We start from the raw sequence: 51,902 nt of genomic DNA, 5'->3' as shown, positions 1-51,902 counted from the left end.
CTTGCTCTCCTTGCAAAGGGCCGAAAGTGTAACCCATCTATCCGGAATGAACTGTCACCCATCTCTCGGGAAGGGCAAATGGCTTATGTGCATGACCTCACGCGGTTACGCGACCCTGCCCCTGCCTGCCAGTGCTGCCACGCCGTTTACCGGAAGCCCGAACAGAGTTCCGGTCCGCGCAGGGCTCTGGAATTATTTCGTGATCCGGCCCTGTTGGAACCTTGGCCAAAACCACGCGTTCGGGGCCTTGTATTCGTGGAGCCTCATAAAAGGCACTATGCGGCAAGCGAACGGATGGGACAAAACAAGCGCGGGTTGGGGGAGGAGAAACAAGGCTATGTCGAAACGTGAAATTGGAACGTCCCCTGCCTTGGGGCGGCGTATCGCCGATCTCAGGGCCCGAATGCAAGACGCCGAAATTTCCGGCCATGAGATGAAGACCTTTCACAAGGTCGCCGCCATCATGGGATCTGGCGACGGTTCCTTGCAACTGGATGCCGACGACCTGATCGCGGCATCCTTCGTCGCCGAAGCGGTTGGGCCGGCGCCCAGCCGCTGACTTCGGAATTTCCCTTGTCCGAAATCCGGTGAGCAAATCGCGTCCTCCATTGGGGCACGGCCGCCTGTTGGGTGATCGTGCTCCAGCGCCCGGCCCCTGATCTCGTCTCGTCGTCACCTGATCTCGAATTGAAAGGAAAGTCTTATCATTTTGTTTGCGTTGGCACGTCATAGTAGGGACGGCTAACGGAGTGAAAAGGGATGAAGCTGGACCTGTCGCCCACCAGCTGGGGCAGGGTGATGGCCGTCACCGCCGCCGGCACGGCATTCTTCATTGCCGTGGCGTTTTTCGTCGATTCGTTCAATTTCCCGTATCTTTCGCCCGAGTCTGTCTGGCGCGCTAAGCTGACCGACCTTCTGCTGCCCTTGGTGCTCGGCGGCTCGTTTCTGTTTTTCCTGATGTGGAAGATCCGCCAACTGGCGATAGCTCAGCGCGACCTCAGCGTCATTGCCGCGACGGACAGCCTGACGGCGGTGCTGAACCGCGGCGCCTTCTCGATGCTGGTCGAGGCCTATCTCGAACAGACCCGCAAGCAGGAAGAGACCCGTACCGGCGCGCTGCTGATCATCGATGCCGACCACTTCAAGTCGATCAACGACCGCCTCGGCCATGATTGCGGCGACCAGGCGCTCAAACTGATCGCGCAGGCGATCAAAGGCCAGCTGCGTGGCACCGATATCGTCGGCCGGATCGGCGGTGAGGAGTTCGGTGTATTCCTTCCCGGCGTCGACCCCTCGCAATCCTGGCTGGTTGCCGAAGGCATCCGCCGACGGATACGCGAAATGGACTTTTCGCCGGATGGCCGGTCCTGTCCGCTTTCCGTCAGCATCGGCGGCACCAGCTTCAGCGGGCCGACCACCTACGAGGCAATATTCTCCGCCGCCGACAGACGGCTTTATGCCGCCAAGTCGAATGGACGCGATCAGGTCAGCTTCGATCCGGCGGAAGCCGCTCTAGTGTCTCCGCTCAGCGCCGCCACCGTCCACTGAGGGCAGCCTCGCAGCCGGCTGGCACGACCGCTTCCTTGACGCATACCTGTCTGTGTGCTTCCTCTGCGCAAGTGATGTATGGAGCATCGCCAGAAACACTCCTGCTTCTTGAGTCCCTCGATCGTGCGGTTCGCGGGCACGGCACGGCCCGCGGATGCAGGGAATTGAATGGCCAAACGCCCCGGGCCGGTAAGCACCGCGATCATGATCCACTTATTCAACGGCTTTCAGAACCCGTTTGGCGGCAGTGAGCGCGAAACCCTGGAGTTGTATCGGCTGTTGAGCGCCGAACCCCAGGTGCGCCTCTGGGCGACCTCGTCGCGCGTATCCGAAGGCCTGATGCAGGAATTTCCGATACGCCGCGTCTCGCCGGCAACACGCAATGTGCCGGCTGGCGGCACCTATGTCTTTCTCGGTGCGCATTGGCGCAACAAGATGTGGCCTTATCTGATCCCGCGACCGCGCCGGCTGATCTATGTCTTCAACACCTTTCATCCCAAGATCATCGCCCTGACGACCCACAGGCCGCGCCTGCTGGGTTGGCCCGGTGCCGAACTGGTGCTGATCTCCGACTTTCAGAAGCGCATGCTGCGGGTCGAGGGCGTCGTGCATCCGTCACCCATCGACATCGAGCGCTTCTCGCCACGGCAGGTAAGGCCAAACGGTCCGTTCACGGTGGGGCGACTGAGCCGCGATACGGCGGACAAGCATCATGCTGACGATGTGGCGCTCTATGAGGCATTGCTGGCCGATGGCGATGCGGTGCGGATTCAGGGCGGCATGCCGCTCAAGGACAGGCTCGCGCCGCATTCGCAACTCGAGCTCCTGCCGCAGGGTGAATTTGCCGCCGAACAGTTTTTGCCGACGCTCGACGTCTTCTATTATCGCACCGGCTCGCATGTGGAGACGTTCGGCCGTGTGGTGTTCGAGGCGATGGCCTGCGGCCTGCCGGTCGTTTGCCATTCGCATGGCGGCTACGCCGATCATATCAGGCATGGCGAAAACGGTTTCCTGTTCGAAACGACGCAACAGGGAGCACGGATCCTGGCCGAGCTTAAAGCCGACCCGGCACTGCGGTTGGCCGTGGGTCAGAAGGCGCGGCGAACTGTCGAGCAGCTGTTTTCGCCGCGGGCGGTGCAACAGCGGTTGGACTTCTATCGGCGTTAGCGGCGCCACGCCGTCCGGCTTTCCAGACACCCTCGGCCAGCAATCCACGTACCCCGTTTGGCATCGATCCCGACATCGCGCTAAAGCTGGCATCACGTGAATCGCGGGGCGGCCGGCATCGGCGCGCGGACAGATCGAGCAGGGCTTCTACCGATGACATTGACGGGCGCCGCGGCACTGCTGATCCTGATCTTGACCTATGCCGGCGTCGCAATCGGCCGGATACCTGGCTTGCGGCTCGACCGGGCAGGCATCGCGCTGCTTGGCGGCGCGGCCATGATCGCCATCGGCGCGCTCAGCATGGAGGATGCCTACCGGGCCATAAATTTCGACACCATCACCCTTCTGCTCGGCATGATGATCGTCGTGGCTCATCTGAAGGTGTCGGGTGCCTTTCGCGGTCTTGGCGCCGTCGCCATCGAGCACGCGCATGCACCATTCATGCTGCTGGTGATGGTGACGCTCCTCACCGGCGTGCTGTCGGCCTTCCTGGTCAACGATGCCATCTGCCTGGTCATGGCGCCGATCGTCGTCCACGTTACCCGCGTTATCAACCGCAATCCGATCCCCTATCTGATCGCCACCGCCACCGCTTCGAACTGCGGCAGCGTCGCCACCATCACGGGCAATCCGCAGAACATGGTCATCGGCGCGCTGTCGGGCATTTCCTATCCGGCCTTTTCGGCGGCACTCGCGCCGGTCGCCTTGTTCGGCCTTGTCGCGGTCATCGTCATCGTGCGCATCGTCTACCGTGCCGAATTTACCCGCAACGGCGAACTGACGCCACACATCTCGCGCGGCCGCATGCATCGCGGCCAGGTGCTGAAGGCGGTGGTCGTCTGCATCGGACTGGCGATCGCCTTCTTCGCTGGTGTTCCCGTAGCCAAGGCGGCGCTCATCGGCGGCGCCATTCTGCTGCTGACCCGCGCCATCAAGCCATCGCGCATCTACCGTGAGATCGACGGACCGCTGCTGTTCATGTTCGCGGGACTGTTCGTGGTGGTTGCCGGCGCGGAAAAGACGCTGCTGACACCTGAGATGATCGCCTCGGCCAAGAACATCGGGCTCGACGATGTCTGGAGGCTTTCGGGTTTCACCGCGGTGTTGTCCAACGTCATGAGCAATGTTCCGGCCGTGCTGGCGCTCAGGCCTTTCATACCCGGCCTGGAAAACCCCGAGCGCGCCTGGCTGGTCGTGGCCATGAGCTCGACGCTCGCCGGTAACTTCACGTTGCTCGGCTCGGTCGCCAATCTGATCGTCGCCGAGCAGTCCAAGGCCGCAGGCACGCCGTTGTCTTTCGGCGCCTTCTTCAAGGTCGGCCTGCCGCTGACGTTGATTACGCTCTTGGCCGGTACGGGATGGCTGGCGTTCGGGGGGTAGTCCTAGGCCTGGCTGCCCGACATTCGCGCCCTGACAAGCGTGGCCGCGGCTCGTCCGGCTGCTTCGACGTAGTCGGGGTTGCGATGGATGAGCATGATCGAAAAGCAGCCGTCGATCAGCAGCACGATCTCGCGCGCCAGCGCCCGCGGCCCCTCGATATGGTGGCCGGACAGTTCTGCCGCCAGCCATGTCTCGAAATTGCTTTTGTGCCGCGCCCCGACCTTGACCGCCGGGTGCCCTGGCATGGAGGCAAGCTCCGCGGCGGTGCGCAGGAAGCCGCATCCCTTCCATTTCGGATGGCGCGTGGCCCGGGCCAGGTTGGCGAAGATGGCTTGGACCTTGCTGTCCACACCACCTTGTTCAGCCTCGAACCAGCCGGCCATCCGTTTCAGATTGGGCTGATCGCGGCCGTCGAGATAGGCTGCGATGAGGTCGTCCTTGCTCTTGAAGTGGTAGTAGAGCGTCCGCTTCGTGAGACCCGCTTCCTCGGCGACGGCATCGACGCTGACACGGCCGATCCCCTCCGCGTAAAACAACCTGGTTGCTGCGTCGACAATGCGCTTGCGGGTAGGACTTTGTGCTTCGGGCATGGGTTTAAGTATACTGACTAGTAAATATACACAAGGCGCGAATGGCGTAACCTTCCATCTCATCACCATGCTGGAGGAAGCCAGATGACCGATCTTGTCCTGAACGAAAACAGGGAAGGCGTTGCCGTCCTTTCCCTCAACCGCCCGGAAAAGCTGAACGCGTTGAACTATGCGCTGATCGATCGCCTGCTCGCGACACTCGATGACATTGAAGTCGACGACCGCATCCGCGCGGTCATTCTGACGGGCGCCGGCGAGCGGGCCTTCTCGGCGGGCGCCGACATAGAGGAGTTCTCGGCCAGCGTGGCGCTGGGCGCCGAGACAGCGCTGCGAGACTTCGTCATGCGGGGACAGCGGCTGACGGCAAGGCTGGAAGCCTTTCGCAAGCCTGTCATCGCAGCCGTCAACGGCCTCGCCTTCGGCGGCGGCTGCGAAATCACGGAAGCCGTGCCGCTTGCAATTGCCAGCGACCGCGCGCTGTTCGCCAAGCCGGAGATCACTCTGGCAATGCCGCCGACTTTCGGCGGAACGCAGCGCCTGCCCAGGCTCGCCGGGCGCAAGCGCGCGCTCGAACTGCTTTTGACCGGCGACTGGTTCCCGCCACAGCGGGCTCTTGACCTTGGCCTCGTCAATCAGGTGGTTCCGCATGACGATCTGATGCCGGCTGCGTTCAATCTGGCCAGGCGTATCCTTCGGCACTCCGGACTGGCAGCCGCGGGCATCCTCACGGCGGTGACGCGAGGGCTCAATCTGAGCATCGCCGAAGGCTTGCTGGTCGAGGCCGAGCAGTTCGCCCGTATGGCCCCGACAGCCGATTTGCGCGAGGCGCTAGATGCCTGGATCAGCAGGCACAGCCCTGGACACGACGGATCCTGGACGCATGTCGCGCGGCCCGAGGAGGCAAGGCGGGCCTCCTCGGCCCTGGATCACGGCGCCACCAGCAAGCTTCCCTTCATGTTGGGGTGGAAGCGGCAGAAATAGTCGACCGTTTGCGCCGTCTTCAGCGTCATGCTTGCCGACTTCTTCGGCGGGATTATCACCTCCCAGCCGCCCTTCACGGTAGCCGTGTGGGCGATCACGTCCTTGTTCACCCACTCGATCGTGTCGCCGACCTTGGCATCGACGCTGGCCGGCGAAAAGACGAGCTTGTCGACGGTGACCTGGATGGTTGCCGCCGCTGCCGGCGCTGTGGATGCCAACGCCAGCACGACCAGCCGCGCCAGATGATCCAAGGCGCCCGTTTTCATTTCAGCATGCCGGCGACGTGTTCGGCATGCTGCTCATGGCCCTGGAAGATCTTGAGGCCGGTCTCGAGCAGGCTCTTCAGATCGGCATTGCTGGCCGAGGGAATGAGCAGGGTTTCGAGCGCGCCATTAACCTGCTTGTGATAGGCGACCTCGTTTTCGATATAAGCCTTGTCGAAGGCCGCGCCTTTCAGCTTGGCGAGCTTGGCACGTTCCTCCTTCGCCGCCTTCGTCAGCGCCTGGCTGGTGGCGTTGTCCTCGGGCTTCACCTTGAGCTTCTTGACGAGATCGAGCGCCTGCTTGTTCACCGCTTCGTGGTCGCGCTCCATGTCCTTGGCGAAATCGACGACCTCCTTGCTCTTTGACTTCTTGATCGCCTGCTTGGCCGCCTCGATGTCGAGGACGCCTGCCGTATAGGCGATATGGGCGATCTGCGGGTCGGTCGGCTTGTCGGCGGCTTGCGAGACCGGCGCAGCGCCGACGAGAAGCAGGGCGGCAAGGGCAACGGTATATCGGGTGAACATGGCATCCTCCTTGGCCCGGCCGCGCGGAGGCGCCGGGCTCGAATTTGCAGTTGACGGCCATTGGATGCGGGGCGGGAAGAAACGTTCCCGGAAAATCAGGACGGCATCATTCGAAACCCAGCCGTCCCATCACCGCCTGGGTCAGTCGCTCGCAGCGCCGACCGGCGAAGGGGAAAGCATCGAGCAGCACAGGGCCGATTTCGTCGTCCAGCGCCCTGCGCAACAGGGCGCGCGCCCGGTGCAGCCTCGTCTTGACGGTCTGTGGCCGCACGCCGAGCAAATCGGCGGTTTCCTCCATGCTCAGGCCCTCGATGACGCGGGCGACGAAGACCATGCGGTAGATGTCGGGCAGGCTGTCGGTCGCCCGTTCGACAAGTGCGAGAATCTGCCGCTGCGCCATCGTCCGCTCCGGATCGTCGTTGGATTTGAGGGGAAACCTGATTATCCGCGCTTCCGGATCGGCAGGCATTTCCACCGTGCGACGTCTCTTGCGCAGGCGGCCGAGCGCTTCGTTGATGACGATGCGCGACAGCCAGGTGGCGAGCGTGGATTGACCGCGAAACGCCGCCAGGCTGGCGAAGGCGCTGACATAGGCCTCCTGGACGACGTCCTCGGCTTCGGCGTCGTTGCGCAGAATGCCGCGCGCGATGCGGTAGAGCCGCTGGTTGTGTACCTTCATGATGGCGCGAAAAGCATCCGGGTCGCGGGTCAGCGCGCGGTGGACGAGCTGCATGTCGCCGGAAGGGCTTTCGGCAACCACGGGCACCGTGGCGGGCATTGGCTGCTTGCTCATCGCGACCGGATCTCCTCGTGCAAATGCTGCACATTGGATGCGCCTGCCGGCAAAAGGTTCCCGGACCAGAGGGATCCGGGACCGGTATTCTAGGCTGCCGCCAATCCCTTGTCTGCCCTCTGCACGCGTGCGGCGGCCGCCAAGAGGTCGGTCTGCGTGATCAGGCCGAGAATGCGCCGCTCGCCATCGACGATGACCACGGCATGGCTGCGGCCGTCGGTCAGCACTGGGAGCAGGCTCATCGCCGGCGTCTCGGGCGAGGCGGTGCCGGCGTTTGCCATGACGCCCTTCACCGTGCCGGTGGCTTTCGTCAGCTCGCGCAGGCCAACGGCGCCAACCAGCCGGGCATCCGCGTCGACCACCGGCAAGGTGCGGATATTGTGATCGAGCAGTTGCTGGCGCGCCTCGTCGGCGGTGGCTTGCTCCGACACCGAAACCACGTCGCGCGACATGATGTCCTCGCATAGCAGCGTGCGGTGCGAGCGCACCATGGCCTGCAGTTCGACTTGTCTCAGCAACCGTTCGAGGTCGTCGCGGTCGATGTCGAAGGTCTCGTCCAGTGTGGTCAGCGCCGCGTCGATATCCTCGGGCCGGAAGCCAACGCGCTGCTGAGCCGGCGGATCGGCGGTGCCGTGGCTGTTGGCGGCCGGTGCCGCGACATGCGGGTAGTTGCGCCGCGCCAGCTTGTGGAAAAGGAAGCCCAGCGCCACCAGTATGGTCGAATTCAAGGCCACCGGCACGAACGGGAACAGGAAGCCCGCGCTGATGACGGCCGGGCCGCCGAGCACCGCCGTCAGCGCGGCGGCGCCGCCTGGCGGATGAAGACAGCGCGTGAACGACATCGCGGCGATGGCGAGCGCCACCGCGAGCCCTGAGGCAATCACCGGATCATGGATGAAATGCGCCACGGTCACGCCGACCAGCGCCGATATGGAATTTCCGCCGATGATCGACCAGGGTTGCGCCAACGGGCTGGCCGGTACGGCGAACAGAAGCACGGCGGATGCGCCCATCGGCGCGACCAGCAGGGCCACATGCGGGCCGCCGCCCATCGCCAGCCCGCTGATCACGCCCGTCAGCGCGATGCCGATCGTGGCGCCGATACACGCCAGGATGCGTTCGCGCAGCGTGGCGCCGGCGAGGATGGGGACAAAAAGACGAAAGGCCATTGGAAAACTTTGCGAGGACTGAATCTGTCGAGGATGCGTGCGGCACGCAATGCAGCCGAATTCGCCGATTTGAAAGTCAAACAAATCCGTAAAGTCATGACGTAGGAGAATAATATTGCGCACCGATCTTCGCCGGAGTGCTGGCAGCGCCTCGCGCTTTGTCATCAGCGTCAAGGGCTTGCGGCCCTTTGCTGACTCTGTTTGAGGTCAGCCTGCGCGCGCCGCTGCCGCAAGCCCGCCCCGGATGTCGGTTTTCAAGTCGTCGACATCCTCGAGGCCGATCTGCAGTCGTATCAGCGGACCTTCATAAGTGCCTTTCGCAACGACGCGGTCGCCAAGCCAGACCGGCACCGCGAGGCTCTCATAGCCTCCCCAGGAGTAGCCGAGACCGAAGATCCGCAGTGCGTCGAGGAAAGCGTGCTGCTCCTGCTGGCCACCACCGGCCAGCACGATGGAAAAGATGCCGCTCGAACCGCGGAAGTCGCGCTTCCAGAGATCGTGGTCGGGATGGCTGGGAAGGGCAGGGTGGAGCACGCGCGCCACGCCCTTTTCGCCTTCGAGCCACGAGGCGATGGCAAGTGCGCTGCGCTGGTGACGGTCCAGCCGCACACCCATCGTGCGCAGGCCGCGCAGCACCTGGTAGACGTCGTCGGGTCCAGCACAGCAGCCAAGCGTGCAAAAGCTCTCGTAGAGTTGCGTCCAGCAGGCCTCATTGGCTGAGACAGTGCCGAGCAGCACGTCGGAATGGCCCGCCGGATATTTCGTCGCCGCATGGATCGAGATGTCGACGCCATGGTCGAGTGGCCGGAAATAGAGCGGCGTCGCCCATGTGTTGTCCATCATCACGATGGCGCCGGCCGCGTGCGCCGCCTTGGCGATCGCCGGGATGTCCTGCACCTCGAACGTGTTGGAGGCCGGCGATTCGGTGAACACCACTCTGGTGTTCGGCTTGATCAACGCCGCGATGCCCGCGCCGATATTGGGAGCATAATATTCGACCTCGACGCCGAGCCGCTTCAGCATCGTGTCGGCGAAGTTTCTCGTGGGATGATAGACGGAATCGACGATCAGCAGATGGTCGCCCGCCGATACGAAGGCGAGCAGCGGCACGGTCACCGCCGCCAGGCCCGACGGCACCGCGATCGTGCCGGCCGAGCCTTCCAGCGCGTCAATGGCATGCGCAAGAGCGTCCGTCGTCGGTGTGCCGCGCGTGCCGTAAGTGTACTTCTGGCTGCGTGCGGCCATCGCGGCGGCATTTGGGAACAGCACAGTCGAGGCATGCACGACCGGCGGGTTGACGAAGCCGAAATAGTCATGCGGGTTGTTGCCCGAATGGGCGAGCCGCGTGTTGATGCCCATCGTGCCGGAACCCTGCTCGCTGCCGTCTTTCGCCATTCTTGGTCGCCTTGTTTAACAAGGCGCTAGCCATAATGCGGCGTCGTGGACCGTGCAACAGCCCACCGTTCGCCAGGAATGGACTTTGAATATGCCAATTCCTGGTCCGGAAGACAGCCCGCGATCTGATCCGGAATCGGACCAACCACGCGCGGCGGTGCCCTGTCGGAAGCTTGGTCGTCAGCTGGTGAACCTATTGTAGCCGGCTGTGAAAGGTATATGATAAATTTCTAATGTTAATCGCCGGATGCTTCAATCAGATGCTGCCGGATGGTTCTTGCCGGTTATCTCCTGATCCCCATCCGGGTATCCCGCTCAGCGAGCGGAAAGGGGAGGAATGTCATGCCTGACGTCAAATGGACGATGAAGGCGCGCGAATTCATCAACTGCAATTGCGCCTATGGCTGCCCGTGCCAGTTCAATGCCATGCCGACATACGGATTCTGCCAAGCCGTCGCCGGCATGGAGATTGAGACCGGGCACCACGGCGACACCAGGCTCGACGGGCTGCGCTTCGTCGGCATCTTCAGCTGGCCCGGCGCGATACACCAGGGCAGGGGCGAGGCCGCGGTGGTTATCGACGAGAGAGCCAGCGAAGCCCAGCGCGAAGCCCTGCTCCGCATACTGGGCGGTCAGGACACCGAACCAGGCGCGACAATATTCCAGGTCTTTTCGACCACCTTGGAGAAGTTCCACGATCCGATTTTCGCCGCGATCGATTTCGAGGTCGACGTCGATGGGCGAACCGGCCGGCTGCACGTGAAGGGCGTAACCGACGGCCGTGGTGAGCCGATCAAGAACCCGGTCACCGGCGCCGAGCACCGGGCGCGCATCGACCTGCCGCACGGCTTCGAATACGCCATCGCCGAGGTCGGGCGCGGCTGGACCAAGACGACGAGCCCGATCAAGTTCGAGGTGGCGGACACGCATAGCCATTTCGCCAACCTGCATCTCACGCAGAGCGGCATCGTGCATTGATCTGATCCAATGGGCGACACGGCTCTCGAGGCGGTGCTGCGGCGCGACCGCGCGGTCGTGACGGCCGCGCTTGCCGTCATTGCCGTGTTCGCCTGGGCCTATGTTCTTTGGCTAGCCGCCGACATGGGTAGCCCGGTGTCGGGCGGCGAGGCAGGCGACATGGCCGGGATGGACATGGCGAGCATGAATATGGGCGGCATGGCTATGGGCGCCGCCGTGGTGCCGGGTGTCCGGGCCTGGGCATCGGCCGATTTCGTCTTCACCTTCACGATGTGGGCCGTGATGATGGTCGGCATGATGACGCCGTCGGTCGCGCCGATGTTGCTGCTCTATGCCGGCGTCGGCCGCAAGGCGCTGGCGGACAGCCGGCCTATCGCTTCGACGGCATGGTTTTTTACCGGCTATCTCGTCGTCTGGGTCGTCTTCAGCATCGTGGCGACGGGTGCGCAATGGCTGCTCACTCGTTTCGCCTTGCTTGATCCCGCGATAGCGGCGCACAGCGCGGTCCTCGCAGGTATCATCCTGATCGCCGCCGGCCTCTACCAATGGACGCCGATCAAGGGCATCTGCCTGCGCCAATGCCAGGCGCCGATCGCGTTCCTGGCCAGCCATGGCGGATTCCGCACCACCGCGCCCGGCGCGCTTCGGCTTGGCATGGATCACGGCGCCTATTGTCTCGGCTGCTGCTGGGCACTGATGGCCCTGCTGTTTGTCGGTGGTGTCATGAACGTGCTGTGGATCGCCGGCATCGCCATCCTTGTTCTCCTGGAGAAGGTGGTCCCGGCCGGGCAATTGATCCCGCGCATCTCCGGTGCATTGATGGTCGCGGTCGGCCTCTGGCTGGGCCTTTCCGCGCTTTGAGACCGCGCGACGATTTTGTCCACAAGCAATATCGACCGCCAATCATGGGTAATCGTCGGCCGAAGGTGTTCCGTAACGTCAATGCATTTCGTGCCCGGGGGCAGTAACGCCGAGCTATTGCCCGGAACGGATTTTACAGCGCCGGCTCACATCTGCGTCAAATGAGCTTTGCCGATTCAAGTCGCGCTTCTGGCGAGATCGCATGCACGTTTGTCTGCAATTCAGGCATTTCAGGCAATCGATTTTCAAACCCGGTCGGATTCGGTCATTTTCCTTGACCTCACGGGAATTATCGCCTTCGATGCTGTTCGTGAATGGGAGGCGGCGCGTCGGTTTGCGATGCGGGGTTTCGGGAATGGGCCGGGATGGGAGCTGCGTTCACAAGGGAAAAAAATCAGGGTTTGCCTGAAAAAACAGAAAAGGGTCTGTGGGTTATGAAACACATTGCTATCGGCATTCTTGGCGCCGCCACGCTCGGACTGATGGCGTCGGCCGCGTCGGCCGGCACGCTCGACACCGTCAAGGCGAAGGGCTTCATCCAGTGCGGCGTCTCGACCGGTCTGGCCGGCTTCTCCGCGCCGGACGACAAGGGCGACTGGCAAGGCATCGACGCTGATTTCTGTCGCGCGGTTGCCGCCGCCGTCTTCGGTGATGGCACCAAGGTCAAGTTCACGCCGCTCAGCGCCAAGGAACGGTTTACCGCGCTGCAGTCCGGCGAGGTCGACATCCTCTCGCGCAACACCACCTGGACGATCAACCGCGATACCGCGCTCGGCCTGAATTTCATCGGCACGACCTACTATGACGGCCAGGGCTTCATGATCAACGCCAAGAAGCTGCCGGGCGTCAATTCGGCGCTGCAGCTTTCGGGCGCCGCCGTCTGCGTGCAGAGCGGCACGACCACCGAGCTCAACCTCGCCGACTACTTCAAGGCGAACAAGATGGAGTACAATCCGGTCGTCTTCGAGAAGCTCGAAGAGGTCAATGCCGCTTATGATGCCGGCCGTTGCGACGTCTACACAACCGACCAGTCGGGCCTTTACGGCATTCGCTTGACGCTCGGCTCGCCGGCCGATCACGTCGTGCTGCCCGAGATCATCTCGAAAGAGCCGCTAGGACCAGCCGTTCGCCAAGGCGACGACCAGTGGTACCACATCGTCAAGTGGACCTATTTCGCTCTGCTCGACGCCGAGGAGCTCGGCATCACCAAGGCCAATGTCGACGAGATGAAAAACTCCGCCAGCCCGGAGATCAAGCGTGTGCTCGGCCAGGAAGCAGACACCAAGATCGGCACCGACCTCGGCGTCTCCAACGACTGGGTCGTCAACATCGTCAAGGCCACCGGCAATTACGGCGAAATGTTCGACCGCAATGTCGGCTCCGGCAGCCCGCTCAAGATTGCGCGTGGCATCAATGCGCTATGGACCAAGGGCGGCCTGCAATACGCGCCGCCGATCCGCTGATCGAAATGTGATCCGGAAGGCAGGCTCCTGCCTTCCGGTTTCTCTTTCACAGGGGACGTGACATGGCATCGCAGGAAATCCTACGCGAGGAGCCGAGCCGCGGCTCCTTCGTCAATGACCCGAGAATTCGCAGTCTCTTCTTTCAGACGCTGGTGGTCATCGTTCTGTTCGGGTCCGTCTGGTGGATCGTGCAGAACGTCATCGACAATCTGCAGCGCCTGCACATCGCCTCCGGCTTCGGCTTCCTCAAGGGGCGCGCCGGCTTCGATATCTCGGACACGCCGATCGCCTATACGTCGGACTCGACCTATGGCCGCGCCATCGTCGTCGGCCTGATCAACACCATCATCGTTGCCGTCGCCGGCATCATCACCGCCACCATCATCGGCTTCGTCATCGGCATCGGCCGCCTGTCGCAGAACTGGCTGATCCAGAAGATCTGCACGGTCTATGTCGAGATCTTCCGCAACATCCCACCGCTGCTGGTCATCTTCTTCTGGTATTCCGGCGTGCTCGCCGTGCTGCCGGCGCCGCGCGATTCCTATCATCTGCCCTTCGGCTCGTTCCTCAACCAGCGCGGCTTCTATTTTCCGCGCCCGGTCTGGGGCGACGGCTCCTGGCTGATCCTGGTCGCCCTTGTCGTGGGCATCGCAATGTCATGGTTCGTTGCCCGCAGGGCGCGTCAGCGGCAGATGGCGACGGGCCAGCAATTTCCGGTGTTCTGGACCTCCGCCGCGCTGATCATCGGCCTGCCGCTGCTGGCTTACGTGCTGAGCGGCTTTCCCCTGAGCTTTGACTTGCCCAAACAATCGACCTTCAACCTGACCGGCGGCTTCCAGGTCAAACCGGAGTTCCTTTCGCTCTATCTGGCGCTGTCCTGCTACACGGCGGCCTTCATCGCCGAAATCGTGCGCGCCGGCATCAGGGGCGTCAGCAAGGGCCAGACCGAGGCGGCGGCCGCACTTGGGCTGCGATCCGGTTCGATCCTGCGGCTGGTCGTGGTGCCGCAGGCCATGCGCATCGTCATCCCGCCGCTGACCAGCCAGTATCTCAACCTGACCAAGAACTCCTCGCTGGCGATCGCCATCGGTTATCCCGATTTGACGGCAACGGCCGGCACGGTTCTGAACCAGACCGGACAAGCGGTCGAGGGCGTGCTGATCATGATGATCGCCTATCTCATACTCAGCCTGGTGACCTCGGCCGTCATGAACGTGGTCAACGCCAGGATGGCGCTGGTGGAGAGGTAGGACCATGCAGGAACACGATTTGTCCTGGGTGCGCACCGAAATGGCGCTGGCGCAGCCCGCGCCAGCGAGCGTCAGCGGCCCCGTCGCCTGGGTGCGCAAGAACCTGATCGGCTCGGTCGGCGACACCATCCTCACCATCCTCGGCATCGTCATCGTCGCTTGGATTCTGCCGCAGGTCATCAACTGGGCGTTCATTAACGCACAGTGGACCGGACCGGACCGCACGGTCTGCGCGACCGTCGCGCAAGGCGGCATTCAGCCCGATGGCTGGAGCGGAGCCTGCTGGGCTTTCGTCAACGCCAAGTTCGGCCAGTTCATGTTCGGCACCTATCCGGTCGAGGAGCGCTGGCGGCCGATCCTGGTCGCCATCCTGTTCGTGGCGCTGCTGGTGCCGATGCTGATGCCGCGTGTGCCGCGCAAGGGGTTGAACGCGATCCTGCTTTTCCTGGTGCTGCCGATCGTTTCCTTCTTCCTGCTGGTCGGCGGCGTATTCGGTCTGCCGCATGTCGAAACCTCGCGCTGGGGCGGGCTGCTGATCACGCTGAGTCTGTCCTTCGTCGGCATCGCCGTATCGCTGCCGCTGGGCACCGTGCTGGCGCTCGGGCGGCGCTCGAAGATGCCGATCATCAAGATGCTGTGCATTATCTTCATCGAAGCCGTGCGCGGCATACCGCTGATCACCGTCCTGTTTTTCGTCAGCGTCATGCTGCCGCTGTTCCTGCCGGCCGGCGTCACTTTCGACAAGTATCTGAGGGCGCTGATCGGCGTGTCGCTGTTTGCGGCGGCCTATATGGCCGAAGTGGTGCGCGGCGGCCTGCAGGCGATCCCCAAGGGCCAGTATGAAGGCGCCGATTCGCTCGGCCTCGGCTACTGGCAGAAGATGAGCTTGATCGTGTTGCCGCAGGCGCTGAAGCTGGTCATACCCGGTATCGTCAACACCTTCATCGGCATGTTCAAGGACACCAGCCTGGTCCTCATCATCTCGATGTTCGACCTGCTCGGCATCGTCAAGCAGAACTTCTCCGACGCCAACTGGGCCACGGCGCAGACCGCGAAATCCGGTCTTGTGTTCGCCGCCTTCGTCTTCTGGCTGTTCTGCTTCGGCATGTCGCGCTATTCAATGTACACGGAACGCCGGCTCGACACCGGCTACAAACGCTAACAAAAGAACAAGGGGACCCCAGCCATGGCCACCGAAAATGCCGTCAGCGCGGAAGAGATCAAGGTCAACGCCGCCAAGATGCATATCTCGACCACCGATGTCGCCATCGACATCATCGCCATGCATAAATGGTACGGCGAGTTCCATGTGCTGAAGGACATCAATCTGAAGGTGATGCGCGGCGAGCGCATCGTCATTTGCGGACCGTCCGGGTCGGGCAAGTCGACCATGATCCGCTGCATCAACCGGCTGGAAGAGCACCAGAAGGGCAAGATCATCGTCGACGGCAAGGAACTCACCAACGATCTGAAAAAGATCGACGAGGTGCGCCGCGAGGTCGGCATGGTGTTCCAGCACTTCAACCTGTTCCCGCATCTGACCATCCTCGAGAATTGCACGCTGGCGCCGATCTGGGTGCGCAAGACGCCGAAGAAGCAGGCCGAGGAAATCGCCATGCATTTCCTCAAGCGCGTGAAGATCCCCGAGCAGGCCAACAAATATCCGGGCCAGCTTTCCGGCGGCCAGCAGCAGCGCGTGGCGATCGCCCGCTCGCTGTGCATGAACCCGCGCATCATGCTGTTCGACGAGCCGACCTCAGCGCTCGACCCGGAAATGATCAAGGAAGTGCTGGAAACCATGGTGGGGCTGGCCGAGGAAGGCATGACCATGCTGTGCGTCACCCACGAGATGGGCTTTGCACGGAAAGTCGCCAACCGGGTGATCTTCATGGATCAGGGCCAGATCGTCGAGCAGAACACGCCGGCCGAGTTCTTCGACCATCCCCGCCACGAACGCACGAAGCTGTTCTTGTCGCAGATCCTGCACTGAGCGGACTGACGCCAAGTCGAGAAAGCCCGGTCGCGCCACGGCCGGGCTTTTTAGTGTCTGGCCGATCGGATAATGATCTTCTTCATTGAGCCGCGACGGAATCGCGAAGCCGCACCGATGAGAAAACTCCTGCGTTTCCTGGCCATGCTGGTTGCAGCACTGGTGCTCGCCGTGTCGCTCGGCACGCTGGTGCCGCGGCCGCTCTGGCCGGCAGCCGCAGCGGGCGAGGGCATCCGGCACATATTGGTGCTGAAAAATCCGATCCACACCGACATCGCCATTCCCGTGGACGACGAGGTGCGCCGGCGCTTTCGTTTTCTTGCCGATGCCGGCCTGCCTTCGGACGCGCCCGAAGTGCGCTACCTCGTATTCGGCTGGGGTGGGCGCGCCTTCTATCTGGAAACGCCGACATGGTCGCAATTGAAGGCGCTGCCCGCAATCAAGGCTTTGACGCTCGATGCGTCCGTGATGCATGTCGACGTCGCCGGCAACATTCCCGAGCCGCACCCCGATGTCGCGGGCTTCGACGTGGGCGAAGACCGTTTTGCCGCATTGCTCGATTTCGTCGAAGCGAGCTTTCAGGAGGGGCCGAACGGTCCGATCGTCATCGATGATGCCGCCTACTCCAATTTCGATCGCTTTTATGAGGCCAATGGCCATTTCAATGCGCTGATCGGCTGCAATACCTGGACGGCGGCGGCACTGCGCACCGCCGGCCTGCGCACCGGTTGGTGGAACCCGCTGCCGGTTTCGCTTGGGCTGTCGATGCGGCTGTATAATTAGCTTTGCCGCTGGCTCCTTTCAGCGACGGGTGATCCGCTGCTGCTCCCACCCGTAAAGCCAGTCCAGATCGGCTGCGAGCTTCTCTCCCGGTCGTGCCGCCAGAAACAGATTGCGGGCCAACGCCACCGGGCCTCGGGCATGCCAGGCAAGCCGGTTGAGCGCGCCGCGACGGATGACCTTGGCGATGCGCGACCGCCGCAGGTTCTCCCAGATGACGAGGCTTTGCGTCAGGTCGCCAGGGAAGTCGGCGATCAAATCGGCAAGCGTAGCCGCGTCCTCGATCGCCATGGCAGCACCTTGCGCCGCGAACGGCGTCATGGCATGCGCGGCGTCGCCGATTAGCGCGATGCCTTCGGGCATGGTCCAGCGTCGCTGTTCGACCGTGTGGATAGGAAAGGCGGTCCACGGGCCAGCGAGTTCCACCAAACGCGCCAGCGCCGGCGCGGAGCGGCGCATGGCGCCTGAAAGGATGGCGGGATCGGCGTGGCGTGACCACCCGTCGGCGATGCGCTCGCCCCGGGTGAAGGCGGCAAGGTTGAAGGCGCTACCCCTGCTCACGGGGTAGGCGACCAAATGAAAGCCGGGATGCAGGAAGGTGGTGACGCAGTCAGGGGAGCCGATCGCGGTGAAGGCTCGCCCCGCCTCGTTGTCTGCGCTCACCGTCGCCCGCCAAGCCAGTTCGCCGGAGAAATGGCTGTTCGCCAAGCCGGCTCCGCTGCCTGGACTGGCAAACCTCCGCACCGCTGACCAGACGCCATCGGCGCCGACCAGCAGAGATCCTTGGGTATCGATGACCTTGCGGCCGACCCCGTCTGTCGTGGTGATAACGAATGAACCGGAGGCCACGCTGCTGATCTGCGCGCCGGTGGTGAGATGGATGTCGGGCAGTTGCGCAACGCGCGCCATCAGGGCGTCTTGCAGATCCGCCCGGTGCGCCACGAGATAGGGCGCCCCCCAGCGTTCCTCGCCGGCTCCGCCAAGCGGCACGCGTGCCAGTTGGCGCAGGCTCGCGGCGTCCTTCAGCACCACGGCTTCCGGCTGGACGGCATTGGCAAGAAGCGTGTCGAGCACGCCAAGCTGGCGAAGGATGCGGGTCGCGTTAGGAGAGAGCTGGATGCCGGCGCCCGCCGCTTCGAGACGCTGCGCCTGTTCGAACACCCTCACGGAATAGCCGCGTTCGGCAAAGGCAATCGCCGCTGTCAGCCCGGCGATGCCAGCCCCGGCGATCATGACCTGCCGGGACCGCGTCGAGCTCATGATCGGAAGGTCAGGCGGCCTGGTCGATGTAGAGGCAGCCCGCCGGCAGCGTTTCGGTCGCCTTCAGCTTCGGCGAATAGCGATAGAGGGTCGAGCAGTAGGGGCAGACTTTCTCATTGTCGTCGCCCATGTCGAGAAAAACATGCGGATGGTCGAAAGGCGGGTTGGCGCCCGTGCACATGAATTCCTTGACTCCGATGTCGATCGCCGGGTGGCCCGCATCGTTCTGGAAATGGGGAATGGAACCGCCTGCCATCGTCGTCTCCTTAACGCAGTCTCTCTGCATCTGGATCATATCAAGTCTGTTTGCAAGTTCGATGAAATCAAACTGTCGCAAAAGCCTGTCAGAGAACTGTCGCAAAAGCCTGCCACAGGATAAGTTAAGCCGGTTAACCGGCTGAGGCGCGCGGGAGAGCAGGAATCATGAACGAACTGAAGCCGGTACAGAGCGAATTCAACAATGTCGCGGCAGCGAGCCCGGAAGGCAATCCGGACCGCTTCGTCAACCGCGAATTCTCCTGGCTGCAGTTCAATCGCCGCGTTCTCGAGGAATCGCTGAACACCCATCACCCGCTGCTGGAGCGCGTCCGCTTCCTGTCGATCTCGGCCGCCAATCTCGACGAGTTCTTCATGGTGCGCGTCGCCGGTCTTGCCGGCCAGGTGCGCGAGGGGATCGTGCTGAAGAGCCCGGACGGACGCACTCCCGAACAGCAGCTCGAACAATTGCTGCGTGAGGTCGAGCGGCTGCAGGAGGACCAGCAGAAGAGCCTGTCGGCCCTCACGGTGCTGCTCAACAAGGAAGGCATCGAAACCATCACCCGCGACGCGCTGACCAAGGACGAGAAGGTCTGGCTGGAAGACCATTTCCAGGAGCAGGTGTTTCCCGTGCTGACCCCGCTGTCGATCGACCCGGCGCATCCGTTCCCGTTCATTCCCAATCTCGGCTTCTCGATGGCGCTGCAACTTCGCCATCGCAAGAATGGCGAGGAGATGAGCGCGCTCTTGCGCCTGCCGGTGGCGCTGAAGCGCTTCATCCGCCTGCCGGACCGCAAGCACCATGTCCGCTTCATTCCGCTGGAGGAGGCGGTCGGCCTCTACATCGGCAAGCTCTTCCCCGGCTACGAGGTCAAGGGCTCCGGCACGTTCCGCATCATTCGTGACAGCGACATCGAGGTCGAAGAGGAATCGGAAGATCTCGTGCGCCTGTTCGAAACGGCGCTGAAGCGCCGCCGCCGCGGCTCCGTCATCCGCATCGAATTCGACAAGCTGATGCCTGGGGAATTGCGCGATTTCGTCGCCGGCGAGCTTGGCGTCTCGTCGAGCCGCATCAGCGTGCTCACCGGGCCGCTGGCACTCAGCCAGATCTCCGAGATCGTCTCCGTTCCCCGCGACGACCTGAAATTCATCCCCTACAACCCACGCTTTCCCGAGCGCATCCGTGAGCATGGCGGCGACTGTTTCGCCGCCATTCGCGAGAAGGACATCGTCGTCCATCACCCCTATGAGTCGTTCGACGTGGTGGTGCAGTTCCTGCGCCAGGCGATGGCCGACCCCGAAGTGGTGGCGATCAAGCAGACGCTCTATCGCACCTCCAACGACAGCCCGATCGTGCGTGCTCTGGTCGACGCGGCCGAAGCCGGCAAGTCAGTAACGGCGCTGGTCGAGCTCAAGGCGCGTTTCGATGAGGAGGCCAACATTCGCTGGGCGCGCGATCTCGAACGCGCCGGCGTGCAGGTCGTGTTCGGGTTCCTGGAACTCAAGACCCACGCCAAGATGTCGCTGGTGGTGCGGCGCGAGGACGGCAAGCTGCGCAATTACGTCCATCTCGGCACCGGCAACTACCACCCGGTCACCGCGCGCATCTACACCGACCTGTCCTTCTTCACCACCGATCCGACGATCGCCCGCGACGTCGCCCAATTGTTCAATTTCATCACCGGCTATGCCGAGCCGACCGCGGAGATGCGGCTGGCGATCTCGCCGTTCACGCTGAGGAACCGCATCCTTCAGCACATTTCGGACGAGGTCACCCATGCGTTGGAGGGACGGCCGGCGCGTATCTGGATGAAGATGAACGCGCTCGTCGATCCCATCATCATCGACGCGCTCTACGATGCCAGCCGCGCCGGAGTGGAGATCGACCTCGTCGTGCGCGGCATATGCTGCCTGCGGCCGCAGGTGCCGGGCCTGTCGGAAAACATCAGGGTCAAGTCGATCGTCGGCCGGTTCCTGGAGCACAGCCGCATCTATTGCTTCGGCAACGGTCATGGCCTTCCTTCGGACGAGGCGATCGTCTACATCTCCTCGGCCGACCTCATGCCGCGCAATCTCGACCGCCGCGTCGAGACCATGGTGCCGATCACCAATCCAACTGTGCATGAACAGATTCTGGGCCAGATCATGCTGGGCAACATCATGGACAATCAGCAAAGTTTCGACGTATTGGCAGATGGAACCTCCCGGCGCGTGGTGCTGGAGGAGGGTGAGGAACCGTTCAACGCGCAGGAATATTTCATGACCAATCCGAGCCTGTCGGGACGGGGTGACGCGCTGAAATCGCATGCGCCCAAGCGAATCGCCCAGTTCAAGCGCCGCAAGAAGAACGCCGCCACCTGATGCTGTCCAATTCCCAGGGCCGGCTGCAGGACCGCCGACCGCTGTCCATCATCGACATCGGCTCCAATTCGATCCGTCTCGTCGTCTATGAGGGGCTGGCGCGCTCGCCGACCATGCTGTTCAACGAAAAGATGCTGGCCGGCCTCGGCCGCGGCATCGTGTCGACGGGGAAGCTGGACCCCGAGGGGGTGGCGCGCTCGATGGAGGAGTTTCGCCGTTTCCGCGCGCTCTCCGACCAGGCAGGCGCCGAACACATGTACGTGCTGGCAACCGCCGCCGCCCGCGAGGCGATCAACGGTCCCGATTTCATCCATCGTGCCGAGGATGTGCTCAAGACCGAAATCCGTGTGCTCTCCGGCCGCCAGGAAGCGCATTATTCCGCGCTCGGCGTCATCTCAGGCTTCCACCCGGCCAACGGCATTGCCGGCGACCTTGGCGGCGGCAGCCTGGAGCTTATAGACATTGATGGCGAGGCGATCGGCGACGGCATCACGCTGCCGCTCGGCGGCCTGCGCCTGCAGGACATGGCGAAGAACTCGCTCGTCCAGGCGCAGAAGATCGCGCGCCAGGAACTGGCCCGGGCCAAGCTTTTGAAGGGCGGACAAGGCAGCACTTTCTACGCTGTTGGCGGCACCTGGCGAAACCTCGCCAGGCTGCATATGGAGATGAACAACTACCCGCTCGGCGTCATGCATCACTACGAAATATCGGCCGAAAGCGCGCAGAACTTCCTCAAGCAGGTGGCCAGGGGCGAAGTCGAAAAGGTGAGGGGCATCGAGGGTGTCTCCAAGAACCGCCGCTCGCTGCTGCCCTATGGCGCTCTCGTGCTGCAGGAGATCATGACGGCGATGCAGCCGTCCAGAATCGTCGTTTCGGCGCAAGGCGTGCGTGAGGGTTTCCTCTATTCGCTGCTCGACGCGGCCGAGCAGAAGGCCGATCCGCTGATCTCGGCCGCCGAGGAGCTTGCGCTTCTGCGCTCGCGTTCGGTCCATCACGCGCATGACCTTGTCGAATGGACCGGCAAGGCCTTCAAGGCGTTCGGCATCGACGAGACGGAAGACGAAGCGCGCTATCGCCACGCCGCCTGCCTGCTCGCCGATATCGGCTGGCGCGCTCATCCGGAATATCGCGGCAAGCAGTCGCTCAACATCATTGCGCATGCCTCGTTCATCGGTGTCGATCATCCCGGCCGCGCCTACCTGGCGCTGACCAACGCCTACCGTCATGATGGCGTTTTCAATGAATTGGTGGCGCCCGAAATCAGGGCGCTGGCGCCGCCGCGCCTGCTGGAGCGCGCCCGCGTACTGGCAGCGATGATGCGCGTCGTCTATCTGCTGACGGCCGCGATGCCTGGCATCATGCCGAGACTGAAATGGGAAAGCCGCCCCAACGGCGCGCTGGCGCTGGTGCTGCCGGCCTCGCTCTCCGACCTATACGGCGAGCGCCCGGCCGGCCGGCTGGCGCAACTGGCGCGCATCACCAACCGCCGCCTGGTGCTGGCGGTCGAGGGCGGGCAGAGCGTGTCGGCGAAGTAGTCAAGTCGCGTCGGCGCCTATGCCGAAGCCGCGCCCATCGGCCGACCATGCGCCGGCGCCGGCCATGGCAAGCGCCAGGAAACCGCCCGATATCGCGATGTCCTTCATCAGCATCTGCTGGTGCAAGAAGGCGAGCGTCGCGTCACCGGCGCCTTGGCCATAATGGCCGATATAGCCGGCCGCGATGCAGAAGCCGGCCAGCAGCAGTGCGACGATCCGCGTCTGCAAACCAACGAGGATCAGCAGTCCCGCGATCAGCTCGAAAAGGCCGGTGCCCCAGGCGGCGAGCGCCGGCAGCGGCAGGCCGAGGCCGGCGAAATAGCTGGTGGTGCCGGCGATGTTGGCGAGCGCCTGGAAGCCGGACGGCACGAACAGCACGGCAAACAGCAGCCGCGAAACCAGAAGCAATGCACTGCGACCCATGGCTCCCTCCCTTGCCGGCACGGTCGCCGGCGACCATTGCAGTCTAATGCATGTCGCCCGGGAGTGTCCTTGGTTCCGGGACAACGACATGCATAAAACCAGAAGCTTACAGCAGCTCGGACGAATCTATTTGCCGCGACGTGCTGTACCCCTGTGATCACATAACGAAAAAAGCGGCGCGGAAAATTCCGCGCCGCTCGTTTCAGGTCCTTGGGAGGAAAAAACCTCAGCCGCGCTTGGCGTCGATCGAATACGCGCCGGGACCCGAGGAGGCCAGCAGCAGGAAACCGCCGGTGATGGCGACGTTCTTGAGGAACTGGATCATCTGCATCTGGTCGGCCCAGCCGGTGTGGGCGACCAGCCCGGTCGCGATCGTAAAGATCGCGAGCACCCAGGCGGCGATCCTGGTCTGGAAACCGACGAGGACGGCAAGGCCGCCAAGCAGCTCGATCAGTCCGACGATGACGGCCGTCGCCGTCGGCGCCGGCAGGCCGAGGCCGCCGAAATAGGCGGCGGTGCCGGAAATGGCTGTGAGCTTGCCGAATCCAGAAAGCAGGAAAATGACCGCGAGCAGGATGCGGCCGATGAGGATGGTGACAGAGCTGTTGGACGCGGTGCCGCTGCCGGCGAAGGAAGTGTTTGTGGACATGGTGGCTCTCCGAATGGGGTTAATGCCCCGTCAGATAGAGCATGCCAACTGTTCACCAAAGCCGCCTATCCGGCGACACATTGTTCACAGGAATACGTTTCTGTGAACCGGTGAAAAGCGGAAATTCATGTCGGTCGACGCGCTGGCGTGAGGATATTCTCCCGCCGAAAAATGCCTTCACCCCGGATGTGTCATGTCCTGCGGCCGCACCAGGCGGTCATAGTCGGCCTCGCTGACCAGTCCGGTTGCCAACGCTTCCTCGCGCAACGTCGTGCCTTTTTTGTGCGCGGTCTTGGCGATCTTGGCGGCGTTGTCGTAGCCAATGGTTGGCGCAAGTGCTGTCACCAGCATCAGCGAACGGTCGAGTGCCGCCTTGATGTTGTCCTCTCGCGCCTCGATGCCGACGACGCAATTGTCGGTGAAGGAGACCGAAGCGTCGGCGAGCAACTGCACCGACTGCAGGAAATTGTACGCCATCAGCGGATTGTAGACGTTGAGCTCGAAATGGCCCTGGCTGCCGGCGAAGGTCAGCGCCGCATTGTTGCCGAACACCTGCACGCAGACCTGCGTCATCGCCTCGCACTGGGTAGGGTTGACCTTGCCTGGCATGATCGAGGAGCCGGGTTCGTTTTCCGGCAGCGACAATTCGCCGAGGCCCGAGCGCGGGCCGGAGCCAAGGAAACGGATGTCGTTGGCGATCTTGAACAGTGCCGCGGCCGCGGCATTGATGGCACCGTGCGAGAACACCATGGAATCATGTGCGGCGAGCGCCTCGAACTTGTTCGGCGCGGTGACGAAAGCGATGCCGGTAATGGCGGCGATGCGATCGGCCACCCGCTCGGCGAAACCGACCGGCGCATTGAGGCCGGTGCCGACGGCGGTGCCGCCCTGCGCCAGTTCCTGCAGGCCGGGCAGCGTCTGCTCGATGCGCTTGATCGAGGAGGCGACCTGCGCGGCATAGCCGGAGAATTCCTGGCCCAGCGTCAGCGGCGTGGCGTCCTGCGTGTGGGTGCGGCCGATCTTGATGATGTGGTTGAAGTCCCGGCTCTTGGCGGCGAGCGCCTTGTGCAGGTGGTGCAGCGCGGGGATCAGGTCATGCTCGATCCGCTCGGCGCAGGCGATGTGCATGGCCGTCGGATAGGTGTCGTTCGAGGACTGGCTCATATTGACGTGGTCGTTGGGGTGCACCGGCTTCTTCGAGCCCATGACGCCGCCCAGCATCTCGATCGCGCGGTTCGAGATCACCTCGTTGGCGTTCATGTTGGACTGCGTGCCCGAGCCGGTCTGCCAGACCACCAGCGGAAAGTGGTCGTTGAGCTTGCCGTCGATGACCTCTTGCGAGGCCTCGATGATCGCCTTGCCGATGGCCGGATCGAGCCGCTTGAGCTCCATGTTGGCTTCCGCCGCCGCCCGCTTGACGATGCCCAGCGCGCGCACGATCGAAGCCGGCTGCTTCTCCCAACCGATCTTGAAATTGCCGAGGGAACGCTGCGCCTGGGCGCCCCAATAACGGTCGGCGGCGACCTCGATGGGGCCGAACGTGTCGGTTTCGGTTCTCGTCTTTGGCGTGCTCACGGCAAGGCTCCGGTCTGTCGATTTGGGCAACGGCGTATCGCGTTGCACAAATGGCTTCAAGCGGAGAATAACGCGGCTGCGGATGCAAATCGGTTGAAGATGCTTCCGATCTCCCCACTGGAACCCTTGGAGCAGAGATCGGCGGCTTCGCGTTCTCAACTCAAGGGCGAACCGACAATATCGATGCCATTTTCCGCGCAGATCCGCACCAGAGCCTCGATCATCTCGGGCGTCGGCTCGGACAGCGGCGGCAATTCCGGCTGTCCGGCGGGGCGGCTCGCCTGACGCAGCATCGTCTCGAACCCGCGGCCGCGCGTGACGGTCAGAGCGCGCGCACCTTCTGGAGATTCGACCCTGTATGTGTGCGGCAGGCCTTTCGGCGCAATGAGGGTCTCGCCGGTACCAGCGACCCGCTCCTGTCCGTCGATCCGAACGCGCAGCTGCCCTTCTAGGATATGAAACACCTCGTCTTCGTGCCGATGCACATGCAGCGGCGGAGAATCGCCATGGGGCATGCGGTGCTCGACGACACAGATGCCGTCCTCGCCCTCCGCCGACGATATCCGAATTGCAACCAGTGTGTTGTTGAACCAGAAGAGTTCCTTGCCTGTAATGGTCCCGACGGTCATTGTCATGGTTCTTCCTCCTTTGTTGCCCTCTGACGGGTCGCGGTCGGAAGGATCTGATCAGGTGCATGCCGCCGATGGAAATCCAATGATCATATGGGGCGGATTGATACCATGAATTTAAATGCGCTCGACCTCAATCTGGTCAGGGTGCTCGATGCGCTTTTGCGCGAACGAAGCGTGACGCGCGCCGGCGAGCAGATCGGGCTGAGCCAGCCCGCCGTGAGCGCCGCGCTCAATCGCCTGCGTCATGTCCTCAACGACCAGTTGTTCGTGCGGCGCGGCAACGACATGGTGCCGACCCCGCGCGCCGAAAGCCTGACGGAGCCGGTGCGCGCCGCACTGCGCGAGATCGAACGCGCCTTTCATTCGGCGCATTCGTTCAATCCGGCGGAACTTGAGCGAACCTTCACGCTCATGGGGGCGGACTTCTTTTCCATGCTACTGATGCCGACACTGGCGGTGCGCGTCGCGGCTATCGCGCCGCATGCGTCGTTACGGTTTCTCGATAGCGCGCGAGGCGATGTTTCGCGTCTGCTCCAGGACGATGAAATCGATGTGGCTCTCGAACGTCCGCTGGAGGTCTTGGACTGGGTCTCCAGCGTACCGCTGTTCCATTCGCCATTCGCAATCATTGCGGCGCAAAACAATGCTGCGATCAGACTGGCGGGGATCGCAGGGGGCGAGCCTATTCCGCTTGAGCTTTTTTGCGAACTGCCGCACGTTCTTCGCTCTATCGACGGCTCGATGTCGGGCTCCACCGACGAGGCGCTCCGCAAAATCGGGCGAAGCCGCCGTGTAAGCCTGGCACTGCCTCACTTTCAGGCTGTCGCGTTGGCCGTCGCAAACGGAAACTACCTTTCCGCGGTTCCCAGGCAGTTCGCGGTTTGGGCAGCCAAGACCCTGCCTCTCGCCATCTTCGAGCCGCCACTTCCCATTGCCGTTCCTGAAATCAGGATGTACTGGCACGCACGCCGAGACGACGAGCCCCCTCATCGCTGGATTCGCCTTCAGATCCTGGACGTTGTGGGCGCTCTTGGATTTGTGGAAAGCGCCGTTGGTGAAGTTGCCGCGCCATAGCGGCCAGGCAGTTCACCCCGCCGTGTAGCCGCCGTCGACGGCAAAGATGCCGCCACTGGTCCAGCCAGCCTCGTCGCTGGCGAGATAGATCGCCATGCCGGCGATGTCTGCGGGTCGACCGATGCGGCCCAATGGGTAGCTGCGTTCGACATAGGCTGTCAGTTCCGCCTGTGCCTCGACAGGCAGGTTGTCCACGGTCTTGCGCCGCATGGCGGTGTCGACCGTGCCGGGTGCGATTGCGTTGACGCGGATGCCGCGCGGACCGAGTTCGAAGGCCAGCGATTTGGTCAGCGAGTTCAACGCGCCTTTGGACAGGGAGTAGAGGCTTGATGGCCGCTTCGGGATCATCTTGTTGGCGAAATAGGAGGAGATGTTGATGACGGATGCACCTGCACCGAGATGCGGCAGCAGCCCCTGGGTGAGGAAGAACGCCGCCGTCACATTGAGCGCGAAAGAGTGCTGGAACTGTGCCTCGCTGACACTCTCGAACGGCACGAGATAGGCGACACCGGCATTGTTGACGAGAACGTCGAGTGGCCGGCCGGATTCTTTCGCCTGCTCGACGACCGCTGCGAGGCCGGGGCTGGTGGCGAGGTCGGCCGACAATGTCGCCACCATGCCTGTCGAGCCTAGGGCCGTCAGCTTCTGGCGAGCGGTGTCGAGTTTGCCCGCGTCGCGGCCCACGATCAGGACATCGGCACCCTCGTGCAGGAATGCCTCGGCGATCGCCAGGCCGATGCCATCCGATCCGCCGGTGATCAACGTCCGCTTGCCGTGAAGCCTCATCACGCACCTCACCATGCGTTTGCCATCAAACAGAGGGATCGCACCGCATGTCCGTGACGGGGTCAAGTCATCAGGCTATCCCAGGGTATGAACTTCGGCCGGCGTCCGGCGCAAGCGCCCGACGGCCGGCTGGCCTGAGACCCGTCGCAGCGCGAAAACCGGACGACGTGCGGGTCGGTTTCACGCGCTGGCGGTGGAGCGCTCCTGAGTAGCCAGCCGCGCGGCGACATAGCCCTTGACCTGCCGGATCGCCTGTTCGCGCGAGACGCTGTCCGGCTGCAGGCCGAGCCGAAGCCAGAGTCCGTCTATCAAGGCCGTGACGCCAAGCGCGATGTCGTCGGCCTCGTTGGGTGAGGCGAGGCCGCGCAGGCCGGACAACAGGTTCGAGCGCATGCGCCCATGGATCACCTTCTGGATGCGCGCCAGCTTTTCATCGCGCGGCACCTCGGCGCAGAGCGAAAGCCAGGCATGGCATAGAGGCGGCAGGAAGAGATGCTCCTCGAAATTGCCCTCGATCACCGCGTCCAGGCGTTCCATCGAAGTCCGCGCCCGGCGAAGCCTTGCGACCACCGCGTTGCATAGGACTGCGTTGGCCTCGCGCATGGCGTGCTCGAACAATTCCTGCTTGTTGCGGAAATAGTGCAGCACGATGCCTTTGGAGGCGCCTGCATGGGCGGCGACTTTTTCCAGCGTCGCCCCCGCAATGCCTTCGCGCTCCAGAACCGCGAAGGCCGCCTGGCGCAATTCCTTTCGGCGTATGTCGCCAAGGCGTCTCAGTTTCACGAGATTGTTCCATGCCTCACGAATCCATGTTGACATTTTCGCCCCGCGAGATCAATCATTGACCCATGGGACAATAAAAAGACCGATGGGCCAACACAATAAGGAGAACGGAAATGGTGCGTATCCTTGCAAGCTGTCTGGCCGCGCTGGCGTTGGCCTCGCAGGCTGCCCAGGCGGCCGACGCCGAGCAATGCCGTGTGGTCCGCATGGCCGAGCCCGGCTGGAACGATCTCGCTTTCACCACGGGTGTGGGCAATGTGCTCCTGCAAGCGCTCGGCTATCAGCCACAGAGCGAGGTGCTGGGCATCAACGTCATCTACGAAGGCATGAAGAACCGGGATCTCGACCTGTTCCTGGGCTACTGGGACCCGGCGATGGTCACCTATTACGAACCCTACAAGAAGGACGGCTCGATCGAGAATGTGCGTGTCAATCTCGTCGGCGCCAAATACACGTTCGCCGTACCGACCTATGTCTGGGAGGCAGGGGTCAAGGACGTCTCCGACCTGCACAAGTTCGCCGACAAGTTCGGCAAGAAGATGTATGGCATCGAGCCCGGCTCCAACCAGCTGATGATGGACGCCATCGCCGATCCGGCCTTCGGCCTCGATGGCTGGCACGTGGTCGAGTCCAGCGAAGCCGGCATGCTGTCGGAGGTCGGTTACGAGATCAAGGAGAAGCAGTTCATCGTCTTCCAGGGCTGGGCGCCGCATCCGATGAACACCATGTACGACTTCAAGTATCTGACAGGCGGCGACAAGTTCTTTGGCCCGAATTTCGGCGCCGCGACGGTGACGACGCAGGTCCGCAAGGGCTACCTGCAGGAATGTCCTAACGTGGCGCAGTTCCTCAGGAACCTGGTCTTCGACATCGACTTCGAGAATGTCGGCATGGGCTACCTCATCAATGACGGCATGAAGCCAGAGGACGGGGCGCTGAAGGCGATCACGCTGAACAAGAGCCGTCTCGATGCCTGGCTCGCCGGTGTCACGACTTTCGATGGCAAGCCTGGTCTTGCCGCCGTCAAGGAGAAGCTCGGCCTGTGAGACCGCCGGACGCTTTGTCCATCACCTGTGTGGAACAGAACGCCTGGGCTGGTCGCAAGCAATGGGTCAATATCGGCGATCTCGACATCGCCTATGTCGAGATCGCCGGTGCCGGGCCGCCGCTGTTGCTGATCCATGGTTTCACCGACACCAGCCGCAGCTTTTCGCTGCTGGCGCCGCATCTGGCTGGCCGCCGGCTGATCATGCCCGATCTGCGCGGCCATGGTGCCTCGCAGGCGGGCGGCGGCTACCGCGTCGCTGATTTCGCCGAGGATATTGCCGGGTTGATCCGGCATCTGCGGCTGGACCGGCCTATCGTCGTCGGTCATTCGCTGGGCGGCATGGTGGCAATTGCATTGGCCGCCCGGCAGCCGGACTTGATCGGAGGCCTGGTCGTGCTGGCCAGCACGCTGAAGCCCGGCTTCACGCCGGACCATGCGTTGCCGGTCGGCATCCTGGCCTTGCACGATCCGATATCGCCGGCCGACCCGTTCTTTGCCTGGTGGCATGCGTGCCAAACCTCGGTGCCGCGGACGTTCCTCGCGGGCCTGGCGACGGAAGCTTCCGCCATGCCTGCGGCCCGCTGGCGTGCCATTCTGGAGGAAGTCCGCATCACCGACCTGACCGCCGAGGCACGGGCCGTGCGGGCCAAGGCACTGATCATCGCCGGCGCCTGCGATCCGCTATTCGACGAGCCGCACCAGCAGGCCTTGGCCGACGCGCTGACCGGATCCCGTCTCGTCTGGGCGCAGAACTGCGGTCACAATCCCCATTGGGAGGACCCGGCCTTTGTCGCCTCGGCGATGGCGGGACTGCTGTCCGGCCGCTGATCACCGCAACAGCGATCGGGCCGTGGGCACCAGCCGCAACGTTTCGGCCGGCTTAGTGCTAATGCCCTGCATGTTCTGGCCAAGTGCCTGCCACGCCGGCGAAGTGGCGAGGCGATGGCTGGCGTGGGCATCGCCGTCGGGGAAGCCGGCAACGGTGATAAAGACGTTTTCGCCGGCGCGCACGGGTAGCCGCGGGAAGGTGTTTGCGGCCGGCTCCGTCAGGAAGGCGCCAAGCAGACGCGCGCCGGTCTGGGCAAGCCGCGCAACCATCTCCGCACGGAAGCGCCCGGCGAAGTCGGCGCCGATGCCCGGCCGTAAATGATGAATCGAAATCTCAACCAGGCCGGGCAACCCGCTCCGTTCGCTTGTGCTTTTGACCATGTCGGCCATTGGCCGGCGCAATCCCGACAGATCGAAGCCGGCATCCGGCCACGCCGGCCGCAGCAGCAGCACGTCGTCGGAATCGATCATCGTCGCGTTGGCCGCGTCGCGGTGCGCCGCCCATACGGGGCCGTCATAAAACGCGCTCAGAGCATGCTTGCGCGCATCCATGCTTTCGAAACCGCGCATCCAGACGAACATATCGGGGCGGTCCAGGTCGCGGAACTGGCCGATGATCGTCATCCCCGCGTCTTCCTGGCTTTCGATGAACTGCGTGTCGAAGATATCGATCAACGTTTCGCGCCGGCCAGGCTTCAACGTGTACTGCCGCAATTCCACGATCGGCGAGGCGAGTACCGCCGGCTTAGGCGTGGCATTCGGGATCGGGCTCATCCGCGGCTTCTCCAAAACAGGTTGATCGTCCTGTTTATAAACAGACCGGTTGCCCTGTTTTGTCAATATGCTATCCTTTTACAATGTCAGCAGAGCTCAACACCCGGCCAGGGCGAGTCCGAGGCAAACGCATCAACGACCCCGAAGGCATGCGCCGCAAAGTCCTCGATGTCGCCGAGGCAGCATTTCAGGCACGCGGCTACCATGCTTCCAGCCTCGGCGACCTGATGGCGGCGGCAGGCGTCAGCGGTGGCGCGTTGCATCATCATTTCCCGACCAAGAAGGCGCTGGCGCTGGCGGTCATCGACGAGCGCGTGGCAGCGGCGGTCGAGGAGACGTGGATCGCGCCGGTGCGGCAGGCGGCCTCGGCCCGCGAGGGCGTGCGTCAAGTGTTCGACGCCGTGGCGGCCGAACTGGAACGGCAAGGTTTCGTGCGCGGCTGCCCCCTCAACAATCTGGCCCATGAACTGTCGCTCGCCGATCCCGAATTTCGGAATGCCCTTGCCGGCGTCTTTTCGGCATGGCGCCAAGCGATCGCCGACAAGATCAGGGCCGACCAGCGGGAGGGCAGGGAGCAAGGCGCCGATCCCGAGCATTTTGCGGTGTTTGCGGTCGCCGCCTACTCCGGCGCCATGTCGATGGCCAAGACGGCGCAGGACGCCGGCCCGTTGCGCGATTGCCTAGCGGCGCTGGAGCGGAGCGCCTCGCAAGCGGCATCATCGCAGGGCGAGCCGGTAGCGCGGCGACGTCGCAGGGTGCTGCGCCGGCATGGCATCACTTGAGGCAGGTGGATCGCTGGGCCCACTTTGTGGCTGACGTGAAAAGGGCCGCTCGACGCGGCCCTTTCCTCAGCGGTCAAGCGATTTCTTGACCTTGTCCTTCGCGTCGCCATAGGCCTTCTGCACCTTGCCGGTGGCCTTGTCGGCCATGCCTTCTGCCTGCGTCTGCCTATCGCCGGTTACTTTGCCGGCGGCTTGCTTGACCGAGCCTTTTACCTGCTTGGCCGCACCGGCCACCTGATCCTTGTTCACCATTTCGCATCTCCCGGGTTTGGTTGGCCTTGGCAAACGAGCCGGCACGGTTTCGGTTCCAACAGCCGCCGCTTATGTCGGCGAAACAGGGTGTCTTTCGGGCGCCGCGCCGGCAGGCTAGGGTGCCGGCCAGCGCACTCCGCAAGGAGCAAACCGCCAAGGGGGACAAATGTCGGAATTCACGCTCTATATCGGCAACAAGTGCTTCTCGTCCTGGTCGCTCAGGCCCTGGGTGGCGATGCGGCACCTGGAGATACCGTTCGAAGAGGTCTTGGTGCGGCTGCGCACCCCCGACACCGCCGCTAACCTGGCGAAAGTGTCGCCGACAGGTCAGGTGCCTGTCTTGGTTCACAAGCCCTTGAATCACACTGGCGGAATGGTCTGGGAAACCCTTGCCATCCTTGAATACCTCGCCGATCTCTTTCCGGAGAAAAAGCTCTGGCCGGCCGATATCGGCGCCCGGGCGCTGGCGCGTTCGGCGGCGACCGAGATGCATTCCGGCTTTCGCGAAGTCCGCTATGGCTGGCCGATGAATTTGCGGCGGCCAAAGGGCCACAAGCCACTCGACGCCGAGGGCGAGGCGCAACGCGCCCGCATCGAGGTGCTGTGGCGCGAGTGCCGCGAGAAACACGGCAAGGGCGGCCCGTTTCTGTTCGGCCATTTCACCGCGGCCGATGCCATGTATGCGCCTGTCGTCACCCGCTTCGACACCTATGGCGGGGATCTGGCGCCCGATACCAGGGCCTATGTCGACGCCATCCTCGCGCTGCCGGCGATGCGCCAATGGTATGCGGAAGCGGCGAAGGAGCCGTGGCCGGAGCCGGGGCCGGATGAATAGGACCTGTCTGCGAAGTGGCCTTCCCCATTTATCGGGACGGCCTATCTAGGAGCATTGGCGCGGCGCCCTTTGGAGATGTTGCAATGGCCGTTTCTTCTATGCTTGCTGGCAAGGTGGCTCTCGTCACCGGCGCCTCCTCGGGCATTGGCGAGGCGACGGCTGCGGCACTGGCTGCTGCCGGGGCAAGGGTCGCCGTCGCCGCCCGTCGGGTCGATAGGCTCGAAGCTCTGGCCGCCCGCATCGAAAAAATCGGCGGAACGGCTTTGCGCATCGAGGCCGACGTCACCAGCAATGACGATGTCGCGGCCATGGTCGGGAAGGTGGTGGCGGAATGGGGTCAGCTAGACATCCTCGTCAACAATGCCGGCGTGATGCTGCTCTCGCCGGCAGCGGAGGCAACGCTCGACGACTGGCGCCATATGGTGGAACTCAACCTGCTGGCGCTGATGGGCGTCACCAAGGCGGCGCTGCCGCATCTCAAGGTTGCCAAGGGCCATATCGTCAATGTCTCGTCGGTCGCCGGCCGCGTCGCCAATCCCGGTGCCAGCGGCTACGCGGCGACGAAATTTGGTGTCGTCGGTTTTTCGGAATCACTGCGGCGCGAAGTCTATGCGGACAAGGTTCGCGTCACCGTGATCGAGCCGGGCCTGGTGCGCACAGAGCTTGGCGACCATATCACCAACGCTGCCTCGAAGGCGGGGCTGGACCAGCGCCTCGCCACGATGGAAGCGCTGACCGCCGAGGATGTCGCCGCCGCCATCCTCTATGCCGTCGGTCAGCCGGCGCGCGTCAGCGTCAACGAGATCGTCATCAGACCGACCGACCAGGAACGCTGAGCGGCCGCCCGCAACGCTCAGGTGCGGGCGCTTGTTGACCATGGACGTTGGCCAGATGACCCACTTCCAGCCGTCGAATTCTCGGATCGATGGCGCAACATTTGACAGGGGTCTGAAACACGCGTAGAAGAAAGTCGTCGATATTTGTTTGACTGACTTTTGTTATCCGCGCTTCCGGGCGCGCCTTTGACGAACTTCCCACATCAAAAATCGAGACAAACGGCGTTGTGCATCCGCATGACGGCGAACGAATATTTGCCATGGAAAGGGTTCGTCATGAGCACCGGCACAGTCAAGTGGTTCAACGCCACCAAGGGTTTTGGTTTTATTCAGCCTGACGACGGCTCCGCCGACGTTTTTGTCCACATCTCGGCCGTGGAACGCGCCGGTATGCGCGACATCGTCGAGGGCCAGAAGCTCGGCTACGAGATGGTCCGCGACAACAAGTCGGGCAAGATGTCCGCCGACCAGTTGAAGGCGGCCTGAAGAAAGAATTCAGCCGCCCCGGTGACCACGGATGTACTGGCACTGGTGAACGGCGAATTGGGGCGCATGGCCACGGGAACCTGAGTTTCCACGGCCTGTGCTGCCCATCAGGAGCTAGCCTTGCGCATCCAGTTGGATGCGCGGCGCTCCCAGGGAAGGTCAGGCGGTGCCTGGCCTTTTTCATTTTACGCTTGTTGCCGCCGAAAATGCGCTGCGCATTGAGCTGAACGTGCTAAGGGACGCTCCAGCATCTTGTATCCGCTGCCGCATCGCTTTGTGCATGGTCCCGACCGAAGACCCGGTCTCGTCCTATCGGCACCAGGCTCCTGACAGGAGAAAGATTTTGACCGCCCATTCGAAGACAGCCGTCGATCCGGCCGTGTCGCTGTTCAGCAAGACGCAAACACAGTCGATGTCGCTTAACCGCATCATTTCCGAGCGCGATGCCGTCAGCGAAGCGCGGGAAGCCAAGACCGCGCGCCTGCGCGAGCTGCGGCTGGAGAAGGAGGCCGACGAGATGGCGGCAGCGGCGGCACTCGCGGCGCTGCCGAAACGAGCCGGAAAACGCTGATGGCCACCAAGCGCGTACCGCAAACGCCAATCGCGGCCGATGCGACCATTGCCGACATGGTCGAGACCCTGGACAAGCCGGTCGAATATGTCCGGCGCGTGCTGGAAAAGCTCGAACGCTGCAAGCGCGCCCATGGCGATGCCCAGGTGCGCGTCGGCGTGCGCGGCCGGGCCGAGTGCCCGAACTACCTCATCGAATATGTCCGCGAAGACGCCAAGACCCATGAGCGTGTCACCTATCAGGATGCCGCCTATAGCGGCAGCACGCATCGTGAGCTGGCCGCGCACCACATCGCGGAAGCCAGGAACTGGTCGCCCGAGGAAATGAACATCACGGCGGTTTCGGCGTTGATCGGCCGCTTGCGCAATCCGCGCGCACCATCATCGCGTTTCGCCGACGAGGATTGAAATGGCCATAAAATTCTCCGCCAAGGATCAGCCGGCAGCGCCGGCTCCCGCCGCAAAGCCGGCCAAGCCGGTTGCCGCGCCGAAGGCCGCCGCCGCCGACCAGGCAGCGACCGATCTGTTCAAGTCGCCAGCGGATGCACCGAAGGGCAAGACCGGCAAGAAGAAGTAGCGCCTTGCCGCGGGACGCCGATCGCAATCTCGCCGCGGCGGTGCCGTTTGCCCAGGCAGCCACGACCAGCCTGCCGTCGGCACAACCAGGCATCGCTCCTATGTTCGATTGCCAGAGCTGCGGCGCGTGCTGTTCCTATTCAGCCGAGTGGCCGCGCTTTTCGACAGAGGACGATGCGCAGCTCGACCGCATCCCGGAAAAATACGTGGCGGCCGACCTGTCGGGCATGCGCTGTGACGGCGTGCGCTGTTCGGCCCTGTCCGGCGAGGTCGGCAAGTCGACCGCCTGCACCATCTATGACCTGCGCCCGGATGTCTGCCGCGCCTGCATGCCTGGCGACGACGAGTGCCTGATGGCGCGCCGGGCGCTCGGATTTTCCACCTCTTAGCGGCCGCTTGCTAGCGGCGAATGCATGTCGCCCGGAAGTGTTCTCGGTTCCGGGACCACGACAAGCATAAGATCAGAAGCTTACAGCGGGTCGGCGAATTCTGTCGGCGCGACATGCTGTAATGGCTGTCGCTTGTGCGCACCCCGCTTGCTGGCTAGGCTGCGTCAGGGTAGGGCGCCGGAGGAAATCATCGTGAGCATCGAATTTCTGTTGACGTCGCTGATCGTCGTGGCTTCGCCGGGCACCGGCGTACTCTATACGCTGAGCGCCGGGCTTTCGCGTGGTGCGCGGGCCTCGATCATTGCCGCCTTCGGCTGCACGCTCGGCATCATCCCGCATATGGCGGCCGCCATCACCGGCCTGGCGGCGCTGCTGCACACCAGTGCTGTCGCTTTCGAGACGCTGAAATATCTGGGCGTCGCCTATCTGCTCTACATGGCCTGGAACACGCTGAAGGAAAAAGGCGGCCTGAGCGTCGACGACAATGTCGCGCCTCGCTCGGCCGGCAAGGTGATCGCCACCGGCATCCTCGTCAACGTGCTCAATCCGAAACTGTCGATCTTCTTCTTCGCCTTCCTGCCGCAATTCGTCAGCACCACGGAAACCAACGCACTGTCGAAGATGCTGGAGCTCAGCTCGGTCTTCATGCTTTTGACCTTCGTGGTTTTTGTCGGCTACGGCATCTTCGCGGCGTCGATCCGCAGCCATGTCGTGTCGCGGCCAATGGTGCTGACCTGGATGCGCCGGACTTTTGCCGGCGCCTTCGTCATGCTCGGCGCCAAGCTGGCGCTGGCGGATAGGTGATCGAGGCTTAGTCTAGCCCTTGACATAACCCATCGCCTCGACGATCCGCCCGTCCGCGACGCGCATCAGGTTGACGCCGCGCAGCGAATTGCCGTCGGCCATCCAGTAGCGCCAGCGGATCGTGGCGCGGTCGCCGGCCACGAAAGTCTCTTCGAGGTCGAAGCGCGTCCCGGGTGCGGTGGCGATCGCCGACCACAGCTCGACGCAGGCTGCCTTGCCGGCGCGGCGCGCGCCGTCCGGCGCCGGCGTGGTGTTCTCGATCACGCAGTGCTGCGCCACCAGATCGTCGAGAGCCGAGGGATCGTGACGCTGGAACACATCGTTGTAGCGCCGCATGATTTCAGCCGTTTCGCCGGAGCGGTTGGCCGTGTTGATGTCGATGATCAATTCCTGGGTCAAGCGATTTCTCCTTCCGTTCAGTGACCTATGAGGTTCGCTTTCAGCGTGATCATGGCGACGCCGGCCAGCGCCCGCGAGACGAGGCATCCCGCCTTGGCCGACTGCGCCAGCCGCTCGAAGTCGGCGGCGGGGAGCCTGGGGACGTTCGCCTCCGTCTCCAATTCAATGCGGGTAATCGTCGGCCCGGCCGCGGTGGCGCCCAGATGCACCTTGGCGGTCGTGTGGATGTCGCTTGCGACATGACCTTCACTGCCGAGGACGGCGGTGAGCGCCATCGAGAAGCAGCCGGCATGGGCGGCCGCGATCAGTTCCTCCGGATTGGTGCCGGGGCCGTTTTCGAAGCGGGACGGGAACGAGTAGGCGCCCTCGAACACGCCGCTGCCCAGCCTGAGCCGTCCGGAACCTTCCTTGAGCGGGCCGTGCCATTCGGCCGATGCTTCGCGAATTGTCATTGCTGTCTCTCCTCTGCTTGATGAAATGAAGGCTCACGCGCTCCGACGGCTTCCGCGCGCACCGGGCTCCGTCTCGCCCTTCCCGTGGATACTCAAACTATCCCCATCTCCAAAATATATAGACCGATCTACATATTATGTAGACCGATTGTCCTATTACAGGCAAGCCCTATAATGCGCGCTCCTGACAGGGGGTGACATGGCGACAGACACACGCACGCGGATGATCAAGGCGACGGCACTGCTATTGCGGCGGCGCGGCTATCACGGCACGTCGCTCAACGACATTCTGAGCGCCAGCGGCGCGCCGCGCGGCTCGCTCTATTTCCACTTCCCAGGTGGCAAGGATCAGCTGGTCGTCGAGGTGACTCGCGCCAGCGTCGCCGAGGTAAGCGAGCGGCTGGGTGAGGCTTTGGCCGCCGAACGCGACCCTGCGGTCGCCGTCCATCACATCTATCAGTCGGTAGGACGCATGCTGGAAGACAATGAGTTCTCACTCGGCTGCCCGGTCGCGCCGGTCGTGCTGGACTCGCCAGGCGACGTGCCCGACCTTGTCGAACTGTGCCGCTCTGCCTTCGAACAGTGGATCGGCTTGCTGCGTGAGGCTTTCGTCAGGGCAGGGGTGCCCGAGCGTCGCGCGCAGGCGCTGGCGCTGCTGGTCGAGTCTTCGCTGGAAGGCTTAATGGTGATTGCCCGCGCCACCCGGGACCGCTCATCGCTCAACGTAGTGGCCGATGAGGTGGCCATCCTTATCGAGCAGGCCGTGCTCGCCGGCAAGGTGGCACAGCGGGCGGAGATTACCGCTGTCTGACCGCTAGTCCCAACTGACTGCGGTGGAGCACCAGCCTCAAGACGAAAAGAAAAGGGCGACCTCGAGGGCCGCCCTTCGGTAGCTGAATGCAGATGGAAGCGTGGACTAGAAGTCCATGCCGCCGCTCAAGCCCGCTTGCGGGCTTGAGCAACTTGGATTCATGGGCGTGCTTTATGGACTTCTTAGAAGTCCATGCCGCCCATGCCGCCCATGCCGCCGCCGCCCATGCCGCCAGGCATGCCGCCGCCAGCCGAATCCTTCTTCGGAGCTTCGGCGATCATGGCTTCGGTGGTGACGAGCAGGCCGGCGACCGAGGCCGCGTCCTGGAGGGCCGTGCGCACGACCTTGACCGGATCGACGATACCCATGACGATCATGTCGCCATATTCGCCGGTCTGGGCGTTGTAGCCGAAGGTCGCGCCCTTGTTCTCAAGGATCTTGCCGGCAACGATCGAGGCTTCCGCACCAGCGTTGGCCGCGATCTGGCGGGCCGGAGCCTGCAGCGCACGACGAACGATGTTGATGCCGGCGGCCTGGTCGGCGTTGACGCCTGTCACCTTGATGTTGGCCGAAGCGCGCAGCAGGGCAACGCCACCGCCCGCAACGATGCCTTCTTCCACGGCCGCGCGGGTCGCGTTGAGGGCGTCATCGACGCGGTCCTTCTTTTCCTTGACTTCGACTTCCGTCGCACCGCCGACGCGGATCACCGCAACGCCGCCGGCGAGCTTCGCCAGACGTTCCTGCAGCTTCTCCTTGTCGTAGTCCGAGGTGGTCTCCTCGATCTGCTGCTTGATCTGGGCGACGCGGCCCTGGATCTCGGCTTTCTTGCCGGCGCCGTCGACGATGGTGGTGTTCTCCTTGGAGATCGACACCTTCTTGGCGCGGCCGAGCATGTTGAGGCCGACATTCTCGAGCTTGATGCCGAGGTCTTCCGAAATGACCTGGCCACCGGTCAGGATGGCGATGTCTTCCAGCATGGCCTTGCGGCGATCACCGAAGCCCGGCGCCTTGACGGCGGCGATCTTCAGGCCACCACGCAGCTTGTTGACGACCAGCGTGGCGAGCGCCTCGCCTTCGACGTCTTCCGAGATAATGAGCAGCGGCTTCGAGGTCTGCACGACGGCTTCGAGGACCGGCAGCATCGCCTGCAGGTTGGAGAGCTTCTTCTCGTGCAGGAGGATGTAGACGTCCTCCAGCTCGGCAACCATCTTGTCGGCGTTGGTCACGAAATAGGGCGAGAGATAGCCGCGGTCGAACTGCATGCCTTCGACGACTTCGAGTTCGGTCTCGGCGGTCTTGGCTTCCTCAACCGTGATGACGCCTTCGTTGCCAACCTTCTGCATCGCTTCCGCGATCATCTTGCCGACCGACTCGTCGCCATTGGCCGAGATCGTGCCGACCTGGGCAACTTCCTCGGAGGTCTTGATCTTCTTGGCGGCCTTGCCGAGAGCAGCGACCACTTCGGTGACGGCCAGATCGATGCCACGCTTCAGGTCCATCGGGTTCATGCCGGCCGCAACCGACTTGTGCCCTTCCTGGACGATCGACTGCGCCAAAACGGTCGCGGTCGTGGTGCCGTCGCCGGCGATGTCGTTGGTCTTCGAAGCAACTTCGCGGACCATCTGCGCGCCCATGTTCTCGAACTTATCTTCAAGCTCGATTTCCTTGGCGACGGTGACGCCGTCCTTGGTGATGCGCGGGGCGCCGAACGCCTTGTCGATGACGACGTTGCGGCCCTTGGGACCGAGCGTGACCTTCACCGCGTCGGCGAGGATGTTGACGCCGCGCAGCATGCGCTCACGGGCATCGCGAGAGAATTTTACGTCTTTGGCAGCCATGTTTTAGCTCCTGGCAGGGGCTCGGATAGAGCCCGAAAAATTCAAGTTGAGGGTGAGGCCGATAATCAGCCGATGATGCCCATGATGTCGGATTCCTTCATGATCAGAAGGTCTTCGCCATTGAGCTTGACTTCGGTGCCCGACCACTTGCCGAACAGGATGCGGTCGCCGGCCTTGACGTCCAGCGGGACCAGCTTGCCAGCTTCGTCACGAGCGCCGGAGCCGACGGCGATGATCTCGCCTTCCTGCGGCTTTTCCTTCGCCGTATCCGGGATGATGATCCCGCCGGCGGTCTTGGATTCGGATTCGACCCGGCGAACGACCACGCGGTCATGAAGCGGGCGGAACTTCGACTTTGCCATTTTTTCTTCCTCGATGAGAACGGTGAGAAACAGTTCCTCCGTCCGGCGGCGCCGGACACATAGTTAGCACTCACCAAAGGCGAGTGCTAACGTGGCGCTGAAATAGGCCGCCGACCTGCCAGAGTCAAGGCGCGCCGAGCGCCTCTTGGTACGATGGCGATGAACTTATCGAAGCTTGGCCGAACCGAGCACCAGGAGCGGGCAACGTTCCGCCAGGGGATAACTGCCGCTTGGCACAACGCGCACCTGGTCGAACCAATCTCGCGCCTCATCCTCCAGCATGGCCAGCGTCGCGAAGCTGTACCTCGTTTCGGAGCCCGCATAGACGTCGATCGTGTTGATGGATGCCATGCTCCATCCGGTGCGCGCGGCAAGGGCCTCCCGATCCGGAAACAGCTTGTCGAATGCCGCACGGATCGCTTGCACATCGACGCTGCTGTCGCAGTCGCCAGTCGTGCACGCCATGGCGATCCGCCATTTGAGCGCGTGGAAATTCTCGATTCCGCCGGCCAGGACCAGAACTTCGATGCCGCGCAGGTCATCCGCGGTTTCCGGCCGAGCGAACACGCGGATCGCCGCACGCCGGCCAGGCTTTAGCACCCTTGCGATTTCACCGAACAGCGAACCGCGCGCGGCCTTGGTATCGACCGCCGACAGGCAGCCGTCGCCGATGACCGCGTCGAAACATTCCCGCTCGACCGGGAGGTCAAGCCAGTTGCCGGCCATCGCCCTTCGCGAGGTGTTGTCGCCGGCCCATACGCCGGAAATCATGGCAGCCGATTGATCGATCGCCAACATCGATCTGCCTAGAACCGCCAGTTCAGGTGTCACCCCAAGCAGAAGGACATCGGCATTTCCGAGATCGAGTTCGCGCTCGAATATGCCGACGGTTTCCGGCGTCGGCCGGAGCGGGGCGTCCAGGAGCTTCCAGTGCCGATGATAACTATCCCAATGATTCGTCATGCAGACCCGTTGGAGCCCAGGAAAGTCTGGCATTGATTGATTAGAGCCGCTTAATGGAAGTGGGGATGGAAGCCAAGGGGTTAGCTGGTGGCGCGCATCATTGTCATAACGCATGAGCATGACCGGTTCCTGGGTCGCGGCGGCCTTCTGCTGCGCCGGAATAGCCGTTACATGCTTTTCGATATTCTGGAGGACCTGAAGAGGCGGGGCCATTCGGTCCGGATTCAGCCTGGCCTCTCCGGACAATCCAGCGCCGATGTCGCGGTTCTGCACGTCGATGCGACAACGACGCCGGCAGATTATCTCGACTATGCGCGGCGTTTTCCCTTATGCCTCAATGTCGGGGCCGCCGACATATCGAAACGGCGGGTAAGCGGAGCGCTTCTGGCCGAGGGCGACGGCTGGCTGGGCCCGGTCATCATCAAAAGCAATCTCAACAACCAGGGCATTCCGGAGACACGGCTCAATCGGCGGTCGAGGCGTGCCGGCCAACCGGCACCCTTTGCGCACGTGCCAGCCATGCCGTCCTACGAGGTCTACCAATCCCGGGACGACGTTCCCGATGGCGTCCTCGATCGCGATGATCTGGTCGTGGAAAAGTTCATCCCGGAAAAAGAACCTGACGGCTTTGCGGTGCGCTTCTGGGTGTTTTGCGGAGAGCGCGAGCGCTGCACCCGCTACGTCTCGCCAAACAGCCTGGTCAAGGCATCGGAAACGATCCGGCGCGAGCCCGCCGCTGTTCCCGACGAACTGCGCGAACGGCGGCGTGAACTCGGCTTCGACTATGGGAAATTCGATTTCGTCATGCATGAGGGCAGGGCTGTTCTCCTCGATGCCAACAAGACGCCCGGCCGCCCGCAGAACCTGGTGAAGATGTTCGCGGCCGGCGCTTCCGACCTGGCCGATGGTTTCGAAGGCCTCATCCGCCGGGCGAGATAGGCCCCCGGTTGCCGGTCGCTAAAGAAACAGCCGCAACTGGGTGTGGATGATCGATCGGTAATCCTCGATGGTCCGGCGGCTTTCCACTTCGCCTTGCGCAAGCGCCAGGCGCACAACGCCGCCGGCGAGCTGGAAGATCAGCAGAACCATGCGTTCGAACTGCTCGTGCTTTTCCGGCTCGAGCAAGGCGATGACGTGGTCGCAGAACATCTTGGCTTGATGCCGGGTTTCGGCGATGTCGAGATTCTTCAGCGCCTTGTCGGCCTGGATGGCGTTCTGCAGATCCTGGATGGCCGGATCGCCGGCGACCCGGCTGAGGTAGTCGTCAAGCAGCCGATCGGACGCGGCGATGACGTCCTTGGCTTCGCGGACATCGGCGACGATCGCCGCCAACCTGGCACGGCTGACCTCCGAGAACCGCTCATAGAGCATCGCCAGGATCGCCGACTTGTTGGGGAAGTAGTGGTAGACGGTGGCGATCGGCCCGCCCGCCAGCATGCCGACCTCCTTCATGGTGACGGCGTCGATGCCTTTCTCGCCGATCAGCCGCATGGTGGTCGACAGGATGGCGTCGATGCGCTCGCGGCTGCGCTCCTGCTTGGGCCTGCGCCTGGGCTCGGTGATCGTTCGACTTGCTTGCGTCATGCACCGATCTTTCGCACGAGTTCCCAAATTCCGGTTGACAAGAAATATGATCAAGTATCAGTTTCTGGAATGCTGACAGACTGTCAGCTTTTTTGCCGTGCGGCAAGGACGTTGGGAGGCGCCTATGGCTTCGACAAGCGCTGCTCTTCAGGGCGAAGGCGACTGGCTGGTCGGCAATCCCAGCGGCGGGCAGCTCGCCTCGGCCCTGTGGATCGGGTCGGTCGGCCTGCTCATTCTCGGTCTGCAGCCCGTCCTGCTCGGCGCCCTCTATACCGAGGGCCATGTCAGCGGCGACGAACTGGCGCTGGTCGCCACCGCCGAGATGATCGCCATCGCCATCGGTTCGGCGATCGTCGCGATGCTGCTTTCCGCCCACAACATGCGCTGGAAAAGTGCCGTCCTCCTGCTGCTCTTGGCGCTGGCCAATGTGTGGACCGCCTATGCCGCCGGCGCCAACACGCTGATGGCGGCCCGCACGCTGGCCGGCCTTGCCGAAGGCGGCCTTGTCGCGGTCGCCACCGAACTGATTGCCCGTTCGCGGCGCGCCGAACGCATCGGCGGTTATTTCGTCACCATGCAAACCCTGGCGCAATGCGCTCTTGCCCTGGTGCTGGCGCTCTATGTCATTCCAGCCGCCGGGTCGGCGGGCGGCTTCCTCGTTCTTGCCGTCGTCTGCGTCGCGTCGCTGGTGGTGGCCTTTGCTGTCCCCGCCGATTATGCCGATCTGCCGAAGGACGAAAACCTCGCCAATGTGCTGACGGTTCCCTCGATCACCGCGCTGTTGTCGGTCTTCTGCTACTTCATGTTCTTCGGCGCCGTATGGGCCTTTCTTGAGCCGCTTGGCGCCCAATTCGGCATCGATGGCCGCACCGTCGGGCTGATCGTCTCGGCCAGCCTCGCGGCGCAGGTGCTGGGCGCGATGACGGCGACCGTGTTCGAGGCGCGCATCGACTATCGCCTTGCCATCACGGCGATCGGCCTCGTCGCGCTTGTCGCCTCGCTCGTGCTTGCCAGCGGGCCCGGCCTCACGATGTTCTGGGTCGTCGCCCTGATCATGGGTTTTATCCTGCTGTTCATCGTGCCCTACCAGATCCGGCTGGCGATCACCGCCGACGAGACCCGCACCGCCGTGCTGCTGGTGCCGGCCGCCCAGCTTTTCGGCCTGGCGATCGGACCGGTCGCGGCGTCGCTGCTCATCGACGGCAAGGAGTTTCGCCCGGTTCCCGAGTTCGCCGCCGCAAGTGCTGTCGCCAGCGTGGCGTTGCTCGGCCTGTTTGTCCTGGCGGCGCGGCGTCGCCGCGCGATTGCGTGAGCCCCATGTCGAACAGCTGGAGCAACTGGTCCGGCTTTGTCACCGCCGAGCCGCGGCTGCTTGCCAGTCCGGCAGATGCCGGCGAACTCGGCGATCTCATTCGCACCGCACCCGGCCCGGTCCGCGTCGTCGGCGCCGGTCACTCCTTCACGCCATTGGTGAAGTCCCAAGGCACCATCCTGTCGCTGGAGAAGCTGGAAGGGCTGGTTGCGCATGACGCGAAAAAACATCAGGCGTGCGTGCGAGCGGGGACGCGGCTTGGTCCGCTCATGCACATGCTGCAAGGCATCGGCCAGGGCCTGCCCAATATGGGCGACATCGACCGCCAGGCGATTGGCGGCGCGCTGGGCACGGCCACCCATGGCTCGGGGCCTACGCTGGGCGCGTATCACACACAGCTGGAAACGGTGCAGATCGTCGACGGGCTTGGCAAGGTCCGCGACTTCAAGCGGGAAGGGGATCAGGAAACGATCCATGCGATCGGCGTTGCGCTTGGCGCCTTCGGTGTGCTCAGCGAAGTGACGTTGAACAACATCGCGACCTACCGGCTGCGGCGCCGCAAATGGGTGCTGCCGATAGCCGACATGCTGCGCGATTTCGAAACGATGATGAGCGAGCACCGGTCGGCCGAATTCTACTACATCCCATTTTCAGGCTACGCGCAGTTCATCGCCAGCGACTTCAGCACCGAGGCGACCACCCCGCGCCCCACCGACGATGACGAGGGCTCGCTGCGCACGCTGCGCCGCCTGCGCACCGGGCTTGCCTGGCTGCCCTCGCTGCGCCGCAGGCTGATCCTGGGCGCGGTCGCCAAGGTGCCGGCCGAGGATTACGTGCAGGACTGGCTCAACGTCTATGCCAGCGACCGGCAGACCAGGTTCAACGAAATGGAATATCACCTTCCGTTCGAGGAGGGGCCGAAGGCGCTGGCCGAGATCATCGAACTGACCGAGAAGCATTTTCCGGAAGTCTATTTCCCGATGGAAGTGCGGTCGGTGGCATCGGATGAATTCTGGCTCTCCCCTTTCCACAAAAGGCTCACCTGTTCCATCGCCATCCACCATGACGCGGCGAACGATCCGTTGCCGTTCATGCGCGCGGCCGAGCCGATCTTCCGCGGATATGGCGGCAGGCCGCACTGGGGCAAGATGCACAGCCTGAAAGCGGCCGACCTGAAAAAGCTCTATCCGCGCTGGGACGATGCGATGGCGGTGCGCCGCGACATCGATCCGCAAAACCGCTTCGTCTCACCCTATATGGCCGACCTGTTCGGCATCGAACCCAGTTCTTTCGGCATCCAGCCATGAAGGCGTATTTCGCCACGCTTTCGGATGCGCTGAGAGAGGCGGACATTTTCCAACCCTGCCTGCTGCTCGACCTCGATCGGCTGGATGGCAACATTGCCCTGGTGAAGAAGCGGCTTGACCCCAGTCTTGCCGTCCGTTTGGTCGACAAGTCGCTCGCTTGCCTGCCGCTGCTCTCCCATATCGGCAAGGCGCTTGGAACCCACCGCCTCATGACCTTCCATCCGCCGATCACCGAGGCGGTGCTGAGGGCGTTTCCGGATGCGGATCTGCTGTATGGCAAACCGATGCCGGTTGGCGCGGCAAGGGCGGTGCTTTCTAGAGGCGATGCAGTCTGGTCGCGCGTCTGCTGGCTGATCGACACCCAGGAGAGGCTGGCGGAATATGGCGCGCTCGCCGACGAACTCGGCGCCGAATTGCGCATCGCTTTCGAAATCGATGTCGGACTGCATCGAGGCGGCTTTGCCGAACCGGCGGCCCTGTCGCGGGCGCTGAATGCGCTGCCTACCCACAAAGGGCTGCGCTGCGAAGGCGTCATGGCCTATGAGGCGCATGCGCCGCACATACCCGGCCTGTTCGGTGGACCGGCCAAGGCGTTGGCGCAAGCCTCCGAACAGGCCGCCGCTTTCGTCGCGCTCCTCGGCGAGGACCAGCGCCATGTCCTGAACATTGGCGGCAGCAAGACCGCGCTGCTTCATCATGGCGGCATTGCCAATGAAGTGTCGATGGGCTCGGCCTTCGTGCTGCCCGTCGATTTCGACACGCCCGGCCTTGATGGCTTCCAGCCGGCGGCCTTCATCGCAACGCCAATCCTGAAAGTGGTCGAGCCGATGCTGCCTGGCCCGCCGGCGGTCTCGCGTTTGCTGCAGGCGCTGGGCCGGTTTCCGCGCAAGGGCTGCTATCTCTATGGCGGCAAGTGGATGGCCGAACCGGTGTTTCCCGAAGGCATGACGACAAACGGCCTGCTTGGCCTGTCTTCCAACCAGCAATTCATGGGTCTGCTCGCCCAGGCCGTCGTCAGGCCCGGCGACTATGCGTTCCTGCGGCCCACGCAGAGCGAGGCCGTGCTGCAGCAGTTCGGATCGATCGCGGTGCTTTCCGGTGGCAGGATCGTCGACCGCTGGCCGGTGTTGCCGATGATGTAAGCATCTCGGGCGCCTTCCCTAATGGTTGACTCCGTCAAGTAAATGATCGATCCTGTGCCAGCAGGAGATGACTCGCATGACAATCCACCATCAGCCAGACAAGGCTGTGCCCAACAAAGGCCTGATCGATGCGGTGCGGGCGTTCAACCGCTTCTACACCCGCCAGATCGGACTGCTCGATGAAGGGCTGCTGAAGAGCGCCTTCTCGCTGACCGAGGCACGCGTGCTCTACGAACTGGCGCATCGTGACGGACTGACAGCGACCGATCTCGGGCGCGATCTCGGTCTCGACGCCGGCTATGTCAGCCGTTTGCTGAAGAAGTTCGAGCGCCTTCACCTCATCTCCAGGGCCACGCTGGCTTCGGACGCTCGGCAATCGTCGATCGCGCTGACGCCGGCGGGCAGGAACGCCTTCGCGCCGCTGAACCAGGCTTCGCACGATCAGGTCGCGGCGCTGCTCGATCGTCTGCCTGCGTCGGAGCAGGACCGGCTGGTCAAGTCCATGCGGACCGTGCAGCGTCTGCTGGACGCCGGTGCAGAGCCCAAAATCCCTTATCTGCTGCGGCCGCCGCAGGTCGGCGACATTGGCTGGATCATCCGCCGGCAAGGCATGCTCTACGCGCAGGATTATGGCTGGGACGAAACCTATGAGGCGCTGGTCGCCGAAATCCTCGCGGCGTTCGTAAAATCCTACGATCCGAAATGGGAGCGCGGCTGGATCGCCGAGCGCGAAGGCGAGGTCGTCGGCTCGGTCTTCGTCGTGCGCAAGTCGGATCAGGTGGCCAAGCTCAGGCTGCTCTATGTCGAACCTTCGGCACGGGGGCTCGGCATCGGCAAGCGCCTGGTCGAGGAATGCATCGGCTTTGCCCGCGCCAGGGGGTACAGGACGCTGACCCTATGGACCAACGATATTCTGACCGCCGCCCGGCACATCTACCAGGCGGCCGGTTTCAGGCTGATCGAGGAAGAGCCTCACCATTCCTTCGGCAAGGATCTGGTCGGCCAGAACTGGGAACTGGAGCTGTAGCAGCGCGTCATGCCTTGACGGGCACCCAGATCTCCAGCCCGCCATTGCCGGTGTGGGCATCGAATTCAGGCCCGTAGCGCTCGAATTCCGGCGCATCGGCAACCTCATGGCCGGATGCCGGCAGCCAGCTGTTCCAGATCGTATTGATCGTTCGCCGGATGGTCGAGATGTGTTCGCGATGCGTGAAAACGGCGTATCTCTGCGCCGGCACCCGCACCCGTTGGAACTCCTTCGGCAGATCGGCGAAGTCGCGCACCTCGACGCCGACGACATAATCGAAATTGCCGGCATCGTCACCATTGAGGCAGACGCCGTAGAAAACGCCGGCCACTTGCCCGGGGATGTGGCCGATATGGGGAGCGAAGCGCTGCCATTGCATTGGAATGCCGGCGCTGGACTCACAACTGTAGCGCTCGCCCAGTCCGGCGATGAGGAATGGCCGGCTGGTCTCGAAGCGCGGTGGTTCAAGTGTGGTCAAAAGCGAATTGTCCATCAGGATGGGCTCCACGAGGTCGAGGGTCTCAGTCGAACCTTGCGCGCGCACCAGTTCCGGCGTGGTGCCGAACTGGTCGCGAAAGGCCCGGGTGAATGCCTCATGCGAGTTGTAGCCGGCGTCGAGCGCGACGCACAGGATGTCGGGCGCCCCGCCGGCCAGCCTGCGCGCCGCCTCGGTCAGCCGGCGCGAGCGCATGTAACCCATGACGGAGCGGCCGGTGGCGGCGCCGAAGGCGCGCGTCACATGAAAGCGCGATACGCCGCTGCTTTGGGCCACGTCGTCGAGCGTAACAGCCTCCGGCAGGTGGCTTTCGACAAACCATAGCGCCTTCTCGGTCGGGTTCATGTGTTCCTCGCATGTGGCGTCCTCACTCTGGCGCCTCGTTGCCCGGCCAGCTTGATCGAAATTGCGCATCGCGCAAATAGGCGATCGGGCCCGCGCGGTGTCGTCCGCGCGGCCCGTCGTCTATCGTTGGCTCGGATGACCGGCAAATCGCCGTTGAACGGCCGACTGGTTCAGCGGTAACGCGCCTGGTTCCATTTGTGGCCAAGCAGCGAAAGGATGATGATCAGCCCATTGAAGAACTGGACGTAGAAGCCGCTGAGCCCAGCCGCCACGACGCCAGTTTGGATAAACGACACCGTGACGGCGCCGATCGCGCCGCCGGCCACGGTGCCGATGCCACCCCAGGTCGGCGTGCCGCCGACGAACACCGAGGCCAGCACCGGCAAGAGATAACCGTCGCCGGCGGTTGGCCACCAGGTGAAGTTGATCATTACCGAGAACGTGCCGGCGATCGCGGCCCCGATGCCGACGAAGACGAACACTTTCACCCGCACGCGCTTGACGTCGATGCCCATCTGCTGGGCACTGTCGGGGTTATCACCGACCACCTTCACCTGCGCGCCGAAGCGGTGGCGGTTGTAGAGCATCGCCGAAAGGACGACGAAGGCGATGGCCCAGAAGATCTGCACCGGAATTCCAAGGACCTGGCTGGAGAAGATCCTGTAGGCCCAGCTGTCGGCAAGGCTGGTCAGCGAAGTCGATCTGCCCTCATTGATGATCTGAATCAGGCCGCGCAGCAGGAAATTCATGCCGAGCGTGGCGATCAGTGACGACAGCCCGCCATAGACCACCAGCGACCCGACGAGGAAGCCGAGCAGCGTGCCGGTGACCAGCGCCGCCGCAATGCCGAGGAACGGATCATAGCCCGCCTGCACCACCAGCGCGAAGACCCAGGAGGCAAAACCCATCGTCGCGGGAAACGACAGGTCGATCTCGCCGCAGGTGACGACGAAGACCAGCGGCACGACCACGAACAGCGCCACGGGAAGCGTGGTGAGCACGGCGCTGTAGAGATACCAGGTTGTGAAGACCGTCGGGTTGGCGATCATGAAGACCGCCATCATGACGACGAACACGCCGAGCGTCCCAAGCGACGCGCGGTTGTCAAGGATGAAGCCGCGCATCCAGTGATCGGACGGGTGCTTCCACTCGTTCTGGGAACTGCCTTGGCGGGAAATGCCGGCCGACGGCTCGTGCAGATCGGGCTCCATGGTCTTGCTCATCGTGCTCTCTGCTCCGCGTCGCCGGTGTCGTGCAGCCCGGCCAACCCGCCCGGATGCGCGACGTCTTCCATGAAGTTGATGAGGTCTTCGGCCGACTTGACCTCGCTGCGATCGGCGGTGAGCGCGACCTTGCCGCGATCCAGCACCACGAAGCGATCGGCGATGTCGAAGACATGATGGATGTTATGGCCGATGAACAGGATCGAGCGGCCGCTCGCCCGCACCTGGCGCACGAAATGGAAGACCTTGGCGGTCTCGGTCAGAGACAGCGCCGTCGTCGGCTCGTCGAGGACGATCAGTTCCGCCTGCTTGTAGATGGCGCGCGCGATCGCCACGCCCTGGCGTTCACCGCCCGAAAGCTGGCCGACGATCGAATGCGGCGTGAACACTTTCGAGGTGAAGCCGATCTCGCGCATCAGCCGGCTCGCTTCCTCGATTTCCTTGCCGACCTTCAGCCAGCCGAAAGGGCCGGTGAGTTCGCGGCCCATGAAGATGTTGCGGACGATCGTCTGCTGCACGGCCAGCGCCCGGTCCTGGAACACCGTTTCGATGCCGGCCTCGCGCGAACGTGCCGCATTCCATCCGGTCACCGGCTTGCCGCGGATGAGGATCTCGCCGCTGGTCGGCTTGACCACACCGGAGAGGATCTTGATCAGCGTCGACTTGCCGGCGCCGTTGTCGCCGATGAGGCCGACCACCTCGCCGCGATCGACGCTGAGATTGACCCCGCCAAGTGCGTAGACATGGCCGTAGGACTTAGCGATATCGCGCAGTTCTATGAGACGTTCGGCCATAGCATCCTCGCTTGATTGTCTGGCGCCAGCCTTCTCGCCGGCTGCCCCGCCGACCGGGGCCTGATCCCGGCCGGCGGCTTGGGAGGTCAGCGCAGCGCCTGCTTGGCGAGTTCTGCGACGATCTCGTAATTTTCGGGCGTGACGAAACCGGCGCCGGTGTCGACATTCATCGGCGCCAGACCCAGCACCACCTGCTGGCACAGGCTGAGGATCGGCAGATAGCCCTGCAGGAATGGCTGCTGGTCGGCCGTCAATTGCACCCAGCCCCCCTTGAAGCCCTCGACGATCTGCGGGCTGGTGTCGAAGCCGAAGTTGAAGATATCGCCAGGCTTTCTGCCAGCTGCCTGCATGTAGGTGGCGACATTGCCGAGCATCTGTCCGCCGGGATAGCCGACGGCCTTGACATCAGGATTGTTGAGCAGCGCTGCCGTAAGCACCGGTATCGCCAGATTGGGGTCGGAAGCCCATTCGCCGCTCGGCGGCGACGACAGCTGGATGACTTCGACGCCCGCCTCCTTCAAGGCCGCCACCGTGCCACGCTCACGTGCGCCGCGGCTCTCGTTCTCGAACGGGCCGATCATGATCGCCTTGTCGCCGGCCTTCAGCTTACCGAGCTTGAACGCTTCGGCACCGAGTGCACGGCCCTGCTGTTCCTGCTGCGCGCCGACATAGCCGCCACCGAACGCCGCCGTCACCTTCGGCACCGGGACGTTCTGGTACATCATCTTGATGCCCTCCTTATGCGCCTCTTCGGCGAGCGGCATGATCGCGGCGTCGCCCGGATGGCCCATCATGGCGATGCCCTGGGGCTTGACCGCGACCGCTTCGCGCAATTGCTGCACCATCTTCTCCGCGTCCCACTGGGAGAAGATGTAGTCGACCTTGGGCCCGAGATCGGCCGCCGCCTGCTTGGCGCCATTGTAGACGATGGTGCCGAAGGCGTCGCCCTCGGCGCCGCCGACGAAGAAGCGGATGTGGACGTCCTTGCACCATTGGGCGTCGAGCGCCTGCGCCGGCAAGGTGAAGATTGCAGCGGTAAGCGCCGTGGCTGCCGCCACGACGGTCGTGCGCAGAAGTGTCGTTCTGATCGCGATGCTCATGCACGTTCCTCCCATTGTTTTCCTCGTCACCCGAGGGGCCTTTGAACGATTGCTTTGGCAATGCCACTTGCGGCCGGTTCCTCCCGCCGACCGATCCTCACG

At 63.3% G+C, this 51,902-nt stretch carries 59 protein-coding genes (1 of these 59 running past the window's edge); 32 read left to right on the top strand and 27 right to left on the bottom strand.

Annotation, left to right across the window (positions count from 1 at the left end; genetic code table 11):
* Positions 1-337 precede the first annotated feature (337 nt).
* The 4 genes from LB554_RS03905 to LB554_RS03890 all read left to right on the top strand — a co-directional run bounded on the left by LB554_RS03905 (position 338) and on the right by LB554_RS03890 (position 4,095).
* Positions 338-559 carry a hypothetical protein gene (locus LB554_RS03905; RefSeq protein WP_015318427.1) on the top strand — a complete coding sequence of 74 codons (222 nt, stop codon included), beginning with the start codon at positions 338-340 and terminating at the stop codon, positions 557-559.
* 200 nt (positions 560-759) lie between these two features.
* Positions 760-1,548, top strand: a complete 789-nt coding sequence (locus LB554_RS03900; protein ID WP_140664753.1) for a GGDEF domain-containing protein — start codon at positions 760-762, stop codon at positions 1,546-1,548.
* A gap of 168 nt (positions 1,549-1,716) precedes the next feature.
* A complete protein-coding gene (locus LB554_RS03895) occupies positions 1,717-2,715 on the top strand; it encodes a glycosyltransferase family 4 protein (RefSeq protein ID WP_224583195.1) in 999 nt (332 codons plus the stop codon).
* 153 nt (positions 2,716-2,868) lie between these two features.
* A complete protein-coding gene (locus tag LB554_RS03890; RefSeq protein WP_224583193.1) occupies positions 2,869-4,095 on the top strand; it encodes an anion transporter in 1,227 nt (408 codons plus the stop codon).
* Positions 4,096-4,097: 2 nt separating this feature from the next.
* Here the strand turns inward: LB554_RS03890 and LB554_RS03885 are convergent, their stop codons facing one another.
* Complete coding sequence (locus LB554_RS03885) at positions 4,098-4,685, bottom strand: TetR/AcrR family transcriptional regulator (protein WP_015318423.1); 588 nt, start codon at positions 4,683-4,685, stop codon at positions 4,098-4,100.
* 84 nt (positions 4,686-4,769) lie between these two features.
* Between LB554_RS03885 and LB554_RS03880 the strand changes: the two genes are divergently transcribed.
* Positions 4,770-5,666, top strand: coding sequence for a crotonase/enoyl-CoA hydratase family protein (locus LB554_RS03880; RefSeq protein ID WP_224583191.1), 897 nt, complete (start codon positions 4,770-4,772; stop codon positions 5,664-5,666).
* Here the strand turns inward: LB554_RS03880 and LB554_RS03875 are convergent.
* From LB554_RS03875 to LB554_RS03855, 5 genes are all read right to left on the bottom strand, one after another.
* Positions 5,612-5,932: a cupredoxin family copper-binding protein gene (locus LB554_RS03875; RefSeq protein ID WP_224583189.1), complete on the bottom strand. Its 321-nt coding sequence runs from the start codon at positions 5,930-5,932 to the stop codon at positions 5,612-5,614. The genes LB554_RS03880 and LB554_RS03875 overlap by 55 nt on opposite strands.
* Complete coding sequence (locus tag LB554_RS03870) at positions 5,929-6,453, bottom strand: DUF4142 domain-containing protein (RefSeq protein ID WP_224583187.1); 525 nt, start codon at positions 6,451-6,453, stop codon at positions 5,929-5,931. The genes LB554_RS03875 and LB554_RS03870 overlap by 4 nt, the downstream gene beginning before the upstream one ends.
* A 106-nt stretch (positions 6,454-6,559) precedes the next feature.
* Complete coding sequence (locus LB554_RS03865; RefSeq protein ID WP_224583185.1) at positions 6,560-7,246, bottom strand: RNA polymerase sigma factor; 687 nt, start codon at positions 7,244-7,246, stop codon at positions 6,560-6,562.
* Positions 7,247-7,335: 89 nt separating this feature from the next.
* Complete coding sequence (locus LB554_RS03860) at positions 7,336-8,415, bottom strand: HPP family protein (protein ID WP_224583182.1); 1,080 nt, start codon at positions 8,413-8,415, stop codon at positions 7,336-7,338.
* Between the two features lie 207 nt (positions 8,416-8,622).
* The gene (locus tag LB554_RS03855; protein WP_140717577.1) at positions 8,623-9,810 is read right to left on the bottom strand and encodes a cystathionine beta-lyase; all 1,188 of its coding nucleotides are present in this window, start codon (positions 9,808-9,810) and stop codon (positions 8,623-8,625) included.
* Positions 9,811-10,152: 342 nt separating this feature from the next.
* On the opposite strand from LB554_RS03855, the gene LB554_RS03850 reads away from it, so the two are divergent.
* The 7 genes from LB554_RS03850 to LB554_RS03820 all read left to right on the top strand — a co-directional run bounded on the left by LB554_RS03850 (position 10,153) and on the right by LB554_RS03820 (position 17,135).
* A complete protein-coding gene (locus LB554_RS03850) occupies positions 10,153-10,788 on the top strand; it encodes a DUF1326 domain-containing protein (protein ID WP_140617171.1) in 636 nt (211 codons plus the stop codon).
* Positions 10,789-10,797: 9 nt separating this feature from the next.
* Positions 10,798-11,649 (top strand): DUF2182 domain-containing protein, encoded by an 852-nt coding sequence (locus LB554_RS03845; protein ID WP_224583180.1) that lies wholly within the window; start codon positions 10,798-10,800, stop codon positions 11,647-11,649.
* Between the two features lie 434 nt (positions 11,650-12,083).
* A complete protein-coding gene (locus LB554_RS03840) occupies positions 12,084-13,112 on the top strand; it encodes an amino acid ABC transporter substrate-binding protein (protein ID WP_015318414.1) in 1,029 nt (342 codons plus the stop codon).
* Positions 13,113-13,174: 62 nt separating this feature from the next.
* On the top strand, positions 13,175-14,362 hold the full coding sequence (locus LB554_RS03835) for an amino acid ABC transporter permease (protein ID WP_015318413.1): 1,188 nt from the start codon (positions 13,175-13,177) through the stop codon (positions 14,360-14,362).
* A gap of 4 nt (positions 14,363-14,366) precedes the next feature.
* Positions 14,367-15,524, top strand: coding sequence for an amino acid ABC transporter permease (locus LB554_RS03830; RefSeq protein WP_140790534.1), 1,158 nt, complete (start codon positions 14,367-14,369; stop codon positions 15,522-15,524).
* A gap of 78 nt (positions 15,525-15,602) precedes the next feature.
* Positions 15,603-16,352, top strand: coding sequence for an amino acid ABC transporter ATP-binding protein (locus LB554_RS03825; protein WP_031240865.1), 750 nt, complete (start codon positions 15,603-15,605; stop codon positions 16,350-16,352).
* Positions 16,353-16,469: 117 nt separating this feature from the next.
* Positions 16,470-17,135 (top strand): TIGR02117 family protein, encoded by a 666-nt coding sequence (locus tag LB554_RS03820; protein ID WP_224583178.1) that lies wholly within the window; start codon positions 16,470-16,472, stop codon positions 17,133-17,135.
* An 18-nt stretch (positions 17,136-17,153) separates the two neighbouring features.
* On the opposite strand, the gene LB554_RS03815 is transcribed toward LB554_RS03820, so the two are convergent.
* On the bottom strand, positions 17,154-18,392 hold the full coding sequence (locus tag LB554_RS03815) for an FAD-dependent monooxygenase (RefSeq protein WP_140790530.1): 1,239 nt from the start codon (positions 18,390-18,392) through the stop codon (positions 17,154-17,156).
* Between the two features lie 10 nt (positions 18,393-18,402).
* Complete coding sequence (locus tag LB554_RS03810; RefSeq protein ID WP_015318409.1) at positions 18,403-18,648, bottom strand: zinc-finger domain-containing protein; 246 nt, start codon at positions 18,646-18,648, stop codon at positions 18,403-18,405.
* 167 nt (positions 18,649-18,815) lie between these two features.
* On the opposite strand from LB554_RS03810, the gene LB554_RS03805 reads away from it, so the two are divergent.
* Both LB554_RS03805 and ppx read left to right on the top strand, forming a co-directional pair.
* A complete protein-coding gene (locus LB554_RS03805; protein WP_140726247.1) occupies positions 18,816-21,008 on the top strand; it encodes an RNA degradosome polyphosphate kinase in 2,193 nt (730 codons plus the stop codon).
* Complete coding sequence (gene ppx / locus LB554_RS03800) at positions 21,008-22,543, top strand: exopolyphosphatase (RefSeq protein ID WP_224583176.1); 1,536 nt, start codon at positions 21,008-21,010, stop codon at positions 22,541-22,543. The genes LB554_RS03805 and ppx overlap by 1 nt, the downstream gene beginning before the upstream one ends.
* Here the strand turns inward: ppx and LB554_RS03795 are convergent, their stop codons facing one another.
* The 4 genes from LB554_RS03795 to LB554_RS03780 form a co-directional block, all read right to left on the bottom strand.
* A complete protein-coding gene (locus LB554_RS03795) occupies positions 22,544-22,966 on the bottom strand; it encodes a DoxX family protein (RefSeq protein ID WP_141907138.1) in 423 nt (140 codons plus the stop codon).
* Positions 22,967-23,192: 226 nt separating this feature from the next.
* A complete protein-coding gene (locus LB554_RS03790; RefSeq protein ID WP_140790525.1) occupies positions 23,193-23,615 on the bottom strand; it encodes a DoxX family protein in 423 nt (140 codons plus the stop codon).
* A gap of 177 nt (positions 23,616-23,792) precedes the next feature.
* Positions 23,793-25,190, bottom strand: coding sequence for a class II fumarate hydratase (fumC, locus tag LB554_RS03785; protein ID WP_140617163.1), 1,398 nt, complete (start codon positions 25,188-25,190; stop codon positions 23,793-23,795).
* A 155-nt stretch (positions 25,191-25,345) separates the two neighbouring features.
* On the bottom strand, positions 25,346-25,825 hold the full coding sequence (locus tag LB554_RS03780) for a cupin domain-containing protein (RefSeq protein WP_140617162.1): 480 nt from the start codon (positions 25,823-25,825) through the stop codon (positions 25,346-25,348).
* Positions 25,826-25,930: 105 nt separating this feature from the next.
* Here LB554_RS03780 and LB554_RS03775 point away from each other — a divergent pair, with 105 nt between their 5' ends.
* Positions 25,931-26,896: a LysR family transcriptional regulator gene (locus LB554_RS03775; RefSeq protein WP_140717593.1), complete on the top strand. Its 966-nt coding sequence runs from the start codon at positions 25,931-25,933 to the stop codon at positions 26,894-26,896.
* Between the two features lie 12 nt (positions 26,897-26,908).
* Here the strand turns inward: LB554_RS03775 and LB554_RS03770 are convergent, their stop codons facing one another.
* Together LB554_RS03770 and betI are read right to left on the bottom strand one after the other, a co-directional pair.
* Complete coding sequence (locus LB554_RS03770; RefSeq protein ID WP_224583202.1) at positions 26,909-27,682, bottom strand: SDR family NAD(P)-dependent oxidoreductase; 774 nt, start codon at positions 27,680-27,682, stop codon at positions 26,909-26,911.
* A gap of 180 nt (positions 27,683-27,862) precedes the next feature.
* Positions 27,863-28,501: a choline-responsive transcriptional repressor BetI gene (gene betI / locus LB554_RS03765; protein WP_224583173.1), complete on the bottom strand. Its 639-nt coding sequence runs from the start codon at positions 28,499-28,501 to the stop codon at positions 27,863-27,865.
* Positions 28,502-28,578: 77 nt separating this feature from the next.
* Here betI and choX point away from each other — a divergent pair, with 77 nt between their 5' ends.
* Positions 28,579-29,511, top strand: coding sequence for a choline ABC transporter substrate-binding protein (gene choX, locus LB554_RS03760; RefSeq protein ID WP_140878679.1), 933 nt, complete (start codon positions 28,579-28,581; stop codon positions 29,509-29,511).
* Complete coding sequence (locus tag LB554_RS03755) at positions 29,508-30,341, top strand: alpha/beta fold hydrolase (protein WP_224583171.1); 834 nt, start codon at positions 29,508-29,510, stop codon at positions 30,339-30,341. The genes choX and LB554_RS03755 overlap by 4 nt, the downstream gene beginning before the upstream one ends.
* On the opposite strand, the gene LB554_RS03750 is transcribed toward LB554_RS03755, so the two are convergent.
* Positions 30,342-31,181, bottom strand: coding sequence for an NIPSNAP family protein (locus LB554_RS03750; protein WP_318011559.1), 840 nt, complete (start codon positions 31,179-31,181; stop codon positions 30,342-30,344).
* Between the two features lie 83 nt (positions 31,182-31,264).
* Here LB554_RS03750 and LB554_RS03745 point away from each other — a divergent pair, with 83 nt between their 5' ends.
* Positions 31,265-31,897, top strand: coding sequence for a TetR/AcrR family transcriptional regulator (locus LB554_RS03745; protein WP_224583169.1), 633 nt, complete (start codon positions 31,265-31,267; stop codon positions 31,895-31,897).
* Between the two features lie 66 nt (positions 31,898-31,963).
* Here LB554_RS03745 and LB554_RS03740 read toward each other — a convergent pair whose 3' ends face one another.
* Entirely contained in the window at positions 31,964-32,149 is a 186-nt protein-coding gene (locus tag LB554_RS03740; protein ID WP_015318399.1) for a CsbD family protein, read from the bottom strand.
* Between the two features lie 166 nt (positions 32,150-32,315).
* Between LB554_RS03740 and LB554_RS03735 the strand changes: the two genes are divergently transcribed.
* The 8 genes from LB554_RS03735 (at position 32,316) to LB554_RS03700 (ending at position 36,645) form a co-directional block, all read left to right on the top strand.
* Positions 32,316-32,984 (top strand): glutathione S-transferase family protein, encoded by a 669-nt coding sequence (locus LB554_RS03735; protein WP_224583167.1) that lies wholly within the window; start codon positions 32,316-32,318, stop codon positions 32,982-32,984.
* Positions 32,985-33,067: 83 nt separating this feature from the next.
* Positions 33,068-33,820 carry an SDR family NAD(P)-dependent oxidoreductase gene (locus LB554_RS03730; RefSeq protein ID WP_224583165.1) on the top strand — a complete coding sequence of 251 codons (753 nt, stop codon included), beginning with the start codon at positions 33,068-33,070 and terminating at the stop codon, positions 33,818-33,820.
* 276 nt (positions 33,821-34,096) lie between these two features.
* The gene (locus LB554_RS03725) at positions 34,097-34,306 is read left to right on the top strand and encodes a cold-shock protein (RefSeq protein WP_010915421.1); all 210 of its coding nucleotides are present in this window, start codon (positions 34,097-34,099) and stop codon (positions 34,304-34,306) included.
* A gap of 343 nt (positions 34,307-34,649) precedes the next feature.
* On the top strand, positions 34,650-34,877 hold the full coding sequence (locus tag LB554_RS03720) for a hypothetical protein (protein WP_015318396.1): 228 nt from the start codon (positions 34,650-34,652) through the stop codon (positions 34,875-34,877).
* The gene (locus tag LB554_RS03715; RefSeq protein WP_140617157.1) at positions 34,877-35,284 is read left to right on the top strand and encodes a hypothetical protein; all 408 of its coding nucleotides are present in this window, start codon (positions 34,877-34,879) and stop codon (positions 35,282-35,284) included. The genes LB554_RS03720 and LB554_RS03715 overlap by 1 nt, the downstream gene beginning before the upstream one ends.
* A 1-nt stretch (position 35,285) precedes the next feature.
* Entirely contained in the window at positions 35,286-35,453 is a 168-nt protein-coding gene (locus tag LB554_RS03710; protein WP_015318394.1) for a hypothetical protein, read from the top strand.
* A 100-nt stretch (positions 35,454-35,553) separates the two neighbouring features.
* Positions 35,554-35,841 (top strand): YkgJ family cysteine cluster protein, encoded by a 288-nt coding sequence (locus LB554_RS03705; protein WP_015318393.1) that lies wholly within the window; start codon positions 35,554-35,556, stop codon positions 35,839-35,841.
* 192 nt (positions 35,842-36,033) lie between these two features.
* Positions 36,034-36,645 (top strand): LysE family translocator, encoded by a 612-nt coding sequence (locus LB554_RS03700; protein ID WP_140717603.1) that lies wholly within the window; start codon positions 36,034-36,036, stop codon positions 36,643-36,645.
* A gap of 12 nt (positions 36,646-36,657) precedes the next feature.
* Here LB554_RS03700 and LB554_RS03695 read toward each other — a convergent pair whose 3' ends face one another.
* Both LB554_RS03695 and LB554_RS03690 read right to left on the bottom strand, forming a co-directional pair.
* On the bottom strand, positions 36,658-37,044 hold the full coding sequence (locus tag LB554_RS03695) for a nuclear transport factor 2 family protein (RefSeq protein ID WP_224583162.1): 387 nt from the start codon (positions 37,042-37,044) through the stop codon (positions 36,658-36,660).
* 17 nt (positions 37,045-37,061) lie between these two features.
* Positions 37,062-37,496 (bottom strand): OsmC family protein, encoded by a 435-nt coding sequence (locus tag LB554_RS03690; protein ID WP_015318390.1) that lies wholly within the window; start codon positions 37,494-37,496, stop codon positions 37,062-37,064.
* A gap of 199 nt (positions 37,497-37,695) precedes the next feature.
* Here LB554_RS03690 and LB554_RS03685 point away from each other — a divergent pair, with 199 nt between their 5' ends.
* Entirely contained in the window at positions 37,696-38,307 is a 612-nt protein-coding gene (locus LB554_RS03685; protein WP_224583159.1) for a TetR/AcrR family transcriptional regulator, read from the top strand.
* 182 nt (positions 38,308-38,489) lie between these two features.
* Here the strand turns inward: LB554_RS03685 and groL are convergent, their stop codons facing one another.
* The 3 genes from groL to LB554_RS03670 all read right to left on the bottom strand — a co-directional run bounded on the left by groL (position 38,490) and on the right by LB554_RS03670 (position 41,683).
* Positions 38,490-40,145 (bottom strand): chaperonin GroEL, encoded by a 1,656-nt coding sequence (gene groL / locus LB554_RS03680; RefSeq protein ID WP_224583157.1) that lies wholly within the window; start codon positions 40,143-40,145, stop codon positions 38,490-38,492.
* A gap of 65 nt (positions 40,146-40,210) precedes the next feature.
* On the bottom strand, positions 40,211-40,507 hold the full coding sequence (gene groES, locus LB554_RS03675) for a co-chaperone GroES (RefSeq protein WP_006203049.1): 297 nt from the start codon (positions 40,505-40,507) through the stop codon (positions 40,211-40,213).
* Between the two features lie 165 nt (positions 40,508-40,672).
* Positions 40,673-41,683: a class I SAM-dependent methyltransferase gene (locus LB554_RS03670; protein WP_224583155.1), complete on the bottom strand. Its 1,011-nt coding sequence runs from the start codon at positions 41,681-41,683 to the stop codon at positions 40,673-40,675.
* Between LB554_RS03670 and LB554_RS03665 the strand changes: the two genes are divergently transcribed.
* Complete coding sequence (locus LB554_RS03665) at positions 41,642-42,409, top strand: hypothetical protein (RefSeq protein ID WP_224583153.1); 768 nt, start codon at positions 41,642-41,644, stop codon at positions 42,407-42,409. The two genes, LB554_RS03670 and LB554_RS03665, sit on opposite strands and share 42 nt — an antisense overlap.
* 18 nt (positions 42,410-42,427) lie before the next feature.
* Here the strand turns inward: LB554_RS03665 and LB554_RS03660 are convergent, their stop codons facing one another.
* A complete protein-coding gene (locus tag LB554_RS03660; protein WP_015318385.1) occupies positions 42,428-43,054 on the bottom strand; it encodes a TetR family transcriptional regulator in 627 nt (208 codons plus the stop codon).
* A 124-nt stretch (positions 43,055-43,178) separates the two neighbouring features.
* On the opposite strand from LB554_RS03660, the gene LB554_RS03655 reads away from it, so the two are divergent.
* From LB554_RS03655 to LB554_RS03640, 4 genes are all read left to right on the top strand, one after another.
* Positions 43,179-44,366, top strand: a complete 1,188-nt coding sequence (locus LB554_RS03655) for an MFS transporter (protein WP_224583151.1) — start codon at positions 43,179-43,181, stop codon at positions 44,364-44,366.
* Between the two features lie 5 nt (positions 44,367-44,371).
* The gene (locus tag LB554_RS03650; protein WP_224583149.1) at positions 44,372-45,673 is read left to right on the top strand and encodes a D-arabinono-1,4-lactone oxidase; all 1,302 of its coding nucleotides are present in this window, start codon (positions 44,372-44,374) and stop codon (positions 45,671-45,673) included.
* Entirely contained in the window at positions 45,670-46,815 is a 1,146-nt protein-coding gene (locus tag LB554_RS03645) for an alanine racemase (protein WP_224583147.1), read from the top strand. Before LB554_RS03650 ends, LB554_RS03645 begins: the two co-directional genes overlap by 4 nt.
* A 76-nt stretch (positions 46,816-46,891) precedes the next feature.
* Positions 46,892-47,842: a helix-turn-helix domain-containing GNAT family N-acetyltransferase gene (locus tag LB554_RS03640; protein ID WP_224583145.1), complete on the top strand. Its 951-nt coding sequence runs from the start codon at positions 46,892-46,894 to the stop codon at positions 47,840-47,842.
* A 7-nt stretch (positions 47,843-47,849) separates the two neighbouring features.
* Here LB554_RS03640 and LB554_RS03635 read toward each other — a convergent pair whose 3' ends face one another.
* The 5 genes from LB554_RS03635 to LB554_RS03615 all read right to left on the bottom strand — a co-directional run.
* Entirely contained in the window at positions 47,850-48,683 is an 834-nt protein-coding gene (locus LB554_RS03635) for an AraC family transcriptional regulator (protein WP_140661868.1), read from the bottom strand.
* A 170-nt stretch (positions 48,684-48,853) separates the two neighbouring features.
* Positions 48,854-49,906: an ABC transporter permease gene (locus tag LB554_RS03630; protein WP_140661869.1), complete on the bottom strand. Its 1,053-nt coding sequence runs from the start codon at positions 49,904-49,906 to the stop codon at positions 48,854-48,856.
* A complete protein-coding gene (locus LB554_RS03625; RefSeq protein ID WP_015318378.1) occupies positions 49,903-50,700 on the bottom strand; it encodes an ATP-binding cassette domain-containing protein in 798 nt (265 codons plus the stop codon). Before LB554_RS03625 ends, LB554_RS03630 begins: the two co-directional genes overlap by 4 nt.
* 86 nt (positions 50,701-50,786) lie before the next feature.
* Positions 50,787-51,800 carry a substrate-binding domain-containing protein gene (locus LB554_RS03620; RefSeq protein ID WP_224583143.1) on the bottom strand — a complete coding sequence of 338 codons (1,014 nt, stop codon included), beginning with the start codon at positions 51,798-51,800 and terminating at the stop codon, positions 50,787-50,789.
* 97 nt (positions 51,801-51,897) lie between these two features.
* Positions 51,898-51,902: the 3' end of a sugar phosphate isomerase/epimerase family protein gene (locus LB554_RS03615; RefSeq protein ID WP_224583141.1), read on the bottom strand. The gene runs 901 nt beyond the window's last position; the window shows 5 of its 906 coding nt (coding positions 902-906); its start codon lies off the right edge, out of view — the gene reads right to left on this strand; it ends in the stop codon at positions 51,898-51,900.

This window comes from Mesorhizobium sp. CO1-1-11 (assembly GCF_020164995.1).
Classification (GTDB): Bacteria; Pseudomonadota; Alphaproteobacteria; order Rhizobiales; family Rhizobiaceae; genus Mesorhizobium; species Mesorhizobium australicum.
Note: the sequence above shows the minus strand (reverse complement) of the source record. Positions and strands in the feature narration are given on the sequence as shown.

What these genes read in the sequence shown, in the direction of transcription:
- LB554_RS03905 (WP_015318427.1), top strand. Translation starts at nt 338, where the DNA reads ATGTCGAAACGTGAAATTGGAACGTCCCCTGCCTTGGGGCGGCGTATC.
- LB554_RS03900 (WP_140664753.1), top strand. Translation starts at nt 760, where the DNA reads ATGAAGCTGGACCTGTCGCCCACCAGCTGGGGCAGGGTGATGGCCGTC.
- LB554_RS03895 (WP_224583195.1), top strand. Translation starts at nt 1,717, where the DNA reads ATGGCCAAACGCCCCGGGCCGGTAAGCACCGCGATCATGATCCACTTA.
- LB554_RS03890 (WP_224583193.1), top strand. Translation starts at nt 2,869, where the DNA reads ATGACATTGACGGGCGCCGCGGCACTGCTGATCCTGATCTTGACCTAT.
- LB554_RS03885 (WP_015318423.1), bottom strand. Translation starts at nt 4,685, where the DNA reads ATGCCCGAAGCACAAAGTCCTACCCGCAAGCGCATTGTCGACGCAGCA.
- LB554_RS03880 (WP_224583191.1), top strand. Translation starts at nt 4,770, where the DNA reads ATGACCGATCTTGTCCTGAACGAAAACAGGGAAGGCGTTGCCGTCCTT.
- LB554_RS03875 (WP_224583189.1), bottom strand. Translation starts at nt 5,932, where the DNA reads ATGAAAACGGGCGCCTTGGATCATCTGGCGCGGCTGGTCGTGCTGGCG.
- LB554_RS03870 (WP_224583187.1), bottom strand. Translation starts at nt 6,453, where the DNA reads ATGTTCACCCGATATACCGTTGCCCTTGCCGCCCTGCTTCTCGTCGGC.
- LB554_RS03865 (WP_224583185.1), bottom strand. Translation starts at nt 7,246, where the DNA reads ATGAGCAAGCAGCCAATGCCCGCCACGGTGCCCGTGGTTGCCGAAAGC.
- LB554_RS03860 (WP_224583182.1), bottom strand. Translation starts at nt 8,415, where the DNA reads ATGGCCTTTCGTCTTTTTGTCCCCATCCTCGCCGGCGCCACGCTGCGC.
- LB554_RS03855 (WP_140717577.1), bottom strand. Translation starts at nt 9,810, where the DNA reads ATGGCGAAAGACGGCAGCGAGCAGGGTTCCGGCACGATGGGCATCAAC.
- LB554_RS03850 (WP_140617171.1), top strand. Translation starts at nt 10,153, where the DNA reads ATGCCTGACGTCAAATGGACGATGAAGGCGCGCGAATTCATCAACTGC.
- LB554_RS03845 (WP_224583180.1), top strand. Translation starts at nt 10,798, where the DNA reads ATGGGCGACACGGCTCTCGAGGCGGTGCTGCGGCGCGACCGCGCGGTC.
- LB554_RS03840 (WP_015318414.1), top strand. Translation starts at nt 12,084, where the DNA reads ATGAAACACATTGCTATCGGCATTCTTGGCGCCGCCACGCTCGGACTG.
- LB554_RS03835 (WP_015318413.1), top strand. Translation starts at nt 13,175, where the DNA reads ATGGCATCGCAGGAAATCCTACGCGAGGAGCCGAGCCGCGGCTCCTTC.
- LB554_RS03830 (WP_140790534.1), top strand. Translation starts at nt 14,367, where the DNA reads ATGCAGGAACACGATTTGTCCTGGGTGCGCACCGAAATGGCGCTGGCG.
- LB554_RS03825 (WP_031240865.1), top strand. Translation starts at nt 15,603, where the DNA reads ATGCATATCTCGACCACCGATGTCGCCATCGACATCATCGCCATGCAT.
- LB554_RS03820 (WP_224583178.1), top strand. Translation starts at nt 16,470, where the DNA reads ATGAGAAAACTCCTGCGTTTCCTGGCCATGCTGGTTGCAGCACTGGTG.
- LB554_RS03815 (WP_140790530.1), bottom strand. Translation starts at nt 18,392, where the DNA reads ATGAGCTCGACGCGGTCCCGGCAGGTCATGATCGCCGGGGCTGGCATC.
- LB554_RS03810 (WP_015318409.1), bottom strand. Translation starts at nt 18,648, where the DNA reads ATGGCAGGCGGTTCCATTCCCCATTTCCAGAACGATGCGGGCCACCCG.
- LB554_RS03805 (WP_140726247.1), top strand. Translation starts at nt 18,816, where the DNA reads ATGAACGAACTGAAGCCGGTACAGAGCGAATTCAACAATGTCGCGGCA.
- ppx (WP_224583176.1), top strand. Translation starts at nt 21,008, where the DNA reads ATGCTGTCCAATTCCCAGGGCCGGCTGCAGGACCGCCGACCGCTGTCC.
- LB554_RS03795 (WP_141907138.1), bottom strand. Translation starts at nt 22,966, where the DNA reads ATGGGTCGCAGTGCATTGCTTCTGGTTTCGCGGCTGCTGTTTGCCGTG.
- LB554_RS03790 (WP_140790525.1), bottom strand. Translation starts at nt 23,615, where the DNA reads ATGTCCACAAACACTTCCTTCGCCGGCAGCGGCACCGCGTCCAACAGC.
- LB554_RS03780 (WP_140617162.1), bottom strand. Translation starts at nt 25,825, where the DNA reads ATGACAATGACCGTCGGGACCATTACAGGCAAGGAACTCTTCTGGTTC.
- LB554_RS03775 (WP_140717593.1), top strand. Translation starts at nt 25,931, where the DNA reads ATGAATTTAAATGCGCTCGACCTCAATCTGGTCAGGGTGCTCGATGCG.
- LB554_RS03770 (WP_224583202.1), bottom strand. Translation starts at nt 27,682, where the DNA reads ATGAGGCTTCACGGCAAGCGGACGTTGATCACCGGCGGATCGGATGGC.
- betI (WP_224583173.1), bottom strand. Translation starts at nt 28,501, where the DNA reads ATGTCAACATGGATTCGTGAGGCATGGAACAATCTCGTGAAACTGAGA.
- choX (WP_140878679.1), top strand. Translation starts at nt 28,579, where the DNA reads ATGGTGCGTATCCTTGCAAGCTGTCTGGCCGCGCTGGCGTTGGCCTCG.
- LB554_RS03745 (WP_224583169.1), top strand. Translation starts at nt 31,265, where the DNA reads ATGCGCCGCAAAGTCCTCGATGTCGCCGAGGCAGCATTTCAGGCACGC.
- LB554_RS03740 (WP_015318399.1), bottom strand. Translation starts at nt 32,149, where the DNA reads ATGGTGAACAAGGATCAGGTGGCCGGTGCGGCCAAGCAGGTAAAAGGC.
- LB554_RS03735 (WP_224583167.1), top strand. Translation starts at nt 32,316, where the DNA reads ATGTCGGAATTCACGCTCTATATCGGCAACAAGTGCTTCTCGTCCTGG.
- LB554_RS03730 (WP_224583165.1), top strand. Translation starts at nt 33,068, where the DNA reads ATGGCCGTTTCTTCTATGCTTGCTGGCAAGGTGGCTCTCGTCACCGGC.
- LB554_RS03725 (WP_010915421.1), top strand. Translation starts at nt 34,097, where the DNA reads ATGAGCACCGGCACAGTCAAGTGGTTCAACGCCACCAAGGGTTTTGGT.
- LB554_RS03715 (WP_140617157.1), top strand. Translation starts at nt 34,877, where the DNA reads ATGGCCACCAAGCGCGTACCGCAAACGCCAATCGCGGCCGATGCGACC.
- LB554_RS03710 (WP_015318394.1), top strand. Translation starts at nt 35,286, where the DNA reads ATGGCCATAAAATTCTCCGCCAAGGATCAGCCGGCAGCGCCGGCTCCC.
- LB554_RS03705 (WP_015318393.1), top strand. Translation starts at nt 35,554, where the DNA reads ATGTTCGATTGCCAGAGCTGCGGCGCGTGCTGTTCCTATTCAGCCGAG.
- LB554_RS03690 (WP_015318390.1), bottom strand. Translation starts at nt 37,496, where the DNA reads ATGACAATTCGCGAAGCATCGGCCGAATGGCACGGCCCGCTCAAGGAA.
- LB554_RS03685 (WP_224583159.1), top strand. Translation starts at nt 37,696, where the DNA reads ATGGCGACAGACACACGCACGCGGATGATCAAGGCGACGGCACTGCTA.
- groL (WP_224583157.1), bottom strand. Translation starts at nt 40,145, where the DNA reads ATGGCTGCCAAAGACGTAAAATTCTCTCGCGATGCCCGTGAGCGCATG.
- groES (WP_006203049.1), bottom strand. Translation starts at nt 40,507, where the DNA reads ATGGCAAAGTCGAAGTTCCGCCCGCTTCATGACCGCGTGGTCGTTCGC.
- LB554_RS03665 (WP_224583153.1), top strand. Translation starts at nt 41,642, where the DNA reads ATGCTTTTCGATATTCTGGAGGACCTGAAGAGGCGGGGCCATTCGGTC.
- LB554_RS03670 (WP_224583155.1), bottom strand. Translation starts at nt 41,683, where the DNA reads ATGGCCCCGCCTCTTCAGGTCCTCCAGAATATCGAAAAGCATGTAACG.
- LB554_RS03660 (WP_015318385.1), bottom strand. Translation starts at nt 43,054, where the DNA reads ATGACGCAAGCAAGTCGAACGATCACCGAGCCCAGGCGCAGGCCCAAG.
- LB554_RS03655 (WP_224583151.1), top strand. Translation starts at nt 43,179, where the DNA reads ATGGCTTCGACAAGCGCTGCTCTTCAGGGCGAAGGCGACTGGCTGGTC.
- LB554_RS03650 (WP_224583149.1), top strand. Translation starts at nt 44,372, where the DNA reads ATGTCGAACAGCTGGAGCAACTGGTCCGGCTTTGTCACCGCCGAGCCG.
- LB554_RS03645 (WP_224583147.1), top strand. Translation starts at nt 45,670, where the DNA reads ATGAAGGCGTATTTCGCCACGCTTTCGGATGCGCTGAGAGAGGCGGAC.
- LB554_RS03640 (WP_224583145.1), top strand. Translation starts at nt 46,892, where the DNA reads ATGACAATCCACCATCAGCCAGACAAGGCTGTGCCCAACAAAGGCCTG.
- LB554_RS03635 (WP_140661868.1), bottom strand. Translation starts at nt 48,683, where the DNA reads ATGAACCCGACCGAGAAGGCGCTATGGTTTGTCGAAAGCCACCTGCCG.
- LB554_RS03630 (WP_140661869.1), bottom strand. Translation starts at nt 49,906, where the DNA reads ATGAGCAAGACCATGGAGCCCGATCTGCACGAGCCGTCGGCCGGCATT.
- LB554_RS03625 (WP_015318378.1), bottom strand. Translation starts at nt 50,700, where the DNA reads ATGGCCGAACGTCTCATAGAACTGCGCGATATCGCTAAGTCCTACGGC.
- LB554_RS03620 (WP_224583143.1), bottom strand. Translation starts at nt 51,800, where the DNA reads ATGAGCATCGCGATCAGAACGACACTTCTGCGCACGACCGTCGTGGCG.